This is a genomic window from Leptospira mtsangambouensis, from assembly GCF_004770475.1.
In the GTDB taxonomy this organism is placed as follows: domain Bacteria; phylum Spirochaetota; class Leptospiria; order Leptospirales; family Leptospiraceae; genus Leptospira_A; species Leptospira_A mtsangambouensis.
In genome coordinates this window covers 1,326,443-1,384,113 of record NZ_RQHK01000017.1, presented here as the reverse complement: position 1 = coordinate 1,384,113, position 57,671 = coordinate 1,326,443, and the positions used below count along the sequence as shown (strand labels likewise).

General features: G+C 39.3%; 52 protein-coding genes (2 of these 52 running past the window's edge). 18 read left to right on the top strand and 34 right to left on the bottom strand.

Features of this window, described 5'->3' with window-relative positions; genetic code table 11:
* The 7 genes from hisB to EHR01_RS19000 form a co-directional block, all read right to left on the bottom strand.
* Positions 1 to 342, bottom strand: the 5' portion of a protein-coding gene (gene hisB, locus EHR01_RS19025; RefSeq protein ID WP_135697262.1) for an imidazoleglycerol-phosphate dehydratase HisB. It extends 240 nt beyond the left edge of the window; the window shows 342 of its 582 coding nt (coding positions 1-342); its start codon is at positions 340 to 342; its stop codon lies off the left edge, out of view.
* A 54-nt stretch (positions 343 to 396) separates the two neighbouring features.
* Positions 397 to 555: a hypothetical protein gene (locus tag EHR01_RS19240; RefSeq protein ID WP_167482960.1), complete on the bottom strand. Its 159-nt coding sequence runs from the start codon at positions 553 to 555 to the stop codon at positions 397 to 399.
* 44 nt (positions 556 to 599) lie between these two features.
* Complete coding sequence (locus tag EHR01_RS19020) at positions 600 to 1,067, bottom strand: LIC11177 family protein (protein WP_135697261.1); 468 nt, start codon at positions 1,065 to 1,067, stop codon at positions 600 to 602.
* Positions 1,068 to 1,116: 49 nt separating this feature from the next.
* A complete protein-coding gene (locus tag EHR01_RS19015; protein WP_135697259.1) occupies positions 1,117 to 2,064 on the bottom strand; it encodes a rhomboid family intramembrane serine protease in 948 nt (315 codons plus the stop codon).
* Positions 2,065 to 2,244: 180 nt separating this feature from the next.
* Positions 2,245 to 2,943 carry a Crp/Fnr family transcriptional regulator gene (locus EHR01_RS19010; protein WP_135697257.1) on the bottom strand — a complete coding sequence of 233 codons (699 nt, stop codon included), beginning with the start codon at positions 2,941 to 2,943 and terminating at the stop codon, positions 2,245 to 2,247.
* A 65-nt stretch (positions 2,944 to 3,008) separates the two neighbouring features.
* Entirely contained in the window at positions 3,009 to 3,827 is an 819-nt protein-coding gene (locus tag EHR01_RS19005) for an enoyl-CoA hydratase/isomerase family protein (protein ID WP_135697255.1), read from the bottom strand.
* The gene (locus EHR01_RS19000; RefSeq protein ID WP_100716446.1) at positions 3,811 to 4,338 is read right to left on the bottom strand and encodes a hypothetical protein; all 528 of its coding nucleotides are present in this window, start codon (positions 4,336 to 4,338) and stop codon (positions 3,811 to 3,813) included. Before EHR01_RS19000 ends, EHR01_RS19005 begins: the two co-directional genes overlap by 17 nt.
* Positions 4,339 to 4,430: 92 nt before the next feature.
* On the opposite strand from EHR01_RS19000, the gene EHR01_RS18995 reads away from it, so the two are divergent.
* Positions 4,431 to 5,720, top strand: a complete 1,290-nt coding sequence (locus EHR01_RS18995) for a PilZ domain-containing protein (RefSeq protein ID WP_135697253.1) — start codon at positions 4,431 to 4,433, stop codon at positions 5,718 to 5,720.
* Here EHR01_RS18995 and EHR01_RS18990 read toward each other — a convergent pair.
* From EHR01_RS18990 to EHR01_RS18975, 4 genes are all read right to left on the bottom strand, one after another.
* Positions 5,712 to 6,875: a tetratricopeptide repeat protein gene (locus EHR01_RS18990; RefSeq protein ID WP_135697251.1), complete on the bottom strand. Its 1,164-nt coding sequence runs from the start codon at positions 6,873 to 6,875 to the stop codon at positions 5,712 to 5,714. The genes EHR01_RS18995 and EHR01_RS18990 overlap by 9 nt on opposite strands.
* Before the next feature lie 84 nt (positions 6,876 to 6,959).
* The gene (locus EHR01_RS18985) at positions 6,960 to 9,491 is read right to left on the bottom strand and encodes a penicillin acylase family protein (RefSeq protein ID WP_135697249.1); all 2,532 of its coding nucleotides are present in this window, start codon (positions 9,489 to 9,491) and stop codon (positions 6,960 to 6,962) included.
* Between the two features lie 3 nt (positions 9,492 to 9,494).
* Positions 9,495 to 10,697 (bottom strand): hypothetical protein, encoded by a 1,203-nt coding sequence (locus tag EHR01_RS18980; RefSeq protein WP_135697246.1) that lies wholly within the window; start codon positions 10,695 to 10,697, stop codon positions 9,495 to 9,497.
* A 70-nt stretch (positions 10,698 to 10,767) separates the two neighbouring features.
* The gene (locus EHR01_RS18975; RefSeq protein ID WP_135697244.1) at positions 10,768 to 11,424 is read right to left on the bottom strand and encodes a lytic transglycosylase domain-containing protein; all 657 of its coding nucleotides are present in this window, start codon (positions 11,422 to 11,424) and stop codon (positions 10,768 to 10,770) included.
* Positions 11,425 to 11,587: 163 nt separating this feature from the next.
* On the opposite strand from EHR01_RS18975, the gene EHR01_RS18970 reads away from it, so the two are divergent.
* The 4 genes from EHR01_RS18970 to EHR01_RS18955 all read left to right on the top strand — a co-directional run bounded on the left by EHR01_RS18970 (position 11,588) and on the right by EHR01_RS18955 (position 16,709).
* On the top strand, positions 11,588 to 13,969 hold the full coding sequence (locus EHR01_RS18970; RefSeq protein WP_135697242.1) for a sensor histidine kinase: 2,382 nt from the start codon (positions 11,588 to 11,590) through the stop codon (positions 13,967 to 13,969).
* Positions 13,970 to 14,115: 146 nt separating this feature from the next.
* The gene (locus tag EHR01_RS18965) at positions 14,116 to 14,922 is read left to right on the top strand and encodes a hypothetical protein (protein WP_135697240.1); all 807 of its coding nucleotides are present in this window, start codon (positions 14,116 to 14,118) and stop codon (positions 14,920 to 14,922) included.
* Between the two features lie 41 nt (positions 14,923 to 14,963).
* Positions 14,964 to 15,770, top strand: coding sequence for a hypothetical protein (locus EHR01_RS18960; RefSeq protein WP_135697238.1), 807 nt, complete (start codon positions 14,964 to 14,966; stop codon positions 15,768 to 15,770).
* 156 nt (positions 15,771 to 15,926) lie between these two features.
* Complete coding sequence (locus EHR01_RS18955) at positions 15,927 to 16,709, top strand: hypothetical protein (protein ID WP_135697236.1); 783 nt, start codon at positions 15,927 to 15,929, stop codon at positions 16,707 to 16,709.
* Positions 16,710 to 16,816: 107 nt separating this feature from the next.
* Here the strand turns inward: EHR01_RS18955 and EHR01_RS18950 are convergent, their stop codons facing one another.
* From EHR01_RS18950 to EHR01_RS18935, 4 genes are all read right to left on the bottom strand, one after another.
* Positions 16,817 to 19,996, bottom strand: coding sequence for an efflux RND transporter permease subunit (locus tag EHR01_RS18950; protein WP_135697234.1), 3,180 nt, complete (start codon positions 19,994 to 19,996; stop codon positions 16,817 to 16,819).
* Positions 19,974 to 21,386, bottom strand: coding sequence for a TolC family protein (locus EHR01_RS18945; RefSeq protein WP_135697232.1), 1,413 nt, complete (start codon positions 21,384 to 21,386; stop codon positions 19,974 to 19,976). Before EHR01_RS18945 ends, EHR01_RS18950 begins: the two co-directional genes overlap by 23 nt.
* Positions 21,387 to 21,389: 3 nt before the next feature.
* Positions 21,390 to 21,614: a YgaP-like transmembrane domain gene (locus EHR01_RS18940; RefSeq protein WP_135697230.1), complete on the bottom strand. Its 225-nt coding sequence runs from the start codon at positions 21,612 to 21,614 to the stop codon at positions 21,390 to 21,392.
* Positions 21,615 to 21,716: 102 nt separating this feature from the next.
* Positions 21,717 to 21,983 carry a metal-sensitive transcriptional regulator gene (locus EHR01_RS18935; RefSeq protein WP_004786149.1) on the bottom strand — a complete coding sequence of 89 codons (267 nt, stop codon included), beginning with the start codon at positions 21,981 to 21,983 and terminating at the stop codon, positions 21,717 to 21,719.
* 41 nt (positions 21,984 to 22,024) lie between these two features.
* Here EHR01_RS18935 and EHR01_RS18930 point away from each other — a divergent pair, with 41 nt between their 5' ends.
* On the top strand, positions 22,025 to 22,780 hold the full coding sequence (locus EHR01_RS18930; RefSeq protein ID WP_135697228.1) for an SAM-dependent methyltransferase: 756 nt from the start codon (positions 22,025 to 22,027) through the stop codon (positions 22,778 to 22,780).
* Positions 22,781 to 22,792: 12 nt separating this feature from the next.
* On the opposite strand, the gene EHR01_RS18925 is transcribed toward EHR01_RS18930, so the two are convergent.
* Positions 22,793 to 24,046 carry an FAD-dependent oxidoreductase gene (locus EHR01_RS18925; RefSeq protein WP_135697473.1) on the bottom strand — a complete coding sequence of 418 codons (1,254 nt, stop codon included), beginning with the start codon at positions 24,044 to 24,046 and terminating at the stop codon, positions 22,793 to 22,795.
* Complete coding sequence (locus EHR01_RS18920; protein WP_135697226.1) at positions 24,043 to 25,545, bottom strand: succinate CoA transferase; 1,503 nt, start codon at positions 25,543 to 25,545, stop codon at positions 24,043 to 24,045. Before EHR01_RS18920 ends, EHR01_RS18925 begins: the two co-directional genes overlap by 4 nt.
* Positions 25,546 to 25,616: 71 nt before the next feature.
* On the opposite strand from EHR01_RS18920, the gene EHR01_RS18915 reads away from it, so the two are divergent.
* The gene (locus EHR01_RS18915) at positions 25,617 to 26,027 is read left to right on the top strand and encodes a zinc ribbon domain-containing protein (RefSeq protein ID WP_135697224.1); all 411 of its coding nucleotides are present in this window, start codon (positions 25,617 to 25,619) and stop codon (positions 26,025 to 26,027) included.
* Between the two features lie 17 nt (positions 26,028 to 26,044).
* Here EHR01_RS18915 and EHR01_RS18910 read toward each other — a convergent pair whose 3' ends face one another.
* A complete protein-coding gene (locus EHR01_RS18910) occupies positions 26,045 to 27,928 on the bottom strand; it encodes an ABC transporter ATP-binding protein (protein ID WP_135697222.1) in 1,884 nt (627 codons plus the stop codon).
* 2 nt (positions 27,929 to 27,930) lie between these two features.
* Between EHR01_RS18910 and EHR01_RS18905 the strand changes: the two genes are divergently transcribed.
* The gene (locus tag EHR01_RS18905; RefSeq protein WP_135697221.1) at positions 27,931 to 29,355 is read left to right on the top strand and encodes an ABC transporter substrate-binding protein; all 1,425 of its coding nucleotides are present in this window, start codon (positions 27,931 to 27,933) and stop codon (positions 29,353 to 29,355) included.
* On the opposite strand, the gene EHR01_RS18900 is transcribed toward EHR01_RS18905, so the two are convergent.
* From EHR01_RS18900 to EHR01_RS18870, 7 genes are read right to left on the bottom strand one after another with little or no spacing between them, the layout of a single operon-like run.
* Entirely contained in the window at positions 29,312 to 31,798 is a 2,487-nt protein-coding gene (locus EHR01_RS18900; RefSeq protein WP_135697219.1) for a transglycosylase domain-containing protein, read from the bottom strand. The two genes, EHR01_RS18905 and EHR01_RS18900, sit on opposite strands and share 44 nt — an antisense overlap.
* A complete protein-coding gene (lon, locus tag EHR01_RS18895; RefSeq protein WP_244310207.1) occupies positions 31,795 to 34,122 on the bottom strand; it encodes an endopeptidase La in 2,328 nt (775 codons plus the stop codon). Before lon ends, EHR01_RS18900 begins: the two co-directional genes overlap by 4 nt.
* A gap of 58 nt (positions 34,123 to 34,180) precedes the next feature.
* Complete coding sequence (gene uvrB / locus EHR01_RS18890) at positions 34,181 to 36,175, bottom strand: excinuclease ABC subunit UvrB (protein WP_135697215.1); 1,995 nt, start codon at positions 36,173 to 36,175, stop codon at positions 34,181 to 34,183.
* A 6-nt stretch (positions 36,176 to 36,181) separates the two neighbouring features.
* Positions 36,182 to 36,850: an ATP-binding protein gene (locus EHR01_RS18885; protein WP_135697213.1), complete on the bottom strand. Its 669-nt coding sequence runs from the start codon at positions 36,848 to 36,850 to the stop codon at positions 36,182 to 36,184.
* Positions 36,851 to 36,898: 48 nt separating this feature from the next.
* Entirely contained in the window at positions 36,899 to 37,366 is a 468-nt protein-coding gene (locus EHR01_RS18880; protein ID WP_135697211.1) for a tRNA (cytidine(34)-2'-O)-methyltransferase, read from the bottom strand.
* Between the two features lie 8 nt (positions 37,367 to 37,374).
* The gene (locus EHR01_RS18875) at positions 37,375 to 38,529 is read right to left on the bottom strand and encodes a S1 RNA-binding domain-containing protein (RefSeq protein WP_135697209.1); all 1,155 of its coding nucleotides are present in this window, start codon (positions 38,527 to 38,529) and stop codon (positions 37,375 to 37,377) included.
* The gene (locus EHR01_RS18870; RefSeq protein WP_135697207.1) at positions 38,526 to 39,905 is read right to left on the bottom strand and encodes a hypothetical protein; all 1,380 of its coding nucleotides are present in this window, start codon (positions 39,903 to 39,905) and stop codon (positions 38,526 to 38,528) included. Before EHR01_RS18870 ends, EHR01_RS18875 begins: the two co-directional genes overlap by 4 nt.
* 37 nt (positions 39,906 to 39,942) lie before the next feature.
* Here EHR01_RS18870 and EHR01_RS18865 point away from each other — a divergent pair, with 37 nt between their 5' ends.
* Positions 39,943 to 40,647, top strand: a complete 705-nt coding sequence (locus tag EHR01_RS18865; protein WP_135571267.1) for a histidine kinase — start codon at positions 39,943 to 39,945, stop codon at positions 40,645 to 40,647.
* A gap of 3 nt (positions 40,648 to 40,650) precedes the next feature.
* Positions 40,651 to 41,493 (top strand): glycosyltransferase family 2 protein, encoded by an 843-nt coding sequence (locus tag EHR01_RS18860; RefSeq protein WP_135697205.1) that lies wholly within the window; start codon positions 40,651 to 40,653, stop codon positions 41,491 to 41,493.
* On the opposite strand, the gene EHR01_RS18855 is transcribed toward EHR01_RS18860, so the two are convergent.
* Positions 41,398 to 41,742, bottom strand: a complete 345-nt coding sequence (locus EHR01_RS18855; RefSeq protein WP_040917277.1) for a hypothetical protein — start codon at positions 41,740 to 41,742, stop codon at positions 41,398 to 41,400. The two genes, EHR01_RS18860 and EHR01_RS18855, sit on opposite strands and share 96 nt — an antisense overlap.
* A 73-nt stretch (positions 41,743 to 41,815) precedes the next feature.
* Here EHR01_RS18855 and EHR01_RS18850 point away from each other — a divergent pair, with 73 nt between their 5' ends.
* The 5 genes from EHR01_RS18850 (at position 41,816) to mutS (ending at position 47,786) form a co-directional block, all read left to right on the top strand.
* Positions 41,816 to 42,706, top strand: a complete 891-nt coding sequence (locus EHR01_RS18850; protein ID WP_135697203.1) for a shikimate dehydrogenase family protein — start codon at positions 41,816 to 41,818, stop codon at positions 42,704 to 42,706.
* 41 nt (positions 42,707 to 42,747) lie between these two features.
* Positions 42,748 to 43,947, top strand: a complete 1,200-nt coding sequence (locus EHR01_RS18845) for a Mur ligase family protein (protein WP_135697201.1) — start codon at positions 42,748 to 42,750, stop codon at positions 43,945 to 43,947.
* Positions 43,948 to 44,009: 62 nt separating this feature from the next.
* Positions 44,010 to 44,630: a TetR/AcrR family transcriptional regulator gene (locus tag EHR01_RS18840; RefSeq protein WP_135697199.1), complete on the top strand. Its 621-nt coding sequence runs from the start codon at positions 44,010 to 44,012 to the stop codon at positions 44,628 to 44,630.
* Between the two features lie 17 nt (positions 44,631 to 44,647).
* Positions 44,648 to 45,280, top strand: a complete 633-nt coding sequence (locus EHR01_RS18835; protein ID WP_135697197.1) for a phosphoribosylanthranilate isomerase — start codon at positions 44,648 to 44,650, stop codon at positions 45,278 to 45,280.
* Positions 45,264 to 47,786 (top strand): DNA mismatch repair protein MutS, encoded by a 2,523-nt coding sequence (gene mutS, locus EHR01_RS18830; protein ID WP_135697195.1) that lies wholly within the window; start codon positions 45,264 to 45,266, stop codon positions 47,784 to 47,786. The genes EHR01_RS18835 and mutS overlap by 17 nt, the downstream gene beginning before the upstream one ends.
* On the opposite strand, the gene serB is transcribed toward mutS, so the two are convergent.
* From serB to bioD, 7 genes are all read right to left on the bottom strand, one after another.
* Positions 47,757 to 48,656, bottom strand: a complete 900-nt coding sequence (gene serB, locus EHR01_RS18825) for a phosphoserine phosphatase SerB (protein ID WP_135697193.1) — start codon at positions 48,654 to 48,656, stop codon at positions 47,757 to 47,759. The two genes, mutS and serB, sit on opposite strands and share 30 nt — an antisense overlap.
* A 2-nt stretch (positions 48,657 to 48,658) precedes the next feature.
* The gene (locus EHR01_RS18820; protein ID WP_135697191.1) at positions 48,659 to 49,384 is read right to left on the bottom strand and encodes a GDSL-type esterase/lipase family protein; all 726 of its coding nucleotides are present in this window, start codon (positions 49,382 to 49,384) and stop codon (positions 48,659 to 48,661) included.
* 19 nt (positions 49,385 to 49,403) lie between these two features.
* Positions 49,404 to 49,583 carry a hypothetical protein gene (locus tag EHR01_RS18815; protein ID WP_002975048.1) on the bottom strand — a complete coding sequence of 60 codons (180 nt, stop codon included), beginning with the start codon at positions 49,581 to 49,583 and terminating at the stop codon, positions 49,404 to 49,406.
* Between the two features lie 24 nt (positions 49,584 to 49,607).
* Positions 49,608 to 51,122, bottom strand: coding sequence for an MFS transporter (locus tag EHR01_RS18810; RefSeq protein WP_135697471.1), 1,515 nt, complete (start codon positions 51,120 to 51,122; stop codon positions 49,608 to 49,610).
* Positions 51,123 to 51,214: 92 nt separating this feature from the next.
* Complete coding sequence (gene bioB / locus EHR01_RS18805; protein ID WP_135697189.1) at positions 51,215 to 52,270, bottom strand: biotin synthase BioB; 1,056 nt, start codon at positions 52,268 to 52,270, stop codon at positions 51,215 to 51,217.
* Positions 52,271 to 52,333: 63 nt separating this feature from the next.
* On the bottom strand, positions 52,334 to 53,656 hold the full coding sequence (gene bioA, locus EHR01_RS18800; RefSeq protein ID WP_135697187.1) for an adenosylmethionine--8-amino-7-oxononanoate transaminase: 1,323 nt from the start codon (positions 53,654 to 53,656) through the stop codon (positions 52,334 to 52,336).
* Positions 53,646 to 54,338 carry a dethiobiotin synthase gene (bioD, locus tag EHR01_RS18795; RefSeq protein WP_135697185.1) on the bottom strand — a complete coding sequence of 231 codons (693 nt, stop codon included), beginning with the start codon at positions 54,336 to 54,338 and terminating at the stop codon, positions 53,646 to 53,648. The genes bioA and bioD overlap by 11 nt, the downstream gene beginning before the upstream one ends.
* Before the next feature lie 59 nt (positions 54,339 to 54,397).
* Here bioD and EHR01_RS18790 point away from each other — a divergent pair, with 59 nt between their 5' ends.
* Complete coding sequence (locus EHR01_RS18790; protein ID WP_002975024.1) at positions 54,398 to 54,919, top strand: cyclic nucleotide-binding domain-containing protein; 522 nt, start codon at positions 54,398 to 54,400, stop codon at positions 54,917 to 54,919.
* Positions 54,916 to 55,974: an AI-2E family transporter gene (locus EHR01_RS18785; RefSeq protein ID WP_135697183.1), complete on the top strand. Its 1,059-nt coding sequence runs from the start codon at positions 54,916 to 54,918 to the stop codon at positions 55,972 to 55,974. The genes EHR01_RS18790 and EHR01_RS18785 overlap by 4 nt, the downstream gene beginning before the upstream one ends.
* A 40-nt stretch (positions 55,975 to 56,014) precedes the next feature.
* Here the strand turns inward: EHR01_RS18785 and EHR01_RS18780 are convergent, their stop codons facing one another.
* Entirely contained in the window at positions 56,015 to 56,929 is a 915-nt protein-coding gene (locus EHR01_RS18780; protein WP_135697181.1) for a DMT family transporter, read from the bottom strand.
* A 44-nt stretch (positions 56,930 to 56,973) separates the two neighbouring features.
* On the opposite strand from EHR01_RS18780, the gene EHR01_RS18775 reads away from it, so the two are divergent.
* A protein-coding gene (locus EHR01_RS18775) for a hypothetical protein (RefSeq protein WP_135697179.1) crosses the window boundary here: on the top strand, positions 56,974 to 57,671 show its 5' portion. The gene runs 517 nt beyond the window's last position; the window shows 698 of its 1,215 coding nt (coding positions 1-698); it begins with the start codon at positions 56,974 to 56,976; the stop codon falls past the right edge of the window.

The following is a 57,671-nucleotide window of genomic DNA, read 5'->3' as shown; positions in this document are numbered from 1 at the left end:
GTATTTGAAATAAAAACGTCCGCCGAGATCCACGGCTACAGTTGTTAATACTTCATCCATGGGCAAAGTAAAATTTCCGTACCGAAAGATTCCTTTTTTATCACCTAACTGAGTATGGATCATTTGACCCATGAGAATGGCAGTGTCTTCCACTGAATGGTGGCAATCGATCCCAATGTCTCCTCGGAGCTTTAGGTCCATATCAATGAGTCCATGTTTGGAGATATGGGAGAGCATATGCTCAAAAAACGGGATTTCTGTATCAAACTTGTAAACACCCGTACCACGGACGTTTAGGTCCAGTCGGATGTCTGTCTCGGATGTCTTTCTTGATTCCACCATATTCCTAGCATGTTTGGTAGAAAACCCAGGTGTCAAGAGAGAATGTGGGGAGGTTTAGGAAGCGAGGCCAAGAACCCCGGCTAAATCATACCCAACAAAAACCCAAAAAAGATAAACCATTGCGACAAGCGAAAAAATAAGAATGCGTTTCCAATGTTCTGGCAAAGAAGTCCCTCTATTAGAACCAACAATTGGCAGAAGAAAACTTCTCATGTTTTAGGGAATTCCTATGGGTTAGAGAAGGATTGAATGAAAGTTTATTTTCCGAATCGTTGGTTGAACATTCGGACGAGTTCCGAAATAGAGTCTTCCACGTATTTGAAATGTTTGGGCTTCATAGGATCCAGAGGCATCATATCATGGATTTTTTTATAACGATCAAAGGATTCGCGAAGGTATTCTAAATACTTTTGGCTTGTGATTCCGTATCGTTTGAATAATGATTCGTTTTCTTGGAACATTCGTTTGAAATCTTCTGCATAAGTTCCATCATTCAAAAAATAAAACCTCAAATCCGCTTTGGCCTGAGAAAAAACAATATCAATATTGGTAATGAATTTGGATGTTTTGGCTGGTTCTGTGGTTTCCGGGCTCTGAGCTGACAATTTAGCGGCCGCTTGTTCGATCGCTTTTTGTTCAGAAACACGTTTTTCTTTTTCAAATTCTTTGGCTAATTTTTCGCGTTTGAGAACCTCTTCTACGGAGGATTTCTTTTCTACAGGCATATTTTCATTATCTCCATCTCAAGAGACTGTCAAGGAATTAGACGAAAAATTATTCTTTTGCCTTACGAAGCGCACAATTTGCCAACCATTCACAACGCAAACAGATCGGATCCTCGGTGTTATACGTAGAAGGAGGACAAATATTGGCATTTGCCACTTGCAATCCTTGTAAATAATTTATTACCGAATCATTATCTTTTTTAGAATCAATCTGTTTCAAAACATTTTCGTTGATTTTTTTTTGGTCAAGGAAGAGGTCCTCAACGACCGCCGGTTTGGTTTTTTGTTGGATTTTGGACTCTCTCGGTGCTTCCCATTCCAATCCCGGGATGTATGGCAAACTACCCGGTTTGATTTGTTTTTGGAATATTTTATAGAGAAGTAAAGCCGTAAGAGCTCCACCCAAATGGCAAGTATTGGAAATGGCACCATTCCCTAATTGGGAAATTAAGTATCCAATGACAAGAGAAACCCAAACGGCATTTTTTGCTTTTACTGGGAAAATAAATAATAAGAGTTCTGCGTTGGGATAAAAAATTCCAAACAGTGCGAGTAATCCAAATAAAGCCCCGGATGCACCAATTGTTTGAGTGGTCATTGATTCTAAAAAAGGAAGATTGCCACCTAATATCTCATTTAAATAAGCAGAAAGAACCACAAAAATTCCCGCTCCAATTTGTGAGGCAAAGTATAAAATGGTAAATTTTGTTTTGCCAATGATGGGAATGATGTTTGATCCCAACATATACATACCATACATATTCACTAACAAGTGAAAAGGGATTAGATCCACTGCATGTAAAAACCCATAGGTAAACACTTGCCAAACCGCACCACCTAACACAAAATCAGGTGTTAAACCAAATCGATAAATTAACTGTTGGTTTGCAAAGTATTGTAGAAAAAAAATAAGACAATTGATGATGAGAATTACATTCAGGGGATGAAGGATGGGATTCCCAAATAAACTAGGACTCTGGCCTCGATTTCTAGACATGTAACTTCCAGAATCTAGATGGCTTAGAAAGAAACAAGGGAAATAAAAAAAGGGGGAATCCTTTCGGAAGCCCCCCGGGAGTGACTTAAGGTAAAATCAGGCAACAGACCCTACCTTGATTATCAATCATTTCTACCATCGGAATTCCAAGGTGGGGGCTTAATAGATTCAGGAAAAAATTTAGGCGATTTTTGAAAGGGAATACAAAGCTTCTCTGTTCAGAATATCAATGCGGTTTTTGTCCACAGAAATGAATTCTCTGGCTTTGAGGTCAGATAGAGCTCGGACCAAAGTCTCAGTTTTGGTTCCAATGAATGTGGCGAGGACGTCACGAGTGACTTTGAGTTCTACTTGGTTTTTTCGGCCTTGGGCATTGTCTAAAACGATTAGGATTTCTGCTAGTTTTTCATGGACTTGTTTGGTTCCAAGAGAAACCACATGTTCCTCCATCTCCTGCCATTCCTTCGCCATCTGTTTGAAGACTTCTTTTTGGAAGTTGATATCATCTTTTACAAGAGCATCAATTAGATCCCCTGTGATGTAACAAGCGTGGGTGTCTTCGACCGCTACGACATTGTGATGGGAAACCGAATCAGAAATACAATCGCGAAACCCAACCCAGTCCCCAGGACCACTGAGTCGTAACGTTTGTTCCTTTCCACTGGCAAGTTGGACGTAACTTCGAACAAGACCTGATTTGATGAAGAAAAAACCCGCAGCTTTTTCACCAGCAGAAACAAGATGTTTTCCTCTCGGGAAGACAGTGAAGTCCTTACCTGCGTTGATCCTTTCTATGGTCTCATGCGCAGCGCAGTGCAGGACATTGTGATTTTTATAATCACAAGCAAAACAATCGGGATTGAGTGGAAGATCCGCCATTCAGCTTCGATGTAACCTCTTGAAAAATCCTTGTCGAGCCATAATTTAGAAACCTTCTAAATTTTTTATTTGCCGGTGAATTTTGGTTCCCGCTTTTCTAAGATACTTTTGATCGTCTCTTTAAAGTCGTCCGAAATAAAGTTCCGCGCCTGGGATTCTGCTTCTTTTTTTAGGGCAGAATCTAACTGTTTCCAGGAGTATAAATTTCGCTTTAACTCCTGTAAGGCGAGAGGTGCAGCCTTTGACAAAGACAAAGCAAGCTCCATTGCCCGGTCATACACTTCTTTTTTGGGAAAACTGTCTAATGCAAGTCCACAAGACTTAGCAAACTTACCATCAAAAGTTTCACCAGTCAGTAAAAGCCTACCTCCCAAACTTTTTCCAAGGAGTTCAGGGGAAAGGAAACTAGATCCCATTCCTGGATGGATTCCCAGTCTGACAAAATTGAAAGAATACTTCCCTTCCTCTGCAAAAATTCTTAAGTCACATCCAAAGGTTAAGGAAAGACCAGCACCAATCGCATGGCCATTCACAGCAGCAATGACAGGGACAGGGAGTTTACGAACAGATAAAAAGAAACCATAGAATTTTCTCATATCACGCCTGTTTTGCGAGAATGACTTTTCGGAAAAGGATCTTAATAAATTTAAATCACCTCCCGCACAAAACACATCGTTTCGACCGGAAATGATCACTGCTCTTGGAAGGACTTTTTCTTTTTTAATGGAATGGATGAGGTCTGCGAACTCTTCCCCCATTTTCCAAGTCATAGAATTGCGGGAAGTGGGATTGTTTAGGAAGATGGAAACAATCTTTCCATCTTCAGTATCACGGGATTCAATTTCTAGGAATTCATACTCTTTGGTTTCAAATCGCGATTTCATCTATCTGAAAGGATTCGTACCAGGCTTTATCTTGTAAAGATAAAGGTTTATTCCCGATCTCCATATTTTCAAAGTAATTGAGTAAAATTTCTAGATGTTGGCTTTCCTGATCTTGGTTGGGAAGAAGAGAATCAATCCCTTTGCTTACCAAAACTTCGGCTCTAATTTTATCTTTATAATGATCTGGTTTTCCACTGAAGATCAAATGCGCAGAGATCAAATCGAATCGAATGGTATCAACGATCCTTCGAAGAGAGTCTTCTGATTCTAGGAAATAACGAGATGCGACTTCCGTTTGGAAGTAATCACTCCAAGTGATGAGGTCAGGCAAAGACCCAGTGCGTTCCAAAATTTTCTTTTGGGTTTCTTCGTCAGTATATAAGGAACCGGCAAACCTTTCCACAATGGCGTACAATTCGGTCAGAATGGCTAATTTCTCCGGACTGAGGAGTCCTTGGCGGATCATTGGCAAAAGTTCAGGATTGACTTGTTTTGGGAGAGTGAGTTCCATATACTTCCCATTTCGGCGAATTCTGTCGTTTCCCGTCACTTTTTCCTCAGGAGAAAATCGATTTTCACTCTTAGAAAATCGATAATTTTAGTATGGCAATTGGAAGAACCGATTCGATGCAGGAACTCATAACGATTTTAGAATCGTTATTTGAAGAAACCATCATTGGGTCCGATGTCAACATAGTCAAACACCTCTTTTATTACCTAAAGGCCGATAACAGGGAATTCGAATTTATCTACGAAGAAGACACACTCATTGCCGCAGTAGAAGAAATAGAATCACATACGGTCACTTTGATGATTCCCGATTTAGTGGAACAAGGTTCCAGGAGAGCCCGGGTTCGTTTTGAAGTGATGAACATCAACTATCAGTTTGAGGTAGTCATTCTTGACATCCAAAAAGATAAAACAGTAATCAAAACTCCTACTGAGTTACAATCTTACCAACTAAGAACCAACAAACGAATCCCAGTAGACGATTTGTTTATGAACTTTATCATTTTATTTAGAAGTTTAACTGGTGGTTCGAGAGAAGTGGGGAAAAACCTTTACGCGGAAAGTCGTTTCCCTCACCTAATGAAAGAAGTACGAAAGGATAGGCCAGATAGCAAACTCATCAATGTGATGTTAACCGAGGCAATCGAACGAATTTCCAAAGATTATGAAATTCATTTTTTTCAACCAGACGAAAAACTAAACGAATACGAAGACTTTGTTAAAAAAACCATCCTAAGAACTGGGAAATCCATTTATATCCCCGATTGTAATCGAATCACTTCCTATATAAATGATCCTGGGGATGATGTTCTTTTTAATTATTTTAACGAATACAAAGAAATGACAAAGGAGTTTGGTGAAGAATTTGCTTTAGAATACTTTGAATCCATGCGCAAACACGAATCACGAAACTTTTATGTTTCTTATGTGATTACACCCATTCGTCTTTATGAAGATGTTGTTGGGTTTATTAAAGTATATTCTACTGCGATGGAACGATTTACCATCTCGCATAACCAGGCTGTTTATATTTTTGAACTTGCCGAAATCATTAGTTATGTATTCACAAAAATTGCCATCCAACACGGTAGTTATGAGACCATGCAATCAACTACAAAAGTTGTGGATATTTCTCTCGATGGTCTTCTTTTTGAAATTTATGACAAACGTTTGTTTCAATATTTAAAACGTCACAATATCATTAAAATGTTTATCCCTTTAAGTAAGGAACGTACAATGATCATCCGAGGTGAGATCATTCGGTTTTTAGATAAAGGTGATCATTACCACCTTGGGGTAAACTATTTCAGTTCGGCCCCAGATGATATGTTGTATTTGGAATCGTATTTATTTGAAAAGAGTATGAAAATTTTGTCAGAGTGATCCTGACTGTTTTTCAGCAAGTCTAATTGCATTCAAAAGATCTTCCGACAAAGTGGTTTCCCCTGTGTAGTAAAGACGTAATAACTTTCCATGTTCTACCAGTTTGTTTCGGTAATCAGTTTCTTTGACAGAACCCCGCGTTTCTTTCCATTTTAGATTATAAAATTCACAGGCAAGTTTATGGAGGTAATAATCTGATTTTCTGAGGGAATAGGCCTTTTGTAAATATTCTTCCGAACGTTCGGACCACTCTTCTCTTTTTTTACGACCGTCTACACCAGTATCGGCCATATTCGAATGCAAAAGATTGAGAAAAGAAGTTTCAAAACTATAAAGCCAAACTTCATAATTTTTTGGATAAAGATTACGTGCTTCTTTTGCCACTTGTGGCATTAGATCCAATTGTTTTTTGTTTTCTTTCCCTTCTACTTTAAAATAGAAGGTTAAAAATCGTAAATAATCGACTAGGAATAACAACCTTTCTTGTGCATTGGAAAATCGTTCTCTGTTTTTCCAAGCCATCGAATATTCAAATGCAGTCGATACGTATCCTTCTCCGTCCTTCCAATGTGCTTTCCCAAGCGCATAATGCGAATCAGGTGATCCTTGATCAAGAGAAACTGAATGTTTATACATTCGAAGGGCTTCTTCCATTTGCCCTTTCGCAAAATAATGATCACCTTTCTTTTTGGCCATAAAAGCTTCATCGTATTTTGTGGTATCAAGTAACCTTGCGGCCGTTACAGGGCGGTCTTCAATGAGCCGCAAATACCCTTCCCCGCGAACTTGCCATCCAAAAAAAGTAGTTTGATAAACAGATTTTACCGTGATCATTCCCACAATGTTTCCATCACGAAATGTTTTGTGGTCTTGGTTCTTTTCTAATAAATACAAAGTTTGACCCACACGAATTCCTTTTGGGTCAGCCACTTTGATTGTCACAGTATCTGGTCTTGTGTCCACTTCCAATTCTTGGGAAAGTGTATCCACTTCATAATAACTGGCTTTTTCAATTCCCACAACCTCTCCCACAACAATCATCCGAAGTGGGTCAAGCGACGCCTGGCTACGAAAAGCAAAGGCCAACCGATCGGAAGACGATTGGGCAAAAGTTGCCGTAACAAACAAAATACAGAGGAGAAAGGAACGAAACATCTGGTTTAAAGATCGGCCAAAATAGAATCTTTGGGTGTAGAAAAATAGAAATCCCCACAGGTCCCGTGGGGATTTTTTTAGAAATTACTGAGGTCGAAATTCCAATCGGAATTTTCCAGCCCCCACTTGTTCCTTCGTATACAGGATTTTCCTGTGAACTCCGCTAATATAATCATCCACTAAGTTCCCGTAAAAGGGACTTGCAAGGTTTCCACTATTCCCGATGGGAAGTTGTGTGACAGACTCTTCAAAACGACCATAATCAATCACTCGCCTTTTGGATGGACCTGCAAACGCAGTCCAATCTTCTTTCATCAGTTTGTATTTTAAATTATTAACCACTTCGGCACCACCTGCAGAAGGAAGCGGACCAATATCAAAAATACCACCTATCACTGGCAATACGCCAAGCGGATGTGGATGTTTGATTTTGTATAAGTTTTTCCAAGTCCAAAGACTTGGAGAAGCAGAGAGATGTGCCTCTAAATACCTACCGGTCTCCTCAATGGATCTTTTGAGAATGTCTTCTCTTGATTCGATGATCCCTTCGGTTCTTAAGTCATCCCAATAAGAAGAACTTGGATTCCTTACAAATCGGCGATAAGCATTCCAATACTCGGCCATATCTCCATATAACTCAAAATTGGCGGGACCCATCTCATCAATTAACAATTCCCGAAGAGTGATATAAAAGAATACATCGTAAACAGCAGCTCCTTGGGATTCGGGGAAATGTTCAAAATTCCATTTTTTCAAAATCCCTAGAACCTTTTTCCCATTGGGAGTTTTTGCTTCTTTAACCGTAGACAGAATAAGTTCCAAATACTCTGGTGCAAAGGAAGAGACTGTATCGTTTTGGATTGCCGCAAGGTCTTCCAAACTCCACTTCTCTTTTGTTTCCAAAATACCAACTAACCTTTGAAAACGATCAGGTGGTTGCCAATTTCCTTCTGGTTTTCCAAGTCCTGGAATTGACTTACTTGTCACTTGGTTGTTTGCTGTGACGATGATTCCATTTTTTGGATTGATGATCTTTGGATTGTCTTTTACCGAAACATAACCAACAACATCATTTTCACCAGTAGAACCCTCTAAAATTTTACGAGAATTCCCCGATTTTAGGATCGGAAATCTTCCCACTGCGTAATAAGCAATGTTCCCATTTTTATCCGCATAACTAAAATTAAGTCCCGGTGCTCCAATCATTGAAGAAGCCGAATCAAGTTCGGTGAACGATTTGGATTTGCCCATTTGGAATAGAACATCAAGCAGCGGATTTGGTAAATGGTGGTGAGCCCAATACAAACTCACAGGTCTTCCCTTAAATCCTTTGATATGTTCTGTAATGAGAGGGCCATGGTTTGTGATCCCAACTTCAAACGGAATTTCGGATCCATCTTTTTTACGGATGGGGTCACGATAATATGTTAAATCTTTCCAAGTATTCCCCGTTTTGAATTTTCCACCTTCGATGGTTTCCAAATACAAGTTAACATCATCCTGTTCCAACATGGTAAGCCCCCATGCCTTATCTCTGTTATGTGCAATGAGAGGGAACGGAATGATCGAAAGAAAATAACCATAGTTTTCATATCCAGGATATTCAATATAAGCTTCGTACCAAGCCCCTGGATTGGAAAGGGCAATATGTGGATCATTGGCAAGAACTGCCCCGCCACTTTCAGAACGACTAGGTGCCACAAGCCAAGAGTTACTACCTTCTAGTGGCTCAATCGGAAGTTGCAATTGGTTCACCAAAGATACTAGTTGTTTTAGACCAAAGACCTCTTTTCCGTTTGCATGGTTTTTCGGTTCACTTTGATTTTGGTTTGCCATTCGATTGGCATTTGAGTTTTGGATTTGTTTGGAATTTATTTTTTGAAAATTATTTTTATCCGCTAACCTTTGTACTCCCGGTTGAGTTTCCAAAATGGTCGCATTTGTTTCAAAATCATACCGCGGGAAAAGTTCATTTGCAGACCTACCCTTTAATTCCGACTCCAAAATGGTGTACAAACTGTCCGACTTGATCCCTTCTGCAAAAGAAAAACCCATATAGAACAAGAAGGAAATGGCATCTACCCGATCAAAGGGTTTCGGTTTGATTCCAAGAATGGTATATTCAATTGGCAAATTGTCTTCGGAGAGAAAATGATTTACCCCTTCCAAAAACCAATCCAATTGGTTCCATGCTTCAGGATAAATATGTTCCTTCTGATTTACATACTCTTCCGCTGTTTTTTTCAAAAGAAGAGATTTCAAAAACTGATCGGTAGGAATGAGTTTATCACCAAAAATTTCAGTGAGTTCTCCTTTCCCAATCCGCCTTTGTAATTCCATCTGAAAAATACGATCCTGTGCCATTGTATAACCTAATGCAAAATACGCGGACTTGGCATCTCCTCCCACGATATGGGGAATTCCGGCTTCATCTCGGATCACAGTCACGGTCGTTGTCAGTTTATCAGAAATAATTTCTCCGCTGTATCTAGGTGCTTTTAAAGATACAAGTCCCCAAAACAAAAAGTGTAAGGTGACAGGAAGAGTGAGAATGAAAAGTAGAAAGAGACTTAAAAATGGTCTCTTTCTGATGAATTTTTTGGTTTTATCTAACATAGGTTATTGTAGTGCTTTAATTTGACGAATGCGATTTTGTTTGTCTGCCGAATCCCAAGCTGCATTCGAGAAGGATTCCACTTTATAATATTTTGTTTTGTACTCATCCTTATATGGCACAACGAGCTCACGATCAGGTTCTGTTGTTTTTGCCGCTTGGATTTTTCTGAGTCCTTCTGCCCCTTGGTTGAACCATTCAGGATCAATGGGTAAGTTCACTCGGTGTCCACGGAAGGATGTCGCCAAATAAGGACCATCTAAGTCTTTATCACGAAGGATTTTCCCGAAAAAAGTAAATTCCACTTCGTTCGAACCAGAAACTAAATCACCATCGTACACGGCATAGGCGATATATTCCCCATTCTTTTCGTCTTTTAAATTTGCTTCTAAATGGTATTTTCCTTTTCTATAAACATTCACCACTGCGCGAACAATTAGGGATCCGTCTTGTAAAGAGTCAGAAAAAACTCCGTTAAATTCTGCTGGAATGGAAGGACTAGAAAAGAAACTAGAAGTAAGAGTTGTTTTAAGATTTTCTGGTCCGTAAGTAATTTCAGCAACAAGAGACATTTGTCCCCAATCAGCTTTTTGTGGTTTCCAAGAGAAAGTAAAAATATTATCTCCTCTTGTTTGGTCTCCATCTGTTCCGTTGTCATTCACAGAGGCACTGACAACTCCATACCTTTGTCCTTCCCATTCTTTAAAAACTTGATGAGAATCGATTGATACCTTCACTCGATTTCTTGCTTTATCGCGACATTCTAATGTGACGTACATCATGTCTTTGTTTCCGATGACCGCCCAAGTTTTTGGTTGGAATAAACATACGTAACCGGTGGCTTCGTTCGTTTTTGGATCGATGGAATAATCAGGAGAGGTTTCAATGATGAATGGGAATGCCAAATCATGATTGAGAATGGACATAGGTCTTGAGAATGGAGGGTATTCAGCCCATTCTAAATACTTTTCTAAAATGTATTCAGGAGTAGCACCATCATCAGGAACCCCGCCAGATCCATCAGATCCACTTCCAGAACTATCATCACCTTGCGTTGGATCAGAGTTACTAGCCATCCTTTCTTGTCTGGCTTTCTCTCTAGCATCTTGATCAGAACCAACATTATCCTTAATTAAAAAGAAGATAAGGCCAATCACAACCAATATAACAACTGCTAGATACACACCGTATCTACGAATTAAATCCATACGCTCCCATCCTTTTGTTTTATAAAACGGATAAGAGCCTTGTCGGTTTTAAAACTATGTAAAGTAAAATTTAGATAGAAAGAAGACTCGCAACAGTTTCAGAAATCAGACTTTGAGTTGGAGTGGGCATTGATTTCCATTCTTCATAGTACCGGTACACTGATCGTGAATACTCTGGAATGCCTCCAAATCGTTTATAACCACCAAGCCCTGCATTATAAGATAACAAAGCAGCTTCCAGAGAATCGGTGCGTTCGATTAGATAATTCAAATAAAGAACACCAATGTATAAATTAGTCTCTGGATCGTAGAGGTCCTTTTCTCCAGAAAAGGGGATTCCTTCTTTTTCTGCCAACCACTTGGCCGTTGTTGGCATCACTTGCATGAGTCCGAGTGCTCCTTTATGTGATTTGGCTCGTCTGTGGAACTGCGATTCTGTGTGCACAAGGCCTACCAAAAATCCAAGTTTATCATATCGTTCCTGTTTCTGTCCCACAGGAAGACGAAGGTTCAGAGCTGCATTTTCCATCGCCGAAACCAGTTCTAATCTTTCCCGAGAAGAAAGGTTTGGTCGATTTTTGGCTATGTATACCTCCAATTTTCGTTTGGAAGATTCGTTTCGGACAGAAAGTCCGGCTGAGCTGATCTTTCCGTAAGATTCTGTTAGGAAAATCACAAGCAGAAGGCCAGTTCCTAGAATTTGAGTGAGTGAGTTTCTTTTTCGCATTGGGTCCTCTTGATACAGACTTTCCGTTGTGCATCGCACAATAAATCCATGGTTTCGTGATCCCTTTCGACGACAAGGAGTTTTTTGTGCGACGCACAACGGAAATAAAAGAGAGAAACGAAATGCTTGCCGAAAGTCAATTGTCAGGGATTCCTGGATTGGCTTGGCACCCTTACTGAATCTTTATAGTTTTTTCTATTTTGGGCTCTGTTTGGTGAGCGGGATCGCCTTTGTCTACTTTATGTCTCGTAAGGAGGACCTAACGCCCACATTTCGGGGTCTCCTTGTTCCTTTGTTCTGTCTCTTTTTTTGGTCGGTGGCCTGGTCGATTTGTAATTCTTTTGTGGCACCTTGGACCGCTTACGTTTTCGTTTTTTTGAAAAATCCAGTCATTTTAGTTTTAGGCATTGCAACCTCAAACCTAGCCTTTGGGTTCCAGGAAAATAGTTTCCCTCGTTGGAAAACTTGGAGCCTTCGCCTCCACATTGCCTTAGCCACATTTGCAATCCTTTCCAACGGGATCGGTTTTTTTTATCGAGAGGTCCACTTTGATCCCAAAATGGAATTCTATGTTCCCAACCAACATTCCTCTTCCCCACTCGTCCAACTTTCCATCGTATCCATTGCCGGTGTATTGTGTTTGATTCTGGGAAATACAATCGCTGCACTCACGGCAAAATTTTTCTATTTTCAAGGTTCCAAAAAAAGGCACACGGGAGGTTTTCTGTTGGCCATCCTTGGAATTCTTTCTTTGGCATTTACTGACATCCTTGTAGATCTAAATTATTTCAGCAAACCAACCTTTCTGTTTTTACTGACTAACCTAACTATCATTATCATGACCATTCTCGTATTGGTCTCCCTCAACCAAGAGACAATTCCTTCCACTGTCGGATTCAAAATCATGACTTTCAATTTGACGGTTTTGTATTTGATCCTTTCTATCGTTGCGAACTTTTTATTCAACCGGTTCCGTGTAGATTTTCAAAATGAAATGAGCCGCGAAAAACATAGTATCAAAACACAACTGGAATTGGGTGCCACATACCCGTTTGTTTATCTTTCTGAGTTAGTGATAGATATCCAGGACCAAAATTTCCGGATCAACAAAACAGACTTCACTTTAGAAAATATTAAACAAAAAATAAATCGGCCTGCAACTTTTGAATCCTTTCAATTGGAGTCTTTTTCAGAAAAGCCAAATGGAATTTATTGGACATCTGACTTTCATGCAAAAAATCACCATTTTTTCATAGCCATCCCTTATATTGAATACAGAATCATGGTACACCAAACGGTAGTTTGGTTAATCATAACACTTCTTTTCTCATTATTTACAATCTTTATGTTATATCCTGTTTTACACAAAACAAGTATTGTATACCCCTTAACTAGGTTACTAGCAGGCATTCGAAAAATGCATTCTGGAGATTTGTTTGTTACAGTCAAAGTATCCAGTAGAGATGAAATCGGTGAGTTATCTAATAGTTTTAATGAAATGATTTCGATTGTACGTGATGCAAGACTACAATTGGAACAAAAAATAAAAGAACGTACGGAATCATTAAACCAAACCATCTTGGAACTTAGAGAAACCCAAGAACAACTTTTACAAGCAGAGAGGATGTCCACTCTTGGGAAAATTGCAGCCAGTGTGGCTCACGAAATCAATAACCCACTAGCAGCCATTAAAGGAAGCATCCAATTCATCAAAGATGGGCAGACAAATGTCATTAGTTCGGAAAAAACTGAATTGGTTCTTTTAGCAGAACAATTTTTGGAAGATTTCAAAACCCAAAAACGTTCAGAAGTCACATCTCGGTTCAAAAGAAAAAAAGAACTCATTGCTTATTTTAAATCCAAATCAGTTTCCGATCCCATATCTTTAGCGGACACATGTTTCGATTTTAAAATTGAAACCATTCCAGAAGAATACCAAAAGTTATTTGATTCGGAAGAAGGAAGAAACACTTTCCAATCCAAACTCAATGATTTTGTCATAGGGTTCCATTTAGGAATTATTGAAACCGCTGTGGAACGTGCTTCCAAGATTGTATTTGCCCTCAAACACCATTCCTATTCAGGTCCGAAAGAATCTCAAAAATTTCTCGCACTCAAAGAAGGGATTGATTCGGTTCTTTCCATGTATTCCACTAGTTGGAAACAGAACATTGAGATCGATTGGAAAATCAGTGGGGATCCAGTGGTTCTCGGACATGCCGACGAACTCGTGCAAGTCTGGACCAACCTCATCTACAATTCCATCCAAGCCTGCCCCAAAGAGGGAGGAGTGATCCGAATTTTTCTGAAAGAAGAAGAAACCAATGCCCTCATCACCATTGAAGATAATGGAAAAGGAATCCCTTCGGACATTCTACCCCGCATCTTTGAGCCATTTTTTACCACAAAAGAGCTGGGAATGGGCACAGGCCTTGGCCTGTCCATCGTCCAAAAAATCATCCAAAACCACAACGGAAGCATCCAAGTGGAAAGTGAACCAGGCAAAACCCTATTCACGATCCGCATTCCCCTAGCCAAATCCTAGGAACCTGCCCTAAAGATTGTCAGAGAAACCGTGACAATGGCAAATTTATGTTAAAATTTTGTCTAAATTTGGAAAAAAATTTCTTGTCAATCTTTTGCCAAACTTATAAAACAATGGGAACATACCTTCAGGAATAGGAAAACAAAATGCGAACCATACTAGCAGCCATCACGGCATTTCTCTTAGCGGGATCCCTAAGTGCCCAAACATACACAGTCTTCATCCATGGAAAATCTGACAAAAACCACAACGGTGTGGGAACAACTGACGTAAACAGCTACTGGGGTTCCTCAGTCAATTCTGTTGGCGGAACAAGAATCTTTATCGGTTATGATGGAACTACCGACCCAAGATCATACGGATCCTCTAGAGCTCAAACTAACATTGCCACAGGACTCACAAACTACTGCAAAGGATCAAACTCTTGTAAGATTGTTTGCCACTCTGCTGGATGTTATGCCATCGAGTATTGGTTGTCTAACCTTGGTTCTACTGCCTCTGCCAAAGGTTTTAACTTAACAAAAGTAACTGCTCTTGCTGCTGCTTCTGGCGGATCAGAACTTGCGAATGCACTCAATGGAATCACTTTTGGATTCGGTGGAAACGCAATGGATAAATCTCTTATCGTCACTACTGCTCGTGGTGCCTTCAACCACAACAACACAGCTGGTGTTGCCGTTAACCATGTTCCTGGTTACAAAGGTATGTTTGGTGCATCCCTCATTCTTCCTGGTGAAGATGACTATGCTGTGGCTTACCACTCTTCTTGTGGATACAACCGTGCCGGTGGCCTTAACAAATGCCAATCGTCTCTTACTCAATATGAAGGGCTCTGGCCATTTGGATCGAACAAAACATACAACCAATACAGTGGACACTACCGTGCTCCTTCTGTTTCTTCAACAGGACTTTACCTAGACCACGGTCAAATCAAAACCGAGGGTTGGAGATAAGTTAACCGGTATCATTTAAAGAAAGGAAAAGGAAAAAAGAGATGCGTAGCTCAATTACAACAATACTTGCGATGCTGTTTGCAGGATCGCTCAGTGCACAAACTTACACAGTGTTCATTCACGGTAAGTCAGACAAAAACCACAACGGTGTGGGAACAACAGACGTAAACGGATACTGGGGATCTTCTACTAGCACCGTTTCTGGTTCTAAAATTTTCATCGGTTACGATGGAACTTCTGACCCAAGAACTTACGGAACTGCTCGTGCACAAACAAACATTGCGACTGGACTCACAAACTATTGCAAAGGAACTAACTCTTGCAAAATCGTTTGCCACTCTGCAGGTTGTTATGCGATTGAGTATTGGTTGTCTAACCTAGGTTCTACTGCATCATCAAAAGGTTTTAACCTTACGAAAGTGACTGCACTAGCTGCTGCTTCCGGTGGATCAGAACTTGCTTCTGCTCTGAACGGAATCACTTTCGGATTCGGTGGAAATGCAATGGACAAGTCTCTTATCGTAGGAACAGCTCGTGGTGCTTTTAATCACAATAACACTGCAGGTGTTGCTGTTAACCACGTTCCTGGTTACAAAGGTATGTTTGGTGCTTCTGCCATCCTTCCAGGAGAAGATGACTATGCTGTGGCATACCACTCTTCTTGCGGATACAACAAAGCAGGTGGTTTGAATAAATGCCAATCATCTCTCACTCAAAGTGAAGGAATCTGGCCTTTCAATTCCAACGTTACTTACACACAATACAGTGGACACTACCGTGCACCGTCTGTGACTGCGACTGGTCTTTACCTCGACCACAGCGAAATCAAAACAGAAGGATATCGGTAAGCCGAACTTCCCACACTTCTCCTCTTAAAAAAGGAAAAGGACAGGTCAGCCAAATTGGCTGGCCTTTTTTTTGCCTTCTTCGTATATAATTTGACATATTTGACTTATTTATGGTATTTGTGTCGTAATATAGAAAATCAGGAAAGGGAAAAAAAAATGCGAAGAACGATCACCACTGTACTTGCGATGCTGTTTGCAGGCTCGCTCAGTGCACAAACATACACCGTGTTCATTCACGGAAAATCAGACAAAAACCACAACGGCGTAGGAACAACAGACGTAAACTCGTATTGGGGAACCTCTGCGAATACAGTTTCTGGATCTAAAATTTTCATCGGTTACGATGGAACTTCTGATCCTAGAACTTACGGAACTGCCCGCGCGCAAACAAACATTGCGACTGGACTTACAAACTATTGCAAAGGGTCTAACTCTTGCAAAATCGTTTGTCATTCCGCAGGGTGTTATGCGATTGAATTTTGGTTGTCAAACCTTGGTTCCACCGCATCAGCAAAAGGATTTAATCTAACAAAAGTGACGGCTCTTGCTGCTGCTTCTGGTGGATCAGAACTTGCTTCTGCACTCAATGGCGTAACGTTTGGATTTGCAGGAAATGCGATGGACAAATCTCTCATCGTAGCCACGGCTCGTGGGGCATTCAATCACAACAACACTGGTGGAATTCAGATCAACCATGTACCTGGTTATAAAGGTGCATTTGGAGCTTCTGCCATCCTTCCAGGAGAAGACGATTATGCTGTGGCATACCACTCTTCTTGTGGATACAACCGTGCTGGTGGACTTGACAAATGCCAAACTTCTATCGTGAGTGGTAGCACTACTTATACACAATACACTGGACACCTGAGAGCACCATCTCTCACAGCAACCGGATTGTATTTGAACCATAGTGAGATTAAAAGCGAGGGAACTCGTTAATTCATTTGTCTGAGAAAAGACCCTTTGGTTTTTTTCAAAGGGTTTCGACTGAAAGGCTGAAAGTAATTTCAGCCTTTTTTATTTTCTTCCAATTTTCGACTCTCTCTTTAGCCGTGTTTGATGACTCCCTGTCTTGATTTTCCAATCAACCAATAATACATAACGGGAACTGCAAATCGACTGAGTACTGTGGCTGCTATTTCACCAAACATGAGTGAGATGGCAAGACCTTGGAAGATTGGATCAAACAACATTACAAAGGATCCAACCACTACAGCAGAAGCAGTGAGTAACATAGGTCGAAAACGAACGACTCCTGCATGGACAACGGCTTCTTTGAGTGCAACACCCTTTTTAATCTCTCCTTCGATAAAATCCACGAGAATGATAGAGTTTCGAACAATGATCCCCGCTCCAGCGATAAATCCAATCATTGAAGTTGCTGTGAAATACGCTCCCATTGTCCAGTGACCTGGTAAAATTCCGATGAGAGAGATGGGAATCGGAGCCATAATCACAAGTGGGACAGTATAACTTTTAAACCACCCAAGAACCAAAACGTAAATGAGTAAAATCACAACAGCGAAAGCACCACCAAGGTCGCGGAACACTTCATAAGTGATAAACCATTCCCCATCCCATTTGATCACAGGTTTTGTTGTATTCCAAGGTACATCGGCAGTTTGTGTTTCATATTTGATTTTGGGAGCCAGTTTTAACATCCCATAAACGGGAGCTTCTTCTGCACCTGAAAGTTCACTCATCACATAGTTAACTGGTTTTAGATTCTTACGAAAGAGGGCTCTATCTTCTTCTTTGTAAACATTTCCCAATACTCGTTCTGATGAAACAACTCCGGATTCCATAGACATGATGTTTTGGTTTTGGAAAGGATTTTTTGATCCACGTGCACTTTGTATGACAGAAAGGTTGACGGATACTTCTTCCGGTTCTTCCGCAGTCGCCAAACTGACCAGAGGTGATTCAGAAAAAAGTATGGAACCCGTATAGGCAAGGGCAGAAGTTTTGATTCCAAAAATTCCCGATTTTTCAAAATCAATTGGATACACTAGTTTGGGACGACCATTTCGCAAGGAAGTATCTAAATCCACAACACTTGGTTCTTCTTTGAAAACTTTGTAAATTTCTTCTGCCACACGTTTTCGTTCAAGGGCAGTCGGACCATATACTTCTGCAACCATAGTTGCCATGACTGGTGGCCCTGGTGGAATTTCTAAAACCTTAGTCACAACATGGTTACGTTCACCAAACTTTTGTATATCGGATCGCAAAACCTCTATGATCTCGTGGCTTGATTCTTTGCGTTCATTTTTGTTCTTTAAAATCACCTGCAAATCATTCTTTGAATCAAGATTGCGAAGAAATGAATGTTTCACCATCCCTGAAAAAGAAAATGGAGCTGCTTCCCCTGCAAAAATTTGAATTTTTTCTACATTCGGATTTTTCAAAAGGATTTTAGTCAATTCTTCTGAGTGGCTCATACTTTGAGCGAGTGTAGTTTCTGGTTTATAATCTAATAATACCTGAAACTCTTCTTTGTTGTCGAAAGGTAACATTTTTACCTTTACCCACTTAAATCCAACAAAGGCCATTGAAATAAACAACAAACCAATGGTAACGGCACCAAATACGGCTGCGTTCTTTTTGAATCCTAACAACCAATTCATAAAACGAATGTAGATTTGATCCAGTTTGGAAATCTTATGTTCGGCAGATTCATTTCCTGTTTGCGAATGGTTTTCTTTTAGTAATCTTATGGATGCCCATGGAGTGATTACGAAGGCAACAATCAAAGATAAAATCATCGCAAGACTTGCACCTACTGGAATTGGTTTCATATAGGGACCCATGAGCCCACGAACAAAGGCCATAGGCAAAATGGCAGCAATGACAGTAAAGGTAGCAAGAATGGTAGGATTTCCTACTTCTGATACCGCAACAAGTGTTGCTCGAATGATTCCTAGTTTTGGATTCTCTTCCAAGTGCCTTTCTATATTTTCCACAACGACTATGGCATCATCCACAAGGATCCCAATGGAAAAAATCAAAGCAAATAAAGTCACACGGTTGAGTGTGTATCCAAGGAAATAATAAATGGCCAAAGTAAGAGCTAAGGTCACGGGGATCGCTATAGCAACCACGAGAGCAGATCTCCACCCCATCCAAAGCGCAATGAGAACCGTAACAGAAATGGTGGCGATCAAAAGATGTTCGATTAGTTCATGTGATTTGTCTTCTGCTGTACTTCCGTAATCACGAATGACACTCAAACGAATTTCTTTTGGTAAATCTTTCTGAAAGAGATTGGCCCTTTCTAACAAGTCCTTAGATAAATTAACAACATTTGTGCCTTTTCTTTTGGCAAATACAATGGTGACGGCATTTCGTTTTCCTTCACCTAACGATTTATCATACAAGGCGGAAGATCTTGTTCTTTCTTCAGGACCTTCTTCTACAACGGCTAGGTCTTGGATCCGAACTACACGACCTCCCCTTTGCGCAACTGGGAGTCTTTTAACATCTGAAATTTTCTTTAATACTCCTCCAACTTCCATGTCAAAAACGGAATCGGAAGACCAATTTTTCCCAGCTGGGATCAAAGCATCGTTATGTTTTAAACTTTCCGCTACTTCAATCGCAGTAACTCCATAACGACTGAGTAAACTTGGATCTACTTTCACTCGAATGACTTTTTTCAATCCGCCTAACATTTGTACTGATGCTAAATCGGGAGTAGAAGAAAGTTCACGAGCAAGAGGAGCCACCTGTTGGCGTAGAGAATAATCATCCAAAGTTTCAGAACTAAAACTCAATGCTAAAAATGGAACATCATCAATAGAATAGGATTTGACCATTGGACTTAGCGCATTTTTGGGAAGTGCATTCTTTAGTTCCATTAACTTATGGTGAATCTTCACAAGAGAAGGTTCAATTGGTTCTCCCACTTTGAAACGCACTGTAATATAGCTTCCATGCCATTTACTTGTGGAATAAACATATTCAACACCTTCGAGCCCCCAAACGGCACGTTCGACAACTTCCGTAACTTTCCGCTCTGTTTCTTCTGGAGAAAACCCAGGAGAAGGAATTTGAATATCAATCATCGGAACCGAAATTTGTGGTTCTTCTTCTTTTGGTGTTAGGTAAACTGCAAATAGTCCCAAAACCAAACTTGCTATCGCTATGACTGGCGTAAGACGCGAATGCAAAAAAGTTTCTGCAAGCCGTCCAGCAAACCCTTTTCTAATTTCTTCCAATGGATTCATTTGATCCTTCCTTATTTGAAAATAACGATGTTTCTGTTCTTACTTGTAAAACCGCGATTTCTGTTTCCATTAATACACGAGCCAATTCCAAAGACTTATTTAAAGTTTCCGCAAATTGAATGGCGTTGATGGCTCCGCTTTGGAAGAGCCTTTGCATATTTACAATTTGTTCGTCTTGGTATTTTACGGTTTCTTTTACCAACTCAAGACTCTCTTTTAGAGAAATTTCTTTTTGGAAAAGAGACTTTACGTGTGCTTCTTCTTCTTTGGTTTTTTCTTCAATTTTTTTTAAGGCTGCTTCCGCATTGAGTTTGGATTCTTCTACTACACCCATATCTTTGGGATTGTATAGATTCATTTGCAGATATACTCCTGCTTGGTAGGCATTGGTTGTATTTCGGCTTCCATGATACCCATAAGCTTCTGAATAGGCTCCAACTTTAGGTAAAAACTTTGCCGTTTCCATATCGGCTTTTAGTCTTTCACCTTCTGCATATTTGATTTGAGCATTCATTTGATTGGATCTTTCGTAACCTGTGGGGCGTTTGAAATATGTATCTAAAAACACATTCAAATCAGATTCGATGATCTCTAATTCAGAGGAAGGAAGGTCAGAGAGAACATATAAGGTTTCTTTGTAATCATTGATTTGCAGATCAGATTGTTTCTCTAAAACCGCAATTTGATTTTTGATAGATTTTAATGCAAGATAACCTGCATACCCAACAGGATTTCCTTTGTTACCCAGTGAATAGTTCGATTGAAACCTAGATTCAATTTTTTTAATTTGTTCCAATCTTTTTTTGTATTCATTCAATGATTGAATGGCTCTATAATAAAATCCCGTTTGTGCAAACTCTCGGTCACGGATGGCAAGCCACTCAAACTTAAGACCTGTAGAACGTTTTTCATTCATGGCAGCGAGAGTTTTGCCGGATCCACCTTCATACAAAGGTAAGTCCATTCCAAGTGTTCCACGAGAATATGTATGACTTCCCGGATAATTGAGTGTATCTTTTGCAAAAAGATTCATTGTATCCGAGTTTAATGTCGAATAAGGTTGGTTATTCGAATCTAAAAAGTTTCCAGGTCTGTATCTTGTAGAAGCCGTAGAAAAATCCGAATCTGTTGCACTTCGTTGGCTCAGTTTTCCCATAAAATTTAGTGTCGGATCGTTTGTTTGGAAAGTTCGTAAATCAGTATATACTCTAGGTAACCAATGTTTGTCGGATCTGTCCTTAGCTATTTCACCTGCCTTCCATTCCAAATATTTGGATTTTCTAGCAGAAGAATTTTCCTCTATCCGCTTCCACAAATCATTAAACCCGACGGCCTCTGCAAAGAGAGCCATCGGACCTACCAAAAGCAAAAAGCTAATGATCGATTTCATTGTTTAGTCCTTAACCTTAGGTTCAAAACCAAGTTTGTTCAAAAGAATTGCCATTGGACAAAAACCAACGGTTGAAAAAACAACCAAGTTTACACCCACAAGCAGATTCAATAAATACCACCAAGGTGAAACAAAAGTTCCAAGTGATACCCCCACGAGACTAAAAAGTCCTGCAATGAAATATACCACTCGTTCCAAATACCAAGATTTTGTTGAAGCAAGAAACATTACCATACCCCCTATAGTATATAGATTCTGAATCCATATATACCCCATGGGGTATATATGGCAAGTGCTTTTAAGATTTTTTAAAAAAGGGAGGGGGAGATTTTAGAGAGAAAACGCGGCTGTGATGGCTTTTTTAACGTCCGTTTCGATATTCTGAACGGATTTTTTTTCTTTAAAGCAGGTGTCCATGTATTCGTGGATGTATGCTTCGCCAAATTTTTTCATGGCCTGGTGAGCGGCTTTTAAAAGTAAAATTGCTTTTTCGCAGTCTTTTTCTTCCGTCGTGATGGTATTCTTGATTGCTTCCAGCTGTCCCTGGATTCGATTGATACGGTGGATCAGTTTGGTTTGGTTTTCCGAAAGGCTCATAGTATATACCCGGCAGGGTATAAGATTCGATCAAGCAAAAAATGACACCCTTCCCTTTCTCAAAATCACCTGCCACCGTCCTTCCCCAGTCACCTCCCTATTACCTTTCCAATTTTGGGTATTGGGATGGAGAAATTTCTTATGAAACCGCAGGACTTCGGTTTGTAGCAGAATTTGCCGAAGGCTGTCAGTTAGAAGAAAAAACAAAAATTTTAGAGGTTGGTTCTGGACTCGGCGGTAGTTTGGTTTACTTCGCAAACAAATACAATCCTAAAAAATTGTCTGCTATCAATTTACCTGGGGAACAATCAGATTTCGCAAAACAATTGTTTACTGATAATAAGATAATCGTTTCACCTTTTTTAGAAGGGAGTTGGGAAAAAATCACAACTTTGGATGATTCTTCCTATCATTATGTTTTTTCTTTAGATGCCTCCTATCATTTTGAAAACTTAAATACTTTCTATCGTGAAAGTTACAGAGTTTTAGAACCTGGAGGGAGACTTGTATTCACAAATTTTCAAATCACAGAAAAAAAGATGAAAAACTTTTGGTGGTTGTATCTTCCCTTTCTCATTCCTAAAGGCAATTTGAAGTTAGTAGAGGAAACCATTCAAGATCTAAAATCCATTGGCTTCAAACAAATAAAAGAAGAAAATTGGACAAAACCAGTTCTTTATGGATTTATAAAATATTCAGAAATATTACCCGCTTCTTTAAAAATATTTGGTAAAATTCTAAATTGGTTTACCAAACAATTTTGTCTTAGTTATCATTATCATGTATTTGAAAAATAGGAAATTCCTTTGTCACTTTTCAATCAAGTCATCTATGTTTTGATTGAGTAACCTTGATGCGACAAGCAAAGAAGATTTTGCCCCTGCTTCTAAAAGAGGAATTCCATAAAGAGAATAAGACCCACACAGCCAAAGATTACGATCCGGTTCAGAATGTAATGCAGTGATCTTTTGAATGGCCTTTGCCGTTCGATCATCCATGACAGGCCTTTCAAATTTCGCAAACTTTAAGATATCATTGTCTTTCGGAAGTTCATGGGGATTCCATGTTTGGAAGATTTTTTTGCTTTTAAGCTCCGGAATGATTCTCCCTAAGTCCAAAGTGACTTCTGGTTTATCAAAACCATCTCTAACCTTAAACACCAATGAGACGGATGGATTTAAAAAATAAGACTCATCCGTATGTAATACAACATCGCTTGATTCATAACGGAATTCGCTGAGAATTTCTTTTTCTAACTCAAATCCAGCACCAAGAAGATCCTTTCCTTGGTTTGCTTGTGTAGAAAGGATCACGTGATCAAATGTTTTCTCTTGGTTTGAAAACTGAATGATAGTTTTCCCTGCTTTTTTATAGATCTTTTGGATGTCGGCATTCAAACTTACGTTATCTAAATTTTGTGTAAGACGATTTACGATATCTCTTGTTCCTAAACTTGCGGTTTCTTGTGGTGTATAAGAATACCCCCGAGAATGATAACCGATGATTGTTTCTGCAGGATATGCACCCACAGTTTCTGTTTTACAAGTATTCACAAGTGCAAAGGTGGGGAGTAGAAATTCGTATATAAATTCGTTAGAATAACCGTATTTGATAAGAAAATCTAAAATTGAAATATTGCGACTTTCTCGTTTCCAATCATCTTTTGCATTGGCATAAAACTTTAATAAGTCGGAGAAAATCCTGCGACCTTTCCACGAAACAAATGAGTTTATTGTTGGAATTCCAAACGGAATACCGAAAATTTGATGGGAACGAAATCCAAAAACAGAATCACCATTGGATTCAACTCGAAAGGAATAATCAACTGGTCTTGTTTTGATTCCGGCTTTTTCATAAACCTGAAATAAAGTTGGGTAATAGTCGCGTTTGATGGTTCTAAAAGGGATATCAAACTCTACCTCTCCCCCATCAATCATTTGTTTGGCGCCAAATGCAGCCATACCAATCTCTGGATGTTTTTCAAATAATGTTACATCTTTAAATTTACGTATGGCCCAAGCGGCTGTCAGTCCTGCAATCCCAGAACCAACAACTGCAATCACTTCATACTTCCTGTTTTTAAGAATTGGACATGCCAAGAAAGGGCACGTTCCAAATCATGAGGAGTATGTTTCCCTTTGGAAACACGAAGGGCATTTTCATAATATTCACGAAGTTTATCGCGGTAAATGGGATGAGCGCAGTTGTTAATAATCAGTTCTGCTCTTTTTTTAGGAGGACAACCCCTTAGATCAGCTAATCCTTGTTCCGTGACAAATACCATTGTTGAATGTTCATTATGATCAGTATGCGATACCATCGGGACCACAGCAGAAATATTTCCATCTTTGGCAAGAGACGGTGTCATAAAAATACACAAATGGGAATTTCTCGTAAAGTCACCTGAACCACCTATTCCGTTCATCATGGATGTCCCCATCACGTGAGTGGAGTTTACATTTCCGTAAATATCAACTTCGATAGCAGTATTCATAGCAATCAGTCCCATTCTACGAATCACTTCAGGATGGTTGGATATCTCTTGTGGACGAATGACAAATTTGGATTTCCATTCTGCAATATTCTCATGGAATCTTTTTAGCCCCGCTTCAGAGAAAGTTAATGCAGAGGTTGATGCAATTTCCAATTTCCCTGCATCGATCAAATCAAAAACAGAATCTTGAACCACTTCTGTATACATTTGGATTGAATGAAAGTTAGAATCTTTAGCCATACTAGCAAGAACTGCATTGGCTATGTTTCCCACTCCATTTTGAAATGGTAGATACTCTTTTGGAATTCTTCCCATTTTAATTTCATGTTGGATAAAAGATAATACATGAGCGGCTATGTTTTGGCAATCTTCATCGGGAGTTTTAAAAACAGTTGCCGCATCAGGTTTACTAGAACGAACAATCCCTTTGATTTTATCGGGAGGAACCTGGATGTATGGTAACCCAATCCGATCTCCTGGTGTGAGTATATTGATTGGAAGTCCCTTTTCATGATGGTTTGGTAGATAAATATCATGGTATCCTTTTAGTTCCAGAGGATGAGTATCAGTTAATTCAACGTAAACGGATTCCGCATTGCTAATGTAAGTTGCACTCATACCAGATGAGGTTGAAAGATAAATTTTTCCATCAACGGTAACGTCAATGGCTTCCACAATCGCAACATCAATTTTTGGTAAAATCCCATGTTCAATGTATTTTACAACATGAGATAAATGCATATCGATGAAATCCGTTTCCCCTTGGTTGATGAGGTTACGAAGATGGGAATTGGATTGATAGGGAATTCGTAATTTTAAAGCGCCAGTTCTTGCCAAAGCACCATCTAGTTCTTCGCCTGTAGAAGCTCCGGCATACAAGTTTATTGAAAATTCTTTTCCTTTTAGTTTTTCTTCTTCGATTCTTTTGGCAAAGGCAACCGGAATGAGTTTCGGGTATCCTGCTGGTGTAAATCCAGAACAGCCTAGAGTGACATGTTGGGGCAGAAGTGCTGCCACCTCTTCTGCAGTTTTTAATTTTTGTTCAATCAGTGAGTTTGTAACGGCCATAAGTGTAAAATCTCTTCTATGACCAAAGATAAAGAGATTGCCTAAAAATAAAAAGTCCAAATTCTGAACGTATGGATTTTCTCTTATACCTGTATTGTCTCGTTTTTGGAATCATTCTGATCGCTCCTTTTTTGTTGTTTCACTACCGGTTCCGACTAGATGAATCTCCTTTCGGAAAGGATGAAGATGCCCATCTCAAACCAATTGCTGAAAAAAAAAGAAACCTACTCGATTCACTCAAAGACATTCGTTCTGATTTTGATTCTGGAAAATTAACAGAAGAAGAGTTCCAAATTCAGTCACTTCCTTATATAGAAGCTTTGGATTCCGTCGAATTGGAATTAAAAACCAAAATGACAAACGTAACTGTACTAAGCACTCCTAAAATCAATGAAAACTGGACTTGCTCTAACTGTGGTTCGTTTGTAGCTGTACCAAATGCAAAGTTTTGTCCTAACTGCGGAACAAGTAGGCTCGCTTAAATCGATCCTACTTTTAGTTAGGTGGAACTAGAAAACTGCATATCATACAAACGTTTGTATTTAGAATTTTGGTTCTTGAGTAAATCCGCATGACTCCCACTTTCCATTATTTCACCATTTTCTAAATAATAAATTGTATCTGCTATTTTAACTGTCGATAAACGGTGTGCGATGATAATAACCGTTTTATTTTCATACAGCCTGACGAATGCTTGTTGGATCAGACGTTCTGATTCTGTATCTAAAGCTGAAGTAGCTTCATCCAAAATCAATACTTCAGGATTTGCAAGTAAAGTTCGCGCAATCGAAATCCTTTGCCTTTGGCCTCCAGACAACATAACGCCACGTTCTCCAACAATGGTATCATAACCTTCTTCGAATGCCTCAATAAACTCTGAAGCGAATGCGTCCTCGGCTGCACGTCTTATTTCTTCTTCTGATGCATCTGGTTTTCCGAAGGCTATATTTTCACGAACCGAACCGTTAAATAGAAAAATATTTTGAGAAACTACGCCAATCCGTTTACGTAAATTATCTAAACTCAGATCCTTTGCATTCACTTCATCCCAAAATATTCCACCTTCACTTGGATCAATTAGTCTAGGCAAAAGATCAACTAACGTAGATTTTCCGGCTCCAGAAGAGCCAACAATCGCAATGGTTCCACCGCGCGGTAACGTAAGATTGATATTCTTTAATGCATAAATTTCAGTGTTGGGATACAAATAAGAAACATTTTTATACTCAATGGATTTTGAAAGTGGACCTAATTGATTTGGGCCTTCCGGTTCCTTAATATCCACATCTCTTCCTAAAATTTCAAACACACGATCACTTGCGATAACGGAAGCTTGAATTAAATTTACAAGAATACTCATTTGTTTCAGTGGACGCATGAGGAATATCAATGTAAGAAAAAATGCAATGAACATCCCTTTAGAAAAACTGGCGTCTTCCAATAAATAAGCACCAATCCCTAAAAATACCATTGTTACAACTGAACCGGATAACTCAGTTAAGGCGGGACCAATTTGATGATAAAAATGCGTTTTAAAAGTTTTGTCGGATAGATTTTGATTAACCTTCAAAAATCGATTTGCTTCTTTGTCTTCCATGGAAAACGCTCGGATGACTCGAATTCCAGAAATGACCTCTTGAAGGTCACCATTTAATTCAGACAATTGTTCTTGTTGGTTCTTTGTGGTCCTTCTAATCCGATCAGCAAATGTGCTTACGGGGCCTACAATTAAAGGAATAACAATAAATAGTAAAAAAAACAATTTCCAACTTAACACAAGTAAAATGATTAAGTGGGTCACGATATAAAAGAAATCATTGATAGCATCTTTTAAATCATTCGAAACTACTTTGCCAACAATATCGACGTCGTTGATCACTCGACTCATAAGTACGCCGGTTTTTTCACGATAAAACTCGTTGAGAGGCAATACCTGCAGTTTTTTATATAAAGCTTGCCTGAGGTCGCTTACTGCAAGAAGTCCCGCTGAGTTGACAAAGTAAACGGTTCCTGCGAGGCAGATTAACTTCAAAAAATAAATCGGTAAAATGATGAGGCAAAATAGATAAACCAAGTCATCTGGTTTTTTATCAGCGAGTTCTTCGTTTGTGCTCTGTTTTAGATTTGCAAATTGCCATTCCCAATATTTGAGTCCTTCCAAATGATCGGGTTTTTTATATTCCGCAAGGAGGGATTGGTCCTTTTTCGTTAATGCAATTTGGAACTTATAATTCTCACCTGTTCCCAAAGAGTCAAAAATCGGAATGAGAGACGTGAGGGAGGCCCCATTAAAAATGGAAACAAATATAGACAAGAAAACACCGAGGCTAAGTCTGTATTTGTATTTTGCCAAGTATGGCCAGAGTTTTCGGTAAATCTTCACGTATGAGAACCTTATCCCTCGTTTTCTTTCTCTTGTCCCTCACTTTTTGCCGGAAGGAAACTCCCGATTTTGATCTAAAAGTGGCACTTCCTTCAGACCCTTCCCATTTGGATCCACTCCATATTACTGATTTATCGGGTCAAAAATTGGCGAAATTCATCCACCAGAGCCTTTGGATCCAAAATCCAGAAGGATTCCACTCTCCTTGGATTCATTCCTACAAAAAAATCCCGCATCCCGCAAAGAACCTTTGGTGGTTCCAATTGGATCCTTCCTCCCCATCTGTGGAAGATATTCAGTTTAGTTTGTCTCGATTGGTCCTAGAATCCTATCCAAGAAAAGGGGACTATCAGTTCTTAGTCCATGTTCAAAGTTTACCAGAAAACCAATTGGAGTTAGAATTCAAACCAGGCACTTTGGAAACCGAATGGAAAGAGAAACTCAGTTTACCTTTTGCTTCTATCATTGGGAAAAAAGAATGGGAAACAAATACTTTCAAATCCTATGGAAAATACAAACTCATCGATTGGAAAAAAAACGAATACATCGATGTCCATAGACAAAAAGAAGAGGAAAAGAAATTTCCGGAAAAAATCCGTTTTCTCATCTTACCACAATCTTCCACTTCTTTGTTTTTATATCGCAAAGGGAAGTTAGATGCGTTTAAGCTCACAGACTTCCTTCTTTCTTTGCCTGAAGCAAATTCTGAACTCACTCTTACCAAAAAAGGTAGATCCGTTCAATATGTGGCAATCAACCAAAATAACCCATGCTTTGATAACCACTTTCGCGCCGCAGTTAATTTTTCCATTCCCCGCGAACTTATCATCAGTAAACTCTTAGAGAACCATGCAGATCTTAGTTATGGTCCAGTTCCTATTCAATACATCGAAAAAATGGCGAAAGGAAAAATTATAACCGGCGAAATATATAACAAAGATTTGGCGAAAAAAGAACTAGAACAATCCACATGTTTCCCCAAAATTAAATTTACCGAATTGGAATTTCGAATGCGTGGCGATGACGAAAACCAAGCCAAAGGAAGAGCCATTAAACAAGCGTTAGAAGAAATTGGTCTTACCATCAAATTAAAACCAATGGAAAAAGCTCCCTTGTATAAAGAGAATGGAGAGGGGAAAGGGGATCTTACATTACTTACTTGGTATTCTGATTTTGATTCTGTATGGAATTTTTTAGACCCACTATTTCATCCGAATAAAGTAGGCAATGGCGGAAACCGCTCCTTTTATCAAAATAAAGAGGTGGGAAATATTTTAGATAAACCTTTTAAGAACAACCAAGATGCAATCCAAGCCATAGAAATCATACGTAATGACAAACCCTGGATATTTCTTTGGTCGATCCAGGAGAACTATTTGGTCTCTAAGGAGTTTCTTCGTTATAACGTGCTCGCCGATTTTCTATAAGAGGTGGTTCTAATTCCACTGAATCCACAGCCGTCGGTTGGATACGACTTCCTTGTGAGTCATAGGTAGAAATTTCCGAATCATCCTCATCCATTGGTTCTGGTTTCAGGTTTGTATTTTGGTTTAAAGGTTCTTGTTTTGCAAAACCTGCTCGTTTAGGTGGCAAATCACCAATATAATAATACTGCGCATACAAAGGCACCTTACAAACGTAATCTGGAGTGGTTTCAATGATGGTTCCGTCATCAGCACAAACATCTACCTTTACAAAATCCCCTACAAAATTCGAAATCAATTGATTCCCCATTCCGAGTTTTGATTTTACATTTTGTGTGTATCGATACCAAATCCCACCAGAAACCCCTGACCCCGAACCAGGGAAAGGTGCGCCCTCATCATGCCCTACCCAAACAACCGTTACATTTCTTGGAGTTAGACCTGCAAACCAGACATCACGAACTCCTTTCAAACCTTTCCACCTAGATGATTTTAGTTTGGGAGATTGGACTGTACCTGTTTTTCCAGCGTATAAAAAAGGTTCCCCTTCTTTTCGCTTCAAAGTCATAGTTCCTTCTTCTGTCAAAACTGATTGTAGGGTGTTGATTGCCATTGCGCAGGCAACAGGATCTAAGATTTGTTCTGCGGCCTCATTGGCAACTGTGCTATAAAACTCGTTTCCATCCAAATCGGTTATCTTCAAAATTTTCCTAGGTGTGACACGCCTTCCCCCATTCATCAGGGTAGCATAAATCACAGAAAGTTCCATAGGGCTAAGTTCCCCAGACCCCAGTGCTAAGGATAAATTTCTTTGGAATCGGACATCGGCTTCTTCTTCAGGAATCGAAAGGATGGCACTTAATTTTTGAACAAAATAAGAAATCCCAATTTCATGTAACAACTTAACAGAGACGGTGTTGACCGACTGAGCCAATGCTTGCCTTACAGTGATTTCTCCCTTATATCCTTTATACCAGTTTTTTGGTGAATATCCCGAGATATCTAATTTTTCGTCTCTAATTTTGGATGATGGATTGACTATGCGTTTTTCAAAGGCTAGTGCATACACAAGTGCTTTGATGGTGGAACCAGGCTGCCTTCTTGCATCTTCAGCTCTATTAAATCGAAATACATTTGAAATTTTATATCCACCTACCATTGCTTCCACATCTCCTGTTTCAGGATCTAATGAAATCATAGAGCCACTCAACTGTGGTAAAATCGCACGGGTAACCTCTGCTAAATCTGCCTTACCTTTACTCTGATAATCTGACTCTTGTTTGGTGAGGTCTGCTCTAACAGAATCAACTCCTACTCGTAATGCTTCTTCGGCGAGTCTTTGTTTTTCTAAGTCTAAAGTTGTGTAAACAAGTAGGCCACGTTCTTCCAAGTCCTCATTAGAAAACTTTTCTAAAATAAAACGTCGAATTTCTGAATTAAAATCAGGAGCTAAATTAACACGAAAGTCTTTATCAGCTCCATATTTTCCAATTTCACTTGAATACTTTGGATTACCCTCTTCGTCTTTGTTTTCCTTTACCTTATAGATGGTTTTAAACTTTTTTAAATTCAGTTCTATTGAATCGGAAAACTTATGAGGTATTTCCTTTTGAGATGGATGGAGTTCTGGATTCCGAGCCATATCATATAACACGCGTTTTTGTCTAGAAAGTGCTATTCCCAAATTCCGAACGGGATTATATACACTTGGAGCTGGTATAATCCCGACAAGTAAGGCAGCCTCTTCTGGGCTTAGTTCCGATGCCGGTTTTCTAAAATAATATCTTGCCGCTTCTTCTACACCAGTATTCCCTTCTCCCAAAAATATTTGGTTTAAATACATGGCCAAAATTTCTTCTTTTGAATATTGGCTTTCGATATAGAAGGTACAATAGAGTTCGGTTAATTTATTAAATAAATTACGTTTCCCTAAGTTTAAGGTGAGTTTTGCTAACTGTTGTGAGATGGTAGATCCACCTTGTGACAATCGAAACTGCACCAAATTGGTAACAACTGCTCGACCAATGGCCGTATAATTCAAACCAGAGTGGGAAAAAAACTCTCTATCTTCGGAAGAAAGAACTGCCCATACAATCACATTGTGTTTCCCCAAATTATCAGTTCTGATCGGACGAAAGTTTCTTCTGTAGAACTCACCCATCACTTTGCCACTTCGATCCAAAATCTTAACTGACTTTGGTTGAAAACTATCGTAAAAGTTGGAAACTTCCGATCTATATTTTTCTAAAGACTTATGGACCCGGGCTTCTTCTCCAGACCACACCACATAAGCTCCACCTAAAAAGAAAAAAGACAAAAAAATTCCAAATACAATTCCTAAAGTCAAAAACCTGACTCGCCTAACCCAGAAAAAACGAATTAGGTCTTTTAAATGACCATACAATACTTCTAGGATGAGAAAAAAGGAATTGGTTTGATGGTTCATTTCTTTTTACCTTTGGATTTAGGAAAAACCAGTTTTTCTACTTCTTCGAAACGAGTCACAGGATAAAAAGTAACTCCCCGCTTTACATAATCAGGAATTTCTTGAAATGCTTTTTCGTTATCTTTAGGGAAAATAATTTTTTTCACTCCCACACGTTTGGCAGCCACGATTTTTTCTCGTAAACCACCAATCGCAAGAACTTCACCAGTTAACGTTAGTTCTCCGGTCATACCAAAACCGGGAGCAATCACCTGATCTGTAACAAGCGACAATAGAGCTGTAGCCATTGTGATTCCCGCACTTGGTCCATCTTTGGGAGTGGCTCCATCCGGAACATGCAAATGGATGGCCTTCTTTTCAAACAAACTATCATTGTTTACATAATTCTTAACAAACGACAAAGCAATGTTAGCTGACTCCTCCATCATTTTTCCCATTTGGCCAGTAAGAGTGATGCCACCCTTTCCTGGGATGAGAACTGCTTCAATCAAGAGTGTGGAACCACCTGCATTGGTCCAAGCAAGACCAAGCGCCGTTCCTGGAACTTTTGGAATTGTCATTCGGTCATCGACAAATGGAGGAGGTCCAAGGTATTCTACCAAATCCTTTTCCCGAATTTCCTTGGAATACTTTTCCTTTAACACTTGTTTTAGGGCAATTTTTCGAACTAACTTATCAAATGTTTTTTCGAGTCCTCTTAGACCAGATTCCCTTGAATAGGAATTGATAAGAAGTGCAACCGTTTCCTTTTTCATCGAAAAAGAATCGGGATTTAATCCATTTTTTTCAAATATTTTTTTCCAAAGATACTTTTGGAATATTTGTACTTTTTCTTCCGTGATATATCCAGATAATTGAATCACTTCCATACGATCGAGTAACACCCGAGGAATTGGCTCAAATGTATTCGCAGTGGCGATGAATAGTACATCCGAGAGATCAAATGGCAAATCTAAATAATGGTCACGAAAATTAGAATTTTGTTCTGGATCCAAAACCTCAAGCAAAGCTGATTGAGGATCTCCTTGGTATCCTTGCGACATCTTATCAATTTCATCCAAAAGAATCACAGTGTCTCTTTCTTTTGTGATTTTTAATGCATTGATGAGTTTCCCTGGCATGGCTCCAATATAAGTTCTTCTATGTCCTTTGATTTCTGCTTCATCTCTAACACCACCGACAGAGAATCGAAAAAACTTTCTACCAAGTGCTTCTGCAATAGACTTAGCAATAGATGTTTTACCAACACCAGGAGGTCCCACCAAACAAAGAATCGATCCTTTACTTTTTGGATTTAGTTTATGAACTGCAAGAAACTCTAATATTCGTTCCTTCACATCTTCTAGTTTGTGATGATCACGATTGAGGATTTTTTTGGCATGAATCAAGTTTACATCTTTTTCAGAAGGTTTTTCCCAAGGTAAGGAATCCACTAAATCTAAATAATTTCGAATGACATTGTAATCGCTTGAAATCGGATCTGAGTTTTTAAACTTATCAATCTCTCGGTCTACCTCTGTGATAATTTCTTCAGCAACGGGGATGGACTTTAATCTTTCTAAAAGTTTTTCATATTTGAGTTCTGTTTTATCTTCCCCAGCACCTAACTCTTGCTGAATGGCCTTCAGTTGTTCTCTGAGAAAAAATTGGCGTTGTTGGTTATCGATTTTATCGTTAATTTGTTCTTGGATTTTTTTCTGAAGAACTACCAACTCAATTTCTTTTTTTAGAAATAATAAAACCTTCTCTAATCGATCGTTAATTTGAACAGCTTCAATGACAGATTGGTATTCTTCTTTTTCTAAATTCAGAATCGAACAAACAAAATCAGCCATTTTTGCTGGTTCGTTCACATTCATCATAGTCAGTTTCATGTCTTCTGTAAACAGAGGGTTGTTTTGTGCGAGTTCCTTGGTCAAAATAAGTAAGGTTCTCATCAGAGCTTTGATATTATTTTTGCTAGTTCCTAATTCCTCTTCCGGATAACTTACGTTAGCGACAAGTATTGGCTCTTTTGTATGTATGGAATTGATTTTGAATCTTTGGATCGTGTTTACTAAAATATTCATCCCACCATCAGGCAGATTGATTTTTTTCAAAATCCGAGCGACTACTCCAATTTGAAAAATATTATCTTCTGAGGGAAGGTCAGATTCATCTTCTTTGAGAAGGATAAGTCCTAAAAACCCAGCTCCTTTGGATGATTCTTCAATGGATTGGATGAACCTACCGGGAGGAACAATTAAAGGCGTGATGATTCCTGGGAATACTGGCCTTACCTTAATGGGGAGAAGAAAAATTTGTTTTGGAAGAGAGTCTTCCATTCTCGCCAGTTTTGTTGAGTTTTCCCAAAATTCATTTGTTTCCAATCAAAATCCTACCTTATGACTCTATTTTATCCGGCCCGAGTGCTAACATCTTATCTCGAAACATGGCCGCTTTTTCAAAATCCAAATCCGAAGCATAACGCAACATTTCTCTTTTTAAAGCATCGCGTAACTTGTCTTTGGTTTTGTATTTCTTCAAGGTAAATTCTTTTTCCATTTCCTTGAGTGCTTCTTCTTTGCTATCCTCTTCCGCCATTTCACGTGGAAGGATATCATGAATTTCTTTAATGATACTTTGAGGAGTGATCCCCATTGCCGTGTTGTGTGCTTCTTGGATTAGACGGCGGCGTTCCGTTTCGCTGATTGCTTTTTTCATGGAATCAGTCAATCGGTCTGCATACAAAATAGCCTTCCCGTTCACATTCCTTGCGGCACGCCCAATGGTCTGGATCAGGGATTTATAATTCCGTAAAAAACCTTCTTTGTCAGCATCTAAAATGGCAACAAGGGAAACTTCTGGAATGTCCAAACCTTCTCGGAGTAAGTTGATCCCCACAATACAATCATAAACACCTTTACGCAAATCTCGAATGATCTCCGTTCGTTCGATGGTATCAATCTCCGAATGTAGGTAAGCAATTTTTAATCCTACTTCTTTATAATAGTCAGTTAAATCTTCTGACATTTTTTTGGTCAGAGTGGTAATCAGGATTCTTTCTTTTTTTTCAATGCGAAGTCTGATTTCGTTTAACAAATCTTCAATTTGGTTTGTGGTGGGACGAACTTCTACTACTGGATCCAGTAGACCTGTTGGTCGAATGATTTGTTCAATGACCGCTTCACTTTTATCAATTTCTTTTTGGTCCGGAGTGGCCGAAACATATAAAGTCATTGGTGTGAGAGTTTCAAATTCCTCAAAATTCAAAGGTCGATTGTCCAATGCACTTGGAAGGCGAAATCCAAAATCAACTAACGTTAGTTTTCTGGACCTATCCCCAGCATACATCCCTCCAATCTGTGGAAGGGTCACATGGGATTCATCAATGATCAGTAAAAAATCTAAATTGGGGAAATAATCAAGTAAACAAGCCGGCCTTTCTCCTTCACTTCTTCCCGTTAGGTGACGAGAATAATTTTCAATCCCACTACAATAACCAAGTTCCACCAACATCTCCATATCATAATTGGTTCTGGATTCAATTCGTTCGGCTTCTAAATGTTTTCCTTGTTTTAGGAACTTATCCTTTTGTTCCGCCATCTCTTCTTTTATTTTTTCAATGGCATCTTTAATTTTGGGACCGGAAGTGATAAAGTGTTTTGCTGGATACACAACCACTCGGTCTAGTTTCATTTTTACCTTTCCGGTGAGTGGATCAATTTTGGAGAGTCCATCAATTTCATCTCCAAAAAGTTCAATCCGAATTCCCTCTTCTTGGTAAGAAGGCATAATTTCAATGGTATCCCCACGTACACGGAAATTACCTCGGCTAAAGTCTATATCGTTTCTTGCATATTGGATATGGAGAAATTTTCGAATGATTTGGTCCCTATCAATTTTATCTCCGATGCGTAACATTACCACAGAGTTCATATAGTCTTCGGGAGAACCTAAACCATAAATACATGATACAGAACTTACGATGATGACATCATCTCTTTCCAACAAACTGGAAGTAGCACGTAACCTAAGTTTGTCGATCTCTTCATTCATTGACATATCTTTTTCAATGAAGGTATCAGAAGAAGGAACATAAGCTTCAGGTTGGTAATAGTCGTAATATGAGACAAAATACTCTACAGCATTTTCTGGAAAAAATTCTTTGAACTCACGAAAGAGCTGGGCTGCAAGAGTTTTGTTATGTGACAAAATGAGAGTTGGTTTTTTGACACGGGTTATGACCTCTGCCATGGTAAAGGTCTTTCCTGAACCAGTCACACCAACCAGTGTAATTTTATTTTTACCCTCGCCGAAGGACTTTGCAATATCTTCAATTGCTTTGACCTGGTCTCCGGCTGCCTTAAAAGGAGAAACCATTTTAAAATTTGCCATAGGAACCTATGTTAGTTTACGAGTTGCTTTGAGTATAGCTTGTTTTCGATTGTCGCTGATTTCTAAATCCACCGAATCGAAAAGTTTTTGCATGACCATCATACCACGCATGAGCGTTGCTGTGGAAGAAAACTTACCTCTCTGAATATCGTCTTCTAGATTAAAGTCTTTTACCGTGTTGATCATTTCTATGGTAAAGGTTTTGTGTTTATCGATCTGAAAGATCACTTCCACTCCACCTCCGTCACCATACTTTGCGGCATTTTCCACAGCTTCCACAGTGGCAATGCAGAGATCCATTCGCAACTCTTCGACAATTCCGTTCCGTTTCAGAAAATAATCAAGCCTGGCACGAACATACTGCATCGGATTATAGGAAAGAGCACCAAGAATTACAAACTGTTCGGTTGCTCCCATCTTGCGAGTGATAGGTGAAGATTCTGCAATAAAATATTCCCTTGGGTCCAAAGGGTTAGTGGTAATGATTCCGTCTTTGATTAAATCTTCGAGAAGAGAGGTGATGCCTTCCAAAGTTGTATTGGGGTTATCTTTGAATTTTCGCTGGGTTTCCATAAACACCCAGGAGTAAAAATCGTTCACATTCCCCGAGAGGCCATTGGAGAACAAAGTCTTCACTTCTTTCTCTAACTCAGTTCTGGAGAGAGGGAACGGCATATATTCCCATTTCAACGGGAACGGAAGAGTTGTAAATTGTTTTATCCTTTAAGGATTAGTCCGTGTTTTTTCTTGGCGCAGTGCTTCATAAAGTACAATGGCAACCGCATTGGAAAGATTGATCGAACGACTCACCTCTGCCATAGGTAAGGAAATAATATGTTCTGGAGGGCAAGACTGATGGATTTCTTCCGGAAGTCCTGAAGTTTCTCTCCCAAACAAAAAAACATCCGTTTTCTGGAAGTTTACATCCCAATACACTTTGGTTCCAAATTTAGAAACCAGGAAAATTCGACTGCCTTCCGCCTCTTTCTGGCTTCTAAATTCTTCAAAATCTGCAAAACGACGAAGATCCAAATCTTTCCAATAATCAAGACCCGCGCGCCTGACTGCTTTTTCGGACAAATCAAAAGACGGTTCCCCTACAATGGAGAGAGGAACTCCGACATTGACACAGAGTCTTGCAATATTACCCGTGTTAGGAGGTATTTCTGGGCGATAAAGTGCGATTTCCAATTCGTGAATTACTTTTTGTTTTTCTTTTCCAAAGATTTTTGCAAAGCCAATCCAAAACTAGAAACTGTCCCGGGATTCTCCTCTTTGGACATATACTCTTGGTATTCCATCCTGTCTTTTGCCTCTGCCGCTTTTGAAATCGACAATGCAATTTGCCTTTTTTCAGGATTGATTTCCAAAACAAATACTTCCAATTTTTGTCCCGGATTGAATACGGTATTTAGTGGAGTGCGAGAAGGAACTCCCGTTTCTTTGTTGGGAACAAGACCTGTAAAATCATCACCTAACCGGACAAAAAGACCGAACGGTTTGATCGATTCCAAAGTTCCTGTCACAATATCTGATTCTTTAAAAGGAAGTTTTCCAGACCAAGGATCACTTAAAAAATCTTTTACGCTGAGTGAAATTTTATTCGAAGCCCAATCTAAAGTCAGAATTTTTGCACGTAAAGTTTCCCCTACTCGAAATTCCGCAGTAAGATCAGCATTTTTTTTGTAAGTTGCTTCCGATTGAGGGACCAAAGCATCAAAACCATCCATATCCACAATGAGTCCGAATTTATGAATACTTTTCACTGTACAGGATACAAACATCCCAACCTTCAACTCATCACGTAACAGTTGTTTTTTGGTTTCTCTTTCTTTATCAGCAATTTTTTTCTGAGACAGAACAATTTTGTTTTGTTTTTTCCCAATTTCAGAGATCACAAATTTGATTCGTTTGCCTGCGATATTTTTTCCTTTTACAGAAACATCCAATTGGCTAAACGGAACAAAGGCAGAATGGCTACCTAATTTGACTTCCCATCCACCGTTTGCTTCCACAAGCATTTGGCCAAGAACAGGGATTTCATACTGAGCTGCCATCTCCATATGTTCTTCTGTTAGGTTGTCTCCAGACAAACAGGTAGTAAAATAAAAATCTCCCGAGTTTTCTTTCAAAAAATAAACTACGAGTGAATCAGAAACCTTAGGCAAAACTTCATCTCGCCATTCTTCTGTGGAGATATTTCCTAAGATTTTATTTTCTAATGTTCGAATGAACACATAATCATTCTTAACAGCTGTTACCTTAGCTTCATGACGAGAACCAGGTTCGATGGATTGTCTTTTTTTAAAACTTTCTTCTAATAAACGTTCAAATTCTGAGGATGGGCCTTTCATTTTGCGGTTCCTTCCTTGGTGGGTTTTGGGGTATAAACCAATTTTCCTCCTAATACCATGGATTCAATTGGAAATATTCCGGAAGCGCGTTTCAAAGGATTTTCGTTATGAATGGAGAAATGAGCCGGACCACCGGTGCGAATCCGTCCGCCATGGTCAGCTCCGAGATAGGAACAGGTTTTCCAAGTGAGGGTTTGGATGATCTCACGACGGATCTGAGGCAAGGAGTCAGGATCCGCATTCGTTGGGACAAGGTTTTGCGAAAAAGAACCAAATAGGGAGGCCCAAAACCCAGGTCGGTTTGCAACCGGATCCAACTTTCTTTCTTTTGGTTTGGTGAGAAGTGACTCCCAAAGGCGAATCTCCACAATGGCCGCCTGGCCTGGGAAAAGTCCCCAATGGCCAGCCCCACTTGCAAAAAGAAGATTTCGTTTGATCTCAGCTTCTGTTTGGAATGTGGCCTGGTATTCTGAAAAGGAATTGGCAGGGAAAACCGTTCCCTCTTCTTCTTCGGCATTCACAGCAAGTGCATCTTTCCACCGAGAGCCAAAAACAGAATGGAGATCAGACCAAAGAGAAACCTCAGCCTTCCATTGTTCTGGGTTTGCCCGAAGACTTTGGAGATACAAAACAGATAACATTGGCGCCCAAAGGAAATCCCGTTTCTGAGCTCGGTATAAATTTGTTCCTTCAGGCATGGGATGAAAAATGACTGCATAACCAGTATCCAATGCATCTTCCCAACTGGTTTTGTCAGCGAAGGTATAAGCAACGGGAAGGTAACCTTTCTCCTCTCCTTCCCTGCGTTTCGCAAAAAGTTCTGTTTGAGAAAAACCCCGATTTTCTGCTTCTTTGAGAAAGATCGGGAGGTGACGGTTTCGTTTGGAATCAAAAGAAAGAACAAGCCCCGATGTGTAAAGACCACCTTCACCCGCTGATAATTCTTCGTAAAGAGCCGGCTTTTGCGATTGTGTGAGAATGGGAGAAATCCATTTGGATTTAGTGATTTCGTTTTGTAAAGGTACCAGTGTTGGGTCACCTACAGATTCAATATGACTGAATCCAGCTGCCAAATATCCCAAAAGATAGGTGGAAAGTTCATCACGACTTGTTTTTCCCCCTCGTCCATTGGAACCGATTGTGACAGATGCATCACAAAATCCTGGTAGTAAGTATTTGGGATGAGGAACTACGGTTCCTTCTTTGATCGAAATAATTTTGCCTTGGACAACTTCCAGGTCGAGAAACCCGCTAAAATTGGATTTTTCACTGTCCCAGATCCGGACAGATTTCATTTTCAAATTTTGAGACAAAAGAATGGTAGGGGCAAAAGCCGATAGAAATAAGGTGAGGGATAGGAGCCTGCGGTTTTTCATGCTAAAGGTCGTAGTTACCTTGACAGTAAGGACTTGAATGGAAAAGATTTCGGGTATGGGAAAGGAAACAAGCGAGATTTCTGATCACATCAAATTACACATCGAAAATGGGAAAATTCTCTCGCTAAAGACGCACCGGGTTTCCAAATCCGTTGAGGAACACATTAAGGAGGCCGTAGGTCTGATTCTGGATCGCCTCACTTACCCGACTCTTGTCCCAACCCTTTACACCATCATCAAAGAATTGGCCATCAATGCCTGCAAAGCCAACCAAAAACGTGTCTTTTTTGAGGAACGTGGATACAGTATGTTAAACCCCTCTGAATACGCCCGGGGGGTGAGAGAATACCGAGAAATGTTTTCCGAAGAGATGTCCAACGAATTTGGAATGAAAGCCAAAAAGAAAGGATACTTCTGCTTAATTAATTTTAAATTCAATGACGATGGAATCACCATCGAGGTCATCAACAACACTCCCATTGCCAAAGAAGAAGAAAAAGCCATTCGCGAACGATTGGAAAAAGGAATGGTATATGATGACATCGCTCAGTTCTATATGGACAATGCTGACACCACAGAAGGCGCCGGTCTTGGGCTTGCCCTCATTCTCATAATGCTCAAAGGGGAAGGTATCGACCCTAATTTCTTTCGTATCATCATCGGGGAAGATTCCACCATTGCTCGTCTGGAAATTCCTCTCTCTGATAAATTCATTTCTGTCCGCGACCCCAACCAAATTTAATTTATGCCTCTTCCTTTATCCTGTGCCATCATTACCCTCAACGAAGAGGATAACATCTCTCGCACTCTCGCTGCCCTTTCCTTTATTGAAGATATCGTTGTCATTGATTCTGGATCTACAGACAAAACAGTTGAACTAGCAAAATCCCATGGGGCTCGCGTTTTCTATCGTAAGTTTGATAACTACGCAGATCAAAAAAACTTTGCCATTGAAAAAACTAAGTATGATTGGGTGTTTGCCATTGATGCCGATGAAGTGGTATCAGATGGTTTAAAATCTGAAATCATAGAATTATTTAATGAAAACAAATTAGAATCCGTTGGTTATCTCATCCCTCGTTTGACTTATTATTTAGGAAAGTGGATTCGTTTTGGTGGATACTATCCTAACTACCAAATTCGTTTGTTTAAAAAAACAGCCGGAGAATTTAGCGGTGGTTTGGTGCACGAAAGAGTTAAACTTTCAGGAAAACCAATCAAACTAAAGAACCCACTCTATCATTATTCTTATAAAAATATTTCAGATCATTTACAGTTCATTGATCGTTATTCTAGTTTGTTTGCGGAAGAAGAATTTAGAAAAGGGAAATCGAGTTCTGTACTTTGGGCTTTTTTAAAAGCGTGTTTTAAAGGTTTTTATATGTATTGGATTCGGCTGGGAATCCTAGATGGGAAACAAGGATTTGTTCTCGCCCTACTAGGATTTTATTATAATTTTCTTAAGTATTTAAAGTTATATGAAAAATCGAATTCAATCTCTTCTTTCTTTGTTATGGTTGATTCGGTTCATGATGTAAAGAGCAGTAAACCCACCAAGAAAGATGGCAACCAAATTCACGTTGGATAATTGAGTGGATCCAATTTTGGGTGACATGAGCCACATGATGATATCGCGGATATAGGTTTGGAAGGTTGCAAAAACGATTAATGCTCCAATCCCTGCAACAAATGTAGATCCCCAAAATTTTCCGAGTAAGTCTTTGCGTTTATAATAATAAAAATAATAGGCACAGGCTGCGGATGCGAGAAAAAAGAATAAAATATCTACGAGAATGGTCCATGGTTCTGATGGTGCGGCAAGCGGTAATGAAATCATTGATCTTGTACCTGTCTATTACCTATTTTCGGTAAGCCATTCGTAAGTCCATAAGATAAAAAAGAGGTTTTCCTTGTATTCAAAACACACTGAAATATTTGGGATCTTGGGATATCCCTTAGGTCATACCCTTTCGCCTTGGATTCATAACACTCTTTTCCAACTCTCTGGATATGATGGAGTGTATTTGGTTTTTGAAAACGAGCGATGGAATGAGATTGGGCTTCGTCCCTTGCTTGACTTGGGTGTAAGGGGGGTTTCCGTTACCATTCCTTTTAAAGAATGGGCTTATTCACAAGCGAACATTGTTTGTAAGGCATCCCAAACGATGGGTTCATCCAACACCCTACTCTTTCGCGAAGGAATTGAGGCAGTGAATACAGATGGGACTGGTGCTGTTAGATCCATTCTCCAAGCCAATCCGGATCTTTTAGATCCCAATTTGGAAAAACAAATTTTAGTTCTCGGGAGTGGGGGAAGTGCCAAAGGAATCTTATTTTCCATCGCAGAATCTCTCCAAAACAATGCGAAGCAGGGAAAGATCCAACGAAAGGTAAATATTCTTGCACGAAACGAAGTGGCAACGAAAGAAATTCTCAATTCTTTAGGAAATCCGGAATGGCTTGGTGTTACGACCAAAGAAAAATCTTTAGAAGAAGCGGAAAACTATGACCTCGTCATCCATACTACTCCAGTTGGCATGAAAGGATTTGGTGGGGAACCAATTCTAAACTCCGACTTTTTTACCAAAAAACATACGTTATTCGACATTGTTTACAATCCTTTGGAAACCGATTTAGTAAAACAGGCAAAGAAAAAAAAAGCAGAGATCATTCCAGGATACCATATGTTACTCTACCAAGGGATTAGACAATTTGAACTATTTACAAATATCCAAACAAAACAGAAATGGATTGAGAAGGTGGAGTCCCTACTTTTCAAACAATTGAAAAATCGTAAATAGATCTATACTAAATTCACAGAAGGTTTACAAAAGAATTCCATATGTTGTTTTTTGATTTTTTATATAGTTTGCAGAACATTGAAAAAACAAGGAACTTCAATGTTTTCAAAAACTATTCTTTAGATGGACTTTCCGACCTTTTTTTATTTTTAAAATCAAAACATAAAATACAAAAGCCCATCCGCATCAGTGTTGTCGGCACCAATGGAAAAGGTTCTACTTCTCATTACCTTGCTTCCCTTTTGTCAATTCTTGGATACAAAACGGGACTTTATACTTCTCCCCATCTACTGACACCGCTTGAACGTTTTCTAATTTTTTTAGATGGAAAACCAGAAGTTCCCAAAGAAGAGGATGTGGAATCTTTTTTTAAGAACACTATCCTTCCCGACTTAGAAAGGTACCAGTCACTTTCTTATTTTGAATTTTTAACCGTTTTTACTTATCTCTATTTTGCGAAAGAAAATACAGAATTTGAAATTTGGGAAGCAGGGCTTGGAGGAAGGCTTGATTCCACAAAACTTGTGTATGCCGACCATGTTATACTTACAAAAATAGGTTTGGATCATTCTGAAATTTTAGGAGATACCAAAGAAAAAATCTGTTTGGAAAAATTAGGAATCCTAACAGATGTTTGCCGAAATCTAGTGGTAATGGATCCAGAAGATGATTCCTTACGAACTCTCATTCAAAATTTTCCTAAAGGAAAAACTAAAACGCAAATCCTCCCCCTCGAAAAAAAACCTACCTATTTAGAAACCAACTTTCTTTTTTCCCAAGCGGCCCTAATCCATTTGCTTCCAAAAGAGACATCAAAGCTTAGCTCCATTTCCTTTGCCTCTTTGGAAAAACCCCGTGGTAGAATGGAAGTGTTACAAAACTCTCCCGAAATTGTTTTTGATCCGGCCCACAACCCGGACGCCATCGCGACGACCACACGTGAGTTTGCCAAAACACATCCCTCCTTCTCCCTTGTACTGGGAAGTCTCCCCGACAAAGACCGAGAAGGGATTCTGTCCCAACTGGTGGGCCTCCCCCTCCATTCCCTCATTCTTTGGGAAGGAAGTGGATTTGGGGCCTTCCCAGAACTTCCGCAAGGCCTAACATCCATCACCACGAAACTGCAAGCCGAAGAAGACCTGCGTCCCCTATTCCGAGGCAGATTTCCGGTATTGGTGTTAGGAAGTTTTCGTCTCTATGGAATTGTGGCAAAATTAATACAAAATACAACAAACATGTAAAATTAAACTTTACAAATGAATCCTGAACGAGATTGTTCTTTTAGGAAACATCGTTCAGGACCATGCAAACTCCAAAAGAACATACACGAAAAGAAATCTTACAAGCGGCTCGAGAGGAATTCATCCAACTCGGTTTTGAGAAGGCTAGTATGCGAACCATTGCGAAAAAGGCAAAGGTATCCACGAGTAATATCTACAATTACTTTGAAAACAAAGAACACCTTCTAACAGAGATACTACAGCCGGTTCTTTCTGGAATGGAAAAAGCTTTTGCTTATGTATCTCATCCAGATTATTTCGAAAAAAGATTTAACGACAGTTATGAGGCGTGGCAAGAGAGATTTCATATTGCTCTTGATTATGTGGATGCAAATCGCGATGATTTTATCCTTCTCTTAACTAAATCACAAGGTTCCCATCTAGAAGAATTTCCAGATACGGTTCTCACTCGTCTCACCAAAATCAATTTTGACCAGTATAGCAATTTTAAAGAAAAAAATCCAAGTTACAAAGGGGAAGTGAGTGAGTTTGTTGTCCGCAACATCCTTTCCTTTTTTCTCAATATCTTTGTGCAGATGGTTCGCCAAGGAATTTCCAAACAGGATATGTTGATTTACCAGGATAGTTTCCTTAAATTTTTACACTTTGGGTACAAAGGATCGATTGCCTCTGATCTGAGTTGATTCAATCTGGTTCCCATATGGGAACCAGATACAAAATTAAAATCTGTGGAATCAAAGACCTGGCCACATTAGAACTTTGTGTGGATCTCCAGGTCGATTTTGTTGGGCTTAACTTTTCTCCACGTTCCCCTCGTGCCATCACTGCCGAAACAGCAGAAAACCTTCTTCAGTTAAGAAAAAAATCTGGATTCCCAAAACTTGTATTTTTGTTTTTTGAAAACGAAATTACAGAAATCAAAACACTCACAGAACGTTTCCAACCGGACCTCATCCAACTCATCCGAGGAGACCAGTTGATTTCTCCAGAAATTTGGGATGAATTCACAGAAACAAAAAAGTTATTACCTGCCATCAGGATCCAAACCAAAGTCACAAGTGATGAGGACCTGGAACCAAAATCAAGTTTAGTGATTTTAGATAGTTATCAAAAAAATTTGGGTGGTGGTACAGGACATACTTTCCCTTGGGAATATGTAACATCCGTAAAACGACCTTTTTTACTCGCTGGAGGGATCACTCCAGAGAATGTAAAAACTGCTTTAGAAACCGTTCATCCTTATGGGATTGATGTGGCCAGTGGAGTGGAAACCGACGGAAAAAAAGATCCAAATAAAATAAAAACCTTGGTACAAAATGTCCGAACACTATGAAGCATTGAACACTCCTGTCATGCGCCAGTACATGGAGGTGAAGGAACAACACCCAGATGGGATTGTATTCTTTCGTATGGGTGATTTTTATGAAATGTTTTTAGAGGATGCTAAAATTGCTGCACAGATTTTAGACATCACCCTCACCAAACGACAAAACCAAATTCCTATGGCAGGGATCCCGTATCATGCCACAGAAAGTTATATATCTAGGTTGATTGCTGCGGGGAAAAAAGTAGTTGTTTGTGAACAAATAAAACCTGACGATCCCAAAGCCAAAATTATGTCGAGAGAAGTGGTCCGTATCATCACACCGGGAACTGTGGTGGAAGATAATCTTCTCGGCGGATACCAAAACAATTATTTATCATTGTACTACCGGGAAAAAACTTCCGTTTACTTAGCGTTTGCTGACGTTTCCACTTCAGAACTTTTGTATTTCTTTTTTTCAGAGAACGAAACGGAAAGGATTTTTGACACCATCAAACGATTTTCCCCTAAAGAAATCATTTATACAGAAGAAGTCCCACCCTTAGCAAAAGAATCTAAAATCATTCTCTCCAAAATCCCACCAGATTACCTTCCCAAAAAGAAAGGAGCAGGAATTGACACGGTTGTCCATGTACTCGATGCCTATCTTCAGTATAACTATCGCAAACAAAACTTTGTTTTTAAATCTCCTAGACGAATCGATGAAAATGAATATTTGGTTCTGGATGAACAAACCGTTTCCCATTTAGAACTCGTTGAAAATCCAAATGATAAAAACCATACTTTGTTTGGGGTTCTCAATCGTTGTATCACAGCTACTGGAAAAAGATATCTCAAACAAAGAATTCTATTCCCCACGCGAGATGAAAACAAAATCAAAGCACATTGGGACAAAATTGATATTCTTTCTGCCAACAAAAAAGAAAGGCAAAAAATAAAAGATTTGTTAGGTGATTTGATCGATTTAGAGCGAGTTCTCACAAGGTTTCGAGTGGGGAAAGCATTACCTCGCGATTTTCGTGGGATTGAAAAAAGTTTAGAATCCACAGCAAATATCAAATCCATTTTGGATGGAATTGGTTATGATTTTTCCAAATTACCTAAAGAACTAAATGTTTTATCAAAACTGTTTATGGATACCCTTTATGATGGCGAACTTCCAGTATTTCTCGGCAACTCTCCATTTTTAAAATCTGGATTCAACAAAGAATATGATGATGCCATTCTTGCTCGCGAAAAAGGAAAAGATTGGATTTTGGAATTGGAAGAGAAGGAAAAAAAAGCTTCAAACATTTCCTCTTTAAAGATTCGTTACAACAAAATCCTTGGTTACTTTATTGAAATCTCCAAAGCCCAAGCAAAAGAAGTTCCCAAACATTTTTTAAAAAAACAAACACTAGTTACAGGAGAAAGGTTCACTTCTCCCGAATTAGAAGAACTAGAACGAGCCATCCTCCAAGCAGATGAAATCATCGAAAGGATTGAAAAAGAAAAATTCGAAGAATTAGTCGCACACTGTATTTCACTTTATGAAGAATTTTTAACTCTTTCCACAGAAGTGGCTTCTTTGGATTATCATCTTTCTCTCACAGAAACCAAAGAAGAATACCAATGGATTAGGCCCGAAATTCGTAACGATGGAATTTTGAACTATTCCGAATCTCGCCATCCTGTTGTAGAAACTTTTTTACCGATTGGCGAACGTTTTGTACCAAATAGCCTAGAACTCAATCCAAGTGACAACGCCATTGCCGTGTTAACCGGACCCAATATGGCCGGTAAATCTACCTTTATGCGCCAAATTGCCATCAACCAAATCCTATTCCAAATGGGATCTTATGTTCCCGCAAAAAAAGCATCTCTTGCCGTGGTAGATCGAATTTTCACTCGGATTGGTTCTGGTGACAACTTAACGAAAGGTGAATCTACTTTTTTTGTAGAGATGAAAGAAACAGCCACCATCCTAAACCAATTTTCCGAAAATAGTCTAATTCTATTTGATGAAGTAGGTCGTGGAACATCCACCTATGATGGGTTATCAATTGCTTGGGCCATTTTAGAATTTTTATCTGCTAAGTTTCCCAAACCAAAAACCATTTTTGCGACCCACTACCATGAATTAACAGAACTGGAAAAAGGGAATGGAATCTTTAATTTGTATTTGGATACCTTTGAAAAAGAAGGAGAGATCCTTTTTCTTAAAAAAGTCAAACGAGGGAAATCAAAACAATCCTTTGGAATCTATGTAGCAAAACTTGCAGGGATTCCCGAAACCGTTTCCGATCGTGCCAAAGAAATTCTTTCGGGACTTGAATCCAAAAAACGAGAGATTAAAATCAAAAACGAAGAACCAAGTTTGTTTGCTGGTCTAATGGACAACAATACTTCTAACATGTCGCCAAACGAGGAAAAGGTTTTAAAAAGATTAAAACAAATCGATCCCAATCAAATTCCACCGATGGAAGCGTTGTCTATTCTAGATGAATTAAAAAGAATTCTCAAAGAGAAAAACTAAGGCCGATAGATCGGTAAAATCGATCCAATTGGTAATTTGGTCTTTTAATCCTTGTTTGGCGTGAATACCAATGCCGATCGCTGCAGCATTTAGCATCAAAGCATCGTTTGCCCCATCTCCTACGGCAACCACTTGTTCTAAAGGAATCGAAAGGTCTTTTGCATACTGTTTTAGATAGATTTCTTTTTTTTCTCGGTTGATGATCTCACCAAAAATTTCACCGGTAAAACTTCCGCTTACTTCTTCCAATCCATTGGCTCTATAAAAATCCACAGGATACTTTTCCGAAAATAGTTTTAATACGGGAGTAAAACCACCACTGAGGATTCCAAGTTTTGATCCATGTGCTGGAACAAATTGAAACACTTTTTCCATTCCATCGTTTAGTGTCAAAAGATCATACACTTCCCGAAAACTTTCTTTGGAAAGTCCCGCAAGGTGTTTCACTCGTAAACGAAGTGCTTCGTCAAATCCCATTCCACCTTCCATCGCTTGTTTGGTGACAGTGGCAACGGCTTCATACACTCCGTGTTTTCTTGCAAGCTCATCAATGACCTCTTCTTTGATGACTGTGGAATCCATATCAAAAACAAAAAGAGACTCTTTATGATTTGGTAACAAAGAACCAAGAGATAAAAAATCAATTTGGTATTTTTCTAAATTTTTTCGAATCGTTAATACTTGGTCGCGGTTCAGAGATTTACTATGTACTATGCGAACACAGTGCAATCCAAAACGTTCCGCACGGAATATTTGAGAATTCGAGATCGCAAAAGTTTTGTCTGTCGATGCGTCGGAAGGATCGGAAAAGGTTTTCGAAAGAATGGAATCAGAAATAGAGGAACGAGAAATTAGAAGTAGTGAATTCATTTTTACTTTTTTAAATAAGGTCTTAGTTTTTTACCCCAGAGTTCATATCCTTTTTCATTAAAATGAAGAATGTCCCCATTCGGTCGGAAAAACTCTTCTCTCAATGTTGGAAGGTCTGAATTTCTCATCATGTCCCAAACTTCGACATATTCGACATTTTTTGTTGTCCGAGCCACTTGATTTAAAAACAAATTAAATACCGGGACAATTTGGTTGAGTTCTTTCACTCTTGTGGGAGGAACAGCAATGAGAATAATCTTTGTATTTCTGTTTTGTGTGTGAATTTTCTGGATGATGGAGAGCAGATTGTTTTGCACCAAACTAAGGCACTTTCCTTCCCGAAAATCATTCCCACCAATTTCGATGACGATGGTTTCTGGATGGAGTACAAGAACATCTTCTTCGATTCGAGAAAGAAGTGTTTCTGTCATATCACCACCAATCCCACGATTGGTGACAGACTGGCCGGGAAATTCTTTGGCCATTAAGTCTGGCAAAAACAAATGCACCAAACTATCACCTGCAAAAACAATATCAGTTTTTTTGACTTTTAAATTTTCTTGTGCGTATAACAGCCGCATGGGGATCCATGCCACCTCAATATACTCTTTAAATTTGGAATTGTCACGCCAACCAGGCTCAGCAAAACATTGGAAATTGGTATCGAAATAATCACGTTTTGAGGATGATTTACAGTCAGTAACACTCAAAACAAGGGCAAAAGCCATGCCCCATCGGAGGAAGAATTTAGTCCTGTTCTTGCGGTTCATTCATTCGGAAGCGCTTTTGCCAATCTTTGATTTGGGCCTGCGCATATTCTTCCGTGTCACAAATCCGAAATTCAATCGGGTTATTTGTGGTTGTCTCGATGAGTTTGGCTTCGATATACCCGTTCTTTAACTTGGTTGTCTCAATGCGATATCTCATCTGAATAGCTCCAAAAACCAGGATTTAATTACCACGTATCTTTGCAATCTCTTCTAAAGTTTCATCTTCTTTGTATTTTCCAAAGAGAAAGATGGCGAGTAGACAGAATGCAGAGGCAAGAGGACCTGTCAAACGAACACCCAGCTCCCCTCCCGCGTCTACTTCTTCGACTTTACAAATGGTAGATTCCATACTTATTTTTGCCTCAACTTCTGGATTTTTTTTCAATTCTGATTTTGGATCCGCTACAGACGGTGCAAGGATCCCCGTTACATTTGGTGAAACATTTTTCTTTGTTTCGCGATCAAGTCCCAAAAGAATTACACTACTAAAAATAAGAACCGCCAAAGTTTGACCCAACTTTTGCATAAAAGTTCTTCCCGCATAAAAGAGTCCCTCTCGTTTCGAACCTGTTTTTAATGAATCAAGTTCAGCAATATCAGCAAGGATGGCATTCGGTAGGATCCCAAGAATTGCTATGGGAACTGCTGCAATGGCAACGATCAAATAACCTTGAATATGCGGTGGTAATGGCAAAGAATCTTTCCCAACAAAATAAATCGAAAGAAAGAGTAAAAGAAAGATATAGAATCCAAATAGAACTGTTTTTTTCTTTCCGATCCTTCTTGCGATCCAGTTGACCACAGGATAAAAAGCAAATGAAACCAGTAACATCACAGTGAGTAGTTGTGTGACAAATTCACGTTCCAGTTCCAGAAGGACTGTTACATAATAAGATATCCCTGTGGTAAGAATGGTCAGTGCTAAAAAATAACAGAGATCCGACAAAGCGAAGTATAGAAAATTCTTATTTTTGAATGTAAGGAGGATGGCATCTTTAAAAGGAACACTGGAGGCTTCCGATTCACAATAGGTTTTTTCATGAATCGAAAATACGGGAAAATACATACAGATCGCCGCAAACGTACAAAGGATTCCCAAAGCATACTGACGAGACACCAAGGTTTGAAGTGCACTATCCCCATCAAAAACAAAAGAGGATTTTAAAGCACCTGCGATCATTGGTTCTGTTGAAGCCACAATGATCCCCAATGCATAGGTCACTGAAATATATGTAGAGAGATTCAACCTCTCTTCCGGCGTATGCCCAAGCTCTGGAATGAGAGCAAAGAAAGGAGTGACATACACTGTTAAAAATAGATAAAACAAAAGCATACAACCGGTCATCCAAACCAAGTTGGTGGAAGAGATAAAGTTGTGTGGGGGAACAAAAATCAGCCAACAAAAGACGGCTGCAGGCACTCCTCCGAGAAATAGAAAGGGAATCCGACGTCCAAATCGAGAACTAAACCGGTCCGAGGAATTGGCAATGATGGGATCAGTAAAAGCATCCCACAAACGACCAAGAGCTGCCACAACACCAATGGTGGACAGTCCCCAGAAGGCCATTTTTTCTATGAGGTCAGGGAAACATTCCTGTCCTGGTTTTGGTGCGGGTGGAAGATAAAAATAAACTTGGTGGAGACCAATGATATTGATGAGAGTGGACCAACCCAATTGGCCGATCGCATAACTCATCTGTTTTCGAAATGGTAAAGAAGGTTTTCGCATGTTTCTCACTAGAGGCGGTAAAGTAGGAGCATACTACCGCCAAAAGTAAAAAAGGCAAACTACTTTTTATGTTTATAGAGTTCTGGAAAATTTTTCTCGTCGTAAAGGAACTGTGACTCGTACTCATCCCATCCTTCTGGAACTCCTTCTGTAAATTCCGGAACCATAGAACAATCGCGAATCAAGTTCATCGTTTGGGCCATCTCACTGCCTTTTACGTTTAAGTATCCTTCAGCAAACAATGAATTGGCTACAAAAAGAGCCATTGATTGTAAAGAACCTAAATGACCTTCTCTTCCGGCACCAATTCGAATCTCTGAATCTGGATTGACCAATCGAAACATAGACAATACACGAATACAAAATTCAGGAGTGAGTGACGACTTCTGGATGGCATGTCCTTTGATAGGAATAAAGAAGTTAACAGGGATAGATATCACGCCAAGTCGTTTTAATTCAAAGGCAACTTGGACTAGGTCTTTTAGTTCTTCTCCCATTCCCACAATGATCCCAGAACAAAGTCCGATATCCGCTTCTCTTGCCGCCTCAAGTGTTGTTAGTCGGTCTTTGAAGGTATGTGTAGAACAGATTTCATTGTATTTAGATTCAGATGTATTGAGATTATGATTGTAACGGTCAAGGCCTGCGTCTTTTAAAGTCCTAGCTTTTTTTGCGTCCAAAATTCCCGCAGACAAACAAACCTTCATCCCAAGTTCGCCGTTGATTTTGGAGATGGTCTCTGCCAATCGATCCACTGCATTGTCAGTGGGGCCACGTCCCGAAGTCACCATACAAAATCGGTAAGCACCATTGTCTTTGGCACGTTTGGCATCTTCCCAAATTTCTTCAGGAGACTTAAGTGAATATTCTTGGATTCCTGAATCTCCACCCTTTCTTTGTGCGCAGTATCCGCAGTCTTCAGGGCAATAACCATTTTTGATATTATCTAATATATGAATGCGAACACGATTGGTATAATAACGATTTCTTTCTTCTGTGGCACGAGCGACAACCGAAAGCAAAGGGGCTTTTCCTTCTAGGATTTCTAGGGCTTCCGCTTCCGTAATTAAGGAAGGTGCGGAGGAAACAGTTTTTTCTTGAACTTCTGCAATCATGGGAACAGGTTCTTTGCGACGCCAACCTGTGTAAACGAAGAAAATCTCTTCGTATATTTAGTCTCAATCTGAATCAGTAAAACTAAGGAGGGTCTCTTCCATCGCTAAAAAAATATGATCCAGGGATTTCTCTGAAATGGTATAGGGAGGAGTGATATAGATGGTTCGACCAAGAGGCCGCAAAAGAACTCGAAATTCTCTCATTTTTTCACGGATCTTTTTTCCGATGGGATTTAGATATTCATCCTCTGCTATGGTTTCTTTGTATTCAAAAGCAAAGATCCCACCAAACACTCGAACGTTTTGGATTCGTTTTCCTAATTTTTTTTGGAATGGTTCTATTCGTTTTTGCAAAGAACTTTCGAGTTTTTTGACAAGGCCCCTACCATCTTCTTGTAAAAGTTTGACTGACGCATAACCAACGCTACACGCTATCGGATTCCCAGTCATAGTATGTGCATGAAAAAATGCATGGTAAGGATCTTTTGATAAAAATTGTTGATAAATGAATTCAGAAACTAAGGTGGCACCAAGAGGTAACATTCCTCCTGTTAGTCCTTTTGCCATCACCAAAAGGTCTGGTTTGACTCCTGCCACTTGGTAAGCAAAAAACTCCCCAAGCCTTCCCATTCCTGTAAATACTTCATCAAAAATAAGAATAGTATTGGTTTGTGTTGCCAGTTGTCTTAGTTTGATTAATACTTTTTTATCATAAAATAACATTCCATTGGCGCCAAATACCAATGGTTCAATGACAATTCCTGCATATTCGTTTTGTTTGATACTAAGTTCTAAATCGTTTAAACATTCCGTCGCACAACTATTTACATTTTTTCCCCAAGGGCAATTCATACAATTGGGAGCAGGAAATTCTTTTGTAGGGAATCTAAGTTCAGAAAAAATTCGGTTAAAATAATTTTTTCCTGAAACATTCATGGCTCCAATGCTATCGCCATGATAGGAATTGGAAAAGACGAGAAACTCTGATCTTGATTTCAAATCTGGATGGTTTTGATAGTATTGGATTGTAAGTTTCAAAGCAATTTCTATCGCATTTGATCCGTTATCTGAATAAAACACTTTGTGAAAGTCAAAATGAGTTAGTTCCAATAAAGATTTGGATAATGCTTCAGCCGCAGGATGGATATGACCTGCAAGCATCACATGATCTAGTTCATCGATTTGTGTTTTAAGTGCGGATACTAACTTAGGATGACGATGACCAAATATCATTGTCCACCAACTGGCTATAGCATCAATCCACTGGTTCCCTTCGGAATCAGTCACGAACTCCCCTTCAGCTTTTACAATATCGATTAAAGATTCCCCTTCTTCTTGGATGGTTAAAGGAACCCATGTATGAGTTTGGAGTGGATTATATTTCATCGTCTGGATTGAGTAAGGTATCAATGACATTCCGATTGGCATCAAACTCTTTGTTTGCAAAAGAAATAAAATCAACCGGTGATAACTTTTGTTCCGGAAAATTGGTAATGCCTAAACAAGGTGCACCACCTAACCTCTGTATAGTTTCTGCGTTATCGGTTTGTAAGGAATTTTCTGGGCCCACTAAATAAAATCCAAGAACCGCAACAAAGCGACTGGTAAGTGCATCCAAAGTAAGTAAGGTATGATTGATAGTGCCAAGTTCAGTGGATCCAATCACCACAACTGGAAGGTTACTTTCTCCAATTCCTTTGATGGTTAAGTAGTCATCGGTCCAAGGAACAAAAACCCCACCTGCCCCTTCGACAAGGGTATTGGTTTTTCTTTCTTTGGCAAGTGCCGCGAGAAGGAACTTGGGATCTAATATTTTTCCTTCCTGTTTGGAGGCATAATGTGGACTTGCGGGTGTTTGGAATTCGTACACAGGTTTTAGAAAATAGGAATCCGGTAGACTTGTGGTTTTCTGCACCAATTCTGTATCACCAGCACTAACCGCACCAGTTTGGATGGGCTTCCAATAGCGAAAACCATATGTTTCTGCGTATTTTGCCATAAAAAGGCAGGAGAAAAAAGTTTTTCCGACATCTGTCCCTGTCCCCGCAACGTAAAAAGCTTGGCCCATACGGATCAAGTTTTATCAATTCTTGACCCCGTCTATCCGATTTATACAGAAGAGGCCCTATGCAACTTCCCCTTTGGAAATCCATTCTCAAACGCGATGAAAACCCGATTACGGAGATTTCACATTTTTTACGTGAAACAGCTATCTTTGAAGGAATGTCTCGTCGGACATTACGAGAAGTTGCAAGGCTCATCCACAAACGCAAGTATTATGCAGGTGAAACTATTTTTTACCAAGGCCAAGCAGGAACAGGAGTGTATCTCATCTTACAAGGAAAGGTGGAAATTTTTTCAGAAAGAGAAGGAGTTACTCTAAAGCTCGCCGAACTTGAAAAAGGTGCTTTTTTTGGGGAACTCGCACTATTCCAAGATTTTCCAAGATCTGCAACTGCCGTGGCACTTGTTGATTCTATCCTACTTGGTTTTTTTCAACCTGAACTAAAAACACTATTAGAAACGAAACCAAGGGTAGGAAACGATCTGCTATTAAGTTTTGCATCGATCATTGCTGACAGACTCCGCAAAACAAACGATACACTAGAAGCAGCTTACTTCAAAAGCAAAAAAAATAAAACAAAATGAATCTAAAAGAATTTAATATATCCTCTTTTATTTTACGGACTGCGTTTTTTGGCCTGATTGCACTTACCATATTAATTGGAGTTGTTGGAGTAAAGTTCTTAGCGATTCCACTTTTGATTTCAGGAATCCATTTTTACATCTTTCATGGTATCGTAGACTACTTCGAATCGAGAGGAGTTCACAGAGCGATTACAATTATAGTTATATTCACGTTTTTAATCGCCGGTGCTTATTGGTTTTTGGCATTTTATCTGCCAAATCTTTTTGAAAAGGCACAACCCATTGTCTCCGAATGGTCTGTCAAAATGGATGATCCCAATTTTCAATTATTAGATTTTAATAAACTTCCAGTAGTCTCACAAAACCCTGAGTTATGGAAAAAGATCATTCACCCAGAAGAAGTTGCAAAAATGGCTACTTCCAACTTAGAAGAATTTTTACGTAGTCTTGTTGTGATGATTCCCACGTTCATTAGTTGGATGATCATCATCCCCATTATCAGTTTCTTTTTATTATTGGATGCAAACCTAATTTATAAAACAGTGATTAGTTTTATCCCCAATCGTTTTTTTGAAATGTTTCTAATGGTTTTTTATCGAATGAACCAACAGATTACTAGTTACTTAAAAAGTTTAGTCATCCAATGCGGAATTATGGCAATCGTTGCTTCGATTGGTTTTTATATTGTTGGAGTTAAGTTTTTTATTCTCTTTGGAGTGTTTTTGGGTGTTGCCAATTCCATTCCTTACTTAGGGCCTCTTGTGGGAGCTGTTCCACCCATTTTATTTTCCATTCTTTTCCCTGAGATGTCTCCATCGATTGGATCCATTGCTTCTGTTGTGGTGGTTGCTCAACTAGTAGACAACGCAATCGTACAACCGGTAGTCATTGCCAATGCGGTTTCTCTCCATCCTCTTGCGATACTCATTGGCATTGCAGTTGGGGGAAACTTTTTCGGGATCTTTGGGATGTTACTTGCAATTCCAGTTTTGTCCATTCTCAAAGTAACAATTGGAATTCTTTATCACGCACTCAAAGAACACCAAATCATTTGATTAAACAAAACGAACCATAGCGAAAACACGTTATGGTTCGTTATTCTTCTCTTTGGTTCCACTTTCCTAATTCAGAAAATACAATTCCAAAAAGAGTAAGGCCTGAACCGATAGCTCCGACAGTACCTAGCCTTTCACCTAATACTAAATAAGCGAGAAAGAAGGAAAATACAGGCTCCAAACTATAGAGTAAACCTGCCCTCGCTGGGGGAACTGCCTTCTGGTATCTAGCTTGGATCTGGGTTGTAAAAATCGTAGCAAAAACGGATGTGTAAAATATTCCAATCCAAAATTTCATATCAAACTGAACCGATATTTTTTGTTTTAGAAAAACTGATTCCACTGGAAACAAAGTAGTGGATACAATCGCAATCAAAAGGATTTCAAAAGATACAAGGATTTGTGTCGGAATTTTTTTACTAAAAATATCAATGAGTATAATATAAGTCGCAAAGAAAAAAGCACCAATGAGAGTGAGTCCATCACCAAATCCAAATTCCATAGACCCAAGAATTTCATCATAAGATTTCCCATTTTGTGAAATCATAAAAAGCCCTATCACTACAATTAAAACCGCAACCCAAGTTCGTCCTGATGGCAGACGACGTTCAATGGCAATTTGAAGCAAAGGAACAAATACAACATAAGCTCCTGTCATAAATCCAGACTGCGTGGCAGTGGTATAAACAAGGCCGATGGTTTGGAAGGCATAACCCAAAAGAGCCGAACATGCCACAAAAAAAGCCGGTAGAATGTAGTCCCACCGACGGTTTTCCTTGGAGAATAAAGTCTTTCGGTAAAGAAACAATGTAATGATTCCAGCGAGCCAAAATCGAACCGCTAAAAATAAGAAGGGAGGCACCGAATCCAGTGCAAGTTTGATGACCACAAAGGTTCCACCCCAAAGAATGGCGGCAATCACCAAAAAGAGTTCCGGAGTGAAGATCCTGGACATATAGAAGACAATGTTTCGAACGAAAGGTCCAGAGCAAGGAAAAGATGAATTGGAAATTTAGAATCCGCAAACCACAAAACGGAACTGCCCTAAGTTGGGAGGTGTATTTTTCTCCTGGAACTGCCTCTTGGGTGGGTGAAAAAATAAAAGAGATCTTAAATTCTGTTCCCTTACCCAACCAACCTGAACCCAACATACGCGTTTTTTCTGAAAAAATAAAACTAGAAAACACAAACTCTCATCAAATCGCCTATCTCCTGTTTAATGGTCTTTTTTTAAGAGATGTTCGACTAGTCATTGGACGCACCAAAGACTGGGACAAGTCTTCGGAGGTTAGGGAAGAAGAATGGGATAGAATCCTAACAGAAGCTGTTACAATCGCTAAACCATTGTTTTCTGATTCAAATACAAAGTTTTATGAAATTAAAGAAAATTTACATATCAGTTATTTTGAAGATGAAATTACTGTATCTCTTTCTGTACTTGGAGAACCAGGATACAAAAGAGGAATCAAAGCCAATTTTCCAACCAGTGCTCCTATCCCAGAAGACTTAAGCCAGATTCTAATCCAACAATGTTTTGAAATCTTTCTAGTTTCTAAAAAAGAAATTGATGCTTTGTATATTCCGTTTGCAGGCACATTGACTTTTGCCACCGAATGGGCGTTACAGGAAGAAAACATTTCTCTTCTTTCTTTACCAAGGGATTTTATATTTTTTAAACTCAATTTGTTTCCCGAAAA

Excerpts from the sequence above, each read along its gene's own strand:
- EHR01_RS19240 (WP_167482960.1), bottom strand. The coding sequence starts at position 555 with ATGAGAAGTTTTCTTCTGCCAATTGTTGGTTCTAATAGAGGGACTTCT.
- EHR01_RS19020 (WP_135697261.1), bottom strand. The coding sequence starts at position 1,067 with ATGCCTGTAGAAAAGAAATCCTCCGTAGAAGAGGTTCTCAAACGCGAA.
- EHR01_RS19015 (WP_135697259.1), bottom strand. The coding sequence starts at position 2,064 with ATGTCTAGAAATCGAGGCCAGAGTCCTAGTTTATTTGGGAATCCCATC.
- EHR01_RS19010 (WP_135697257.1), bottom strand. The coding sequence starts at position 2,943 with ATGGCGGATCTTCCACTCAATCCCGATTGTTTTGCTTGTGATTATAAA.
- EHR01_RS19005 (WP_135697255.1), bottom strand. The coding sequence starts at position 3,827 with ATGAAATCGCGATTTGAAACCAAAGAGTATGAATTCCTAGAAATTGAA.
- EHR01_RS19000 (WP_100716446.1), bottom strand. The coding sequence starts at position 4,338 with ATGGAACTCACTCTCCCAAAACAAGTCAATCCTGAACTTTTGCCAATG.
- EHR01_RS18995 (WP_135697253.1), top strand. The coding sequence starts at position 4,431 with ATGGCAATTGGAAGAACCGATTCGATGCAGGAACTCATAACGATTTTA.
- EHR01_RS18990 (WP_135697251.1), bottom strand. The coding sequence starts at position 6,875 with ATGTTTCGTTCCTTTCTCCTCTGTATTTTGTTTGTTACGGCAACTTTT.
- EHR01_RS18985 (WP_135697249.1), bottom strand. The coding sequence starts at position 9,491 with ATGTTAGATAAAACCAAAAAATTCATCAGAAAGAGACCATTTTTAAGT.
- EHR01_RS18980 (WP_135697246.1), bottom strand. The coding sequence starts at position 10,697 with ATGGATTTAATTCGTAGATACGGTGTGTATCTAGCAGTTGTTATATTG.
- EHR01_RS18975 (WP_135697244.1), bottom strand. The coding sequence starts at position 11,424 with ATGCGAAAAAGAAACTCACTCACTCAAATTCTAGGAACTGGCCTTCTG.
- EHR01_RS18965 (WP_135697240.1), top strand. The coding sequence starts at position 14,116 with ATGCGAACCATACTAGCAGCCATCACGGCATTTCTCTTAGCGGGATCC.
- EHR01_RS18960 (WP_135697238.1), top strand. The coding sequence starts at position 14,964 with ATGCGTAGCTCAATTACAACAATACTTGCGATGCTGTTTGCAGGATCG.
- EHR01_RS18955 (WP_135697236.1), top strand. The coding sequence starts at position 15,927 with ATGCGAAGAACGATCACCACTGTACTTGCGATGCTGTTTGCAGGCTCG.
- EHR01_RS18950 (WP_135697234.1), bottom strand. The coding sequence starts at position 19,996 with ATGAATCCATTGGAAGAAATTAGAAAAGGGTTTGCTGGACGGCTTGCA.
- EHR01_RS18945 (WP_135697232.1), bottom strand. The coding sequence starts at position 21,386 with ATGAAATCGATCATTAGCTTTTTGCTTTTGGTAGGTCCGATGGCTCTC.
- EHR01_RS18940 (WP_135697230.1), bottom strand. The coding sequence starts at position 21,614 with ATGTTTCTTGCTTCAACAAAATCTTGGTATTTGGAACGAGTGGTATAT.
- EHR01_RS18935 (WP_004786149.1), bottom strand. The coding sequence starts at position 21,983 with ATGAGCCTTTCGGAAAACCAAACCAAACTGATCCACCGTATCAATCGA.
- EHR01_RS18930 (WP_135697228.1), top strand. The coding sequence starts at position 22,025 with ATGACACCCTTCCCTTTCTCAAAATCACCTGCCACCGTCCTTCCCCAG.
- EHR01_RS18920 (WP_135697226.1), bottom strand. The coding sequence starts at position 25,545 with ATGGCCGTTACAAACTCACTGATTGAACAAAAATTAAAAACTGCAGAA.
- EHR01_RS18915 (WP_135697224.1), top strand. The coding sequence starts at position 25,617 with ATGGATTTTCTCTTATACCTGTATTGTCTCGTTTTTGGAATCATTCTG.
- EHR01_RS18905 (WP_135697221.1), top strand. The coding sequence starts at position 27,931 with ATGAGAACCTTATCCCTCGTTTTCTTTCTCTTGTCCCTCACTTTTTGC.
- EHR01_RS18900 (WP_135697219.1), bottom strand. The coding sequence starts at position 31,798 with ATGAACCATCAAACCAATTCCTTTTTTCTCATCCTAGAAGTATTGTAT.
- lon (WP_244310207.1), bottom strand. The coding sequence starts at position 34,122 with ATGGAAGACTCTCTTCCAAAACAAATTTTTCTTCTCCCCATTAAGGTA.
- uvrB (WP_135697215.1), bottom strand. The coding sequence starts at position 36,175 with ATGGCAAATTTTAAAATGGTTTCTCCTTTTAAGGCAGCCGGAGACCAG.
- EHR01_RS18885 (WP_135697213.1), bottom strand. The coding sequence starts at position 36,850 with ATGCCGTTCCCTCTCTCCAGAACTGAGTTAGAGAAAGAAGTGAAGACT.
- EHR01_RS18875 (WP_135697209.1), bottom strand. The coding sequence starts at position 38,529 with ATGAAAGGCCCATCCTCAGAATTTGAACGTTTATTAGAAGAAAGTTTT.
- EHR01_RS18870 (WP_135697207.1), bottom strand. The coding sequence starts at position 39,905 with ATGAAAAACCGCAGGCTCCTATCCCTCACCTTATTTCTATCGGCTTTT.
- EHR01_RS18865 (WP_135571267.1), top strand. The coding sequence starts at position 39,943 with ATGGAAAAGATTTCGGGTATGGGAAAGGAAACAAGCGAGATTTCTGAT.
- EHR01_RS18860 (WP_135697205.1), top strand. The coding sequence starts at position 40,651 with ATGCCTCTTCCTTTATCCTGTGCCATCATTACCCTCAACGAAGAGGAT.
- EHR01_RS18855 (WP_040917277.1), bottom strand. The coding sequence starts at position 41,742 with ATGATTTCATTACCGCTTGCCGCACCATCAGAACCATGGACCATTCTC.
- EHR01_RS18845 (WP_135697201.1), top strand. The coding sequence starts at position 42,748 with ATGTTGTTTTTTGATTTTTTATATAGTTTGCAGAACATTGAAAAAACA.
- EHR01_RS18840 (WP_135697199.1), top strand. The coding sequence starts at position 44,010 with ATGCAAACTCCAAAAGAACATACACGAAAAGAAATCTTACAAGCGGCT.
- EHR01_RS18835 (WP_135697197.1), top strand. The coding sequence starts at position 44,648 with ATGGGAACCAGATACAAAATTAAAATCTGTGGAATCAAAGACCTGGCC.
- mutS (WP_135697195.1), top strand. The coding sequence starts at position 45,264 with ATGTCCGAACACTATGAAGCATTGAACACTCCTGTCATGCGCCAGTAC.
- serB (WP_135697193.1), bottom strand. The coding sequence starts at position 48,656 with ATGAATTCACTACTTCTAATTTCTCGTTCCTCTATTTCTGATTCCATT.
- EHR01_RS18820 (WP_135697191.1), bottom strand. The coding sequence starts at position 49,384 with ATGGCTTTTGCCCTTGTTTTGAGTGTTACTGACTGTAAATCATCCTCA.
- EHR01_RS18815 (WP_002975048.1), bottom strand. The coding sequence starts at position 49,583 with ATGAGATATCGCATTGAGACAACCAAGTTAAAGAACGGGTATATCGAA.
- EHR01_RS18810 (WP_135697471.1), bottom strand. The coding sequence starts at position 51,122 with ATGAGTTATGCGATCGGCCAATTGGGTTGGTCCACTCTCATCAATATC.
- bioB (WP_135697189.1), bottom strand. The coding sequence starts at position 52,270 with ATGATTGCAGAAGTTCAAGAAAAAACTGTTTCCTCCGCACCTTCCTTA.
- bioA (WP_135697187.1), bottom strand. The coding sequence starts at position 53,656 with ATGAAATATAATCCACTCCAAACTCATACATGGGTTCCTTTAACCATC.
- bioD (WP_135697185.1), bottom strand. The coding sequence starts at position 54,338 with ATGGGCCAAGCTTTTTACGTTGCGGGGACAGGGACAGATGTCGGAAAA.
- EHR01_RS18790 (WP_002975024.1), top strand. The coding sequence starts at position 54,398 with ATGCAACTTCCCCTTTGGAAATCCATTCTCAAACGCGATGAAAACCCG.
- EHR01_RS18785 (WP_135697183.1), top strand. The coding sequence starts at position 54,916 with ATGAATCTAAAAGAATTTAATATATCCTCTTTTATTTTACGGACTGCG.
- EHR01_RS18780 (WP_135697181.1), bottom strand. The coding sequence starts at position 56,929 with ATGTCCAGGATCTTCACTCCGGAACTCTTTTTGGTGATTGCCGCCATT.